35 protein-coding genes and 1 pseudogene are annotated in these 43,027 nt (G+C 60.0%); 18 read left to right on the top strand and 18 right to left on the bottom strand.

Annotated elements, in window-relative coordinates:
- Positions 1 to 347: 347 nt before the first annotated feature.
- Both H097_RS11285 and argC read right to left on the bottom strand, forming a co-directional pair.
- Positions 348 to 1,388: a DMT family transporter gene (locus tag H097_RS11285; protein ID WP_032859902.1), complete on the bottom strand. Its 1,041-nt coding sequence runs from the start codon at positions 1,386 to 1,388 to the stop codon at positions 348 to 350.
- A 177-nt stretch (positions 1,389 to 1,565) separates the two neighbouring features.
- On the bottom strand, positions 1,566 to 2,495 hold the full coding sequence (gene argC, locus H097_RS11280; RefSeq protein ID WP_032859901.1) for an N-acetyl-gamma-glutamyl-phosphate reductase: 930 nt from the start codon (positions 2,493 to 2,495) through the stop codon (positions 1,566 to 1,568).
- A gap of 113 nt (positions 2,496 to 2,608) precedes the next feature.
- On the opposite strand from argC, the gene H097_RS11275 reads away from it, so the two are divergent.
- Together H097_RS11275 and H097_RS27680 are read left to right on the top strand one after the other, a co-directional pair.
- The gene (locus tag H097_RS11275) at positions 2,609 to 3,493 is read left to right on the top strand and encodes a LysR family transcriptional regulator (RefSeq protein ID WP_032859900.1); all 885 of its coding nucleotides are present in this window, start codon (positions 2,609 to 2,611) and stop codon (positions 3,491 to 3,493) included.
- A gap of 120 nt (positions 3,494 to 3,613) precedes the next feature.
- On the top strand, positions 3,614 to 4,015 hold the full coding sequence (locus H097_RS27680) for a GFA family protein (RefSeq protein ID WP_082445565.1): 402 nt from the start codon (positions 3,614 to 3,616) through the stop codon (positions 4,013 to 4,015).
- Between the two features lie 13 nt (positions 4,016 to 4,028).
- On the opposite strand, the gene H097_RS11270 is transcribed toward H097_RS27680, so the two are convergent.
- Positions 4,029 to 4,637, bottom strand: a complete 609-nt coding sequence (locus H097_RS11270) for an amino acid transporter (protein WP_032859899.1) — start codon at positions 4,635 to 4,637, stop codon at positions 4,029 to 4,031.
- Positions 4,638 to 4,816: 179 nt separating this feature from the next.
- Here H097_RS11270 and H097_RS11265 point away from each other — a divergent pair, with 179 nt between their 5' ends.
- Positions 4,817 to 5,593: an APH(3') family aminoglycoside O-phosphotransferase gene (locus H097_RS11265; RefSeq protein WP_032859898.1), complete on the top strand. Its 777-nt coding sequence runs from the start codon at positions 4,817 to 4,819 to the stop codon at positions 5,591 to 5,593.
- 42 nt (positions 5,594 to 5,635) lie between these two features.
- Here the strand turns inward: H097_RS11265 and H097_RS11260 are convergent, their stop codons facing one another.
- Complete coding sequence (locus H097_RS11260; RefSeq protein ID WP_032859897.1) at positions 5,636 to 7,690, bottom strand: TonB-dependent receptor; 2,055 nt, start codon at positions 7,688 to 7,690, stop codon at positions 5,636 to 5,638.
- A gap of 407 nt (positions 7,691 to 8,097) precedes the next feature.
- On the opposite strand from H097_RS11260, the gene ggt reads away from it, so the two are divergent.
- Positions 8,098 to 9,942: a gamma-glutamyltransferase gene (gene ggt / locus H097_RS11255; RefSeq protein WP_032859896.1), complete on the top strand. Its 1,845-nt coding sequence runs from the start codon at positions 8,098 to 8,100 to the stop codon at positions 9,940 to 9,942.
- Between the two features lie 47 nt (positions 9,943 to 9,989).
- Here ggt and ddlA read toward each other — a convergent pair whose 3' ends face one another.
- Positions 9,990 to 11,084 carry a D-alanine--D-alanine ligase gene (gene ddlA, locus H097_RS11250; protein WP_032859895.1) on the bottom strand — a complete coding sequence of 365 codons (1,095 nt, stop codon included), beginning with the start codon at positions 11,082 to 11,084 and terminating at the stop codon, positions 9,990 to 9,992.
- A 153-nt stretch (positions 11,085 to 11,237) separates the two neighbouring features.
- On the opposite strand from ddlA, the gene H097_RS11245 reads away from it, so the two are divergent.
- The 3 genes and pseudogenes from H097_RS11245 to H097_RS11240 all read left to right on the top strand — a co-directional run bounded on the left by H097_RS11245 (position 11,238) and on the right by H097_RS11240 (position 13,027).
- The gene (locus H097_RS11245) at positions 11,238 to 12,047 is read left to right on the top strand and encodes an AraC family transcriptional regulator (protein ID WP_032859894.1); all 810 of its coding nucleotides are present in this window, start codon (positions 11,238 to 11,240) and stop codon (positions 12,045 to 12,047) included.
- Positions 12,048 to 12,173: 126 nt separating this feature from the next.
- Positions 12,174 to 12,290, top strand: a pseudogene (locus H097_RS28175) (AraC family transcriptional regulator); the annotation flags it as partial.
- A 221-nt stretch (positions 12,291 to 12,511) separates the two neighbouring features.
- A complete protein-coding gene (locus H097_RS11240) occupies positions 12,512 to 13,027 on the top strand; it encodes a GNAT family N-acetyltransferase (RefSeq protein WP_032859893.1) in 516 nt (171 codons plus the stop codon).
- A 39-nt stretch (positions 13,028 to 13,066) separates the two neighbouring features.
- On the opposite strand, the gene H097_RS11235 is transcribed toward H097_RS11240, so the two are convergent.
- Both H097_RS11235 and H097_RS11230 read right to left on the bottom strand, forming a co-directional pair.
- Positions 13,067 to 14,383, bottom strand: coding sequence for a PAS domain-containing methyl-accepting chemotaxis protein (locus H097_RS11235; protein WP_032859892.1), 1,317 nt, complete (start codon positions 14,381 to 14,383; stop codon positions 13,067 to 13,069).
- Between the two features lie 105 nt (positions 14,384 to 14,488).
- Positions 14,489 to 14,821, bottom strand: a complete 333-nt coding sequence (locus H097_RS11230) for a DUF2790 domain-containing protein (protein ID WP_032859890.1) — start codon at positions 14,819 to 14,821, stop codon at positions 14,489 to 14,491.
- A gap of 257 nt (positions 14,822 to 15,078) precedes the next feature.
- Here H097_RS11230 and H097_RS11225 point away from each other — a divergent pair, with 257 nt between their 5' ends.
- From H097_RS11225 to H097_RS11210, 4 genes are all read left to right on the top strand, one after another.
- Positions 15,079 to 16,407: an OprD family porin gene (locus H097_RS11225; RefSeq protein WP_032859888.1), complete on the top strand. Its 1,329-nt coding sequence runs from the start codon at positions 15,079 to 15,081 to the stop codon at positions 16,405 to 16,407.
- Positions 16,408 to 16,593: 186 nt separating this feature from the next.
- A complete protein-coding gene (locus H097_RS11220) occupies positions 16,594 to 16,788 on the top strand; it encodes a hypothetical protein (RefSeq protein WP_032859886.1) in 195 nt (64 codons plus the stop codon).
- Between the two features lie 290 nt (positions 16,789 to 17,078).
- Entirely contained in the window at positions 17,079 to 17,753 is a 675-nt protein-coding gene (locus H097_RS11215) for a heavy metal response regulator transcription factor (RefSeq protein ID WP_032859884.1), read from the top strand.
- On the top strand, positions 17,750 to 19,147 hold the full coding sequence (locus H097_RS11210; protein WP_032859882.1) for a heavy metal sensor histidine kinase: 1,398 nt from the start codon (positions 17,750 to 17,752) through the stop codon (positions 19,145 to 19,147). Before H097_RS11215 ends, H097_RS11210 begins: the two co-directional genes overlap by 4 nt.
- Positions 19,148 to 19,180: 33 nt before the next feature.
- Here H097_RS11210 and H097_RS11205 read toward each other — a convergent pair whose 3' ends face one another.
- From H097_RS11205 to H097_RS11195, 3 genes are read right to left on the bottom strand one after another with little or no spacing between them, the layout of a single operon-like run.
- The gene (locus H097_RS11205) at positions 19,181 to 22,324 is read right to left on the bottom strand and encodes a CusA/CzcA family heavy metal efflux RND transporter (protein ID WP_032859880.1); all 3,144 of its coding nucleotides are present in this window, start codon (positions 22,322 to 22,324) and stop codon (positions 19,181 to 19,183) included.
- Positions 22,325 to 22,342: 18 nt separating this feature from the next.
- Positions 22,343 to 23,518: an efflux RND transporter periplasmic adaptor subunit gene (locus H097_RS11200; RefSeq protein ID WP_032859879.1), complete on the bottom strand. Its 1,176-nt coding sequence runs from the start codon at positions 23,516 to 23,518 to the stop codon at positions 22,343 to 22,345.
- A 17-nt stretch (positions 23,519 to 23,535) separates the two neighbouring features.
- The gene (locus tag H097_RS11195; protein ID WP_032859877.1) at positions 23,536 to 24,759 is read right to left on the bottom strand and encodes a TolC family protein; all 1,224 of its coding nucleotides are present in this window, start codon (positions 24,757 to 24,759) and stop codon (positions 23,536 to 23,538) included.
- Positions 24,760 to 24,941: 182 nt separating this feature from the next.
- Between H097_RS11195 and H097_RS11190 the strand changes: the two genes are divergently transcribed.
- On the top strand, positions 24,942 to 25,616 hold the full coding sequence (locus H097_RS11190) for a heavy metal response regulator transcription factor (protein WP_032859875.1): 675 nt from the start codon (positions 24,942 to 24,944) through the stop codon (positions 25,614 to 25,616).
- Positions 25,617 to 25,619: 3 nt separating this feature from the next.
- Here H097_RS11190 and H097_RS11185 read toward each other — a convergent pair whose 3' ends face one another.
- Both H097_RS11185 and H097_RS11180 read right to left on the bottom strand, forming a co-directional pair.
- Positions 25,620 to 26,516 (bottom strand): cation diffusion facilitator family transporter, encoded by an 897-nt coding sequence (locus tag H097_RS11185; protein WP_032859874.1) that lies wholly within the window; start codon positions 26,514 to 26,516, stop codon positions 25,620 to 25,622.
- A 180-nt stretch (positions 26,517 to 26,696) separates the two neighbouring features.
- A complete protein-coding gene (locus H097_RS11180) occupies positions 26,697 to 27,983 on the bottom strand; it encodes an MFS transporter (protein WP_032859873.1) in 1,287 nt (428 codons plus the stop codon).
- 181 nt (positions 27,984 to 28,164) lie between these two features.
- On the opposite strand from H097_RS11180, the gene H097_RS11175 reads away from it, so the two are divergent.
- From H097_RS11175 to H097_RS11165, 3 genes are all read left to right on the top strand, one after another.
- Positions 28,165 to 29,583, top strand: coding sequence for a TIGR00366 family protein (locus H097_RS11175; protein ID WP_032859871.1), 1,419 nt, complete (start codon positions 28,165 to 28,167; stop codon positions 29,581 to 29,583).
- A 735-nt stretch (positions 29,584 to 30,318) separates the two neighbouring features.
- The gene (locus tag H097_RS11170) at positions 30,319 to 31,488 is read left to right on the top strand and encodes a hypothetical protein (RefSeq protein WP_032859870.1); all 1,170 of its coding nucleotides are present in this window, start codon (positions 30,319 to 30,321) and stop codon (positions 31,486 to 31,488) included.
- 159 nt (positions 31,489 to 31,647) lie between these two features.
- Positions 31,648 to 32,172, top strand: coding sequence for an SET domain containing protein (locus H097_RS11165; protein WP_032859868.1), 525 nt, complete (start codon positions 31,648 to 31,650; stop codon positions 32,170 to 32,172).
- Here the strand turns inward: H097_RS11165 and can are convergent.
- The 3 genes from can to H097_RS11150 all read right to left on the bottom strand — a co-directional run bounded on the left by can (position 32,169) and on the right by H097_RS11150 (position 34,191).
- The gene (gene can / locus H097_RS11160) at positions 32,169 to 32,813 is read right to left on the bottom strand and encodes a carbonate dehydratase (protein WP_029295821.1); all 645 of its coding nucleotides are present in this window, start codon (positions 32,811 to 32,813) and stop codon (positions 32,169 to 32,171) included. The two genes, H097_RS11165 and can, sit on opposite strands and share 4 nt — an antisense overlap.
- A 180-nt stretch (positions 32,814 to 32,993) precedes the next feature.
- On the bottom strand, positions 32,994 to 33,446 hold the full coding sequence (gene rimI, locus H097_RS11155; RefSeq protein WP_032859866.1) for a ribosomal protein S18-alanine N-acetyltransferase: 453 nt from the start codon (positions 33,444 to 33,446) through the stop codon (positions 32,994 to 32,996).
- Positions 33,439 to 34,191, bottom strand: a complete 753-nt coding sequence (locus H097_RS11150; protein WP_050593339.1) for a hypothetical protein — start codon at positions 34,189 to 34,191, stop codon at positions 33,439 to 33,441. Before H097_RS11150 ends, rimI begins: the two co-directional genes overlap by 8 nt.
- A gap of 228 nt (positions 34,192 to 34,419) precedes the next feature.
- Between H097_RS11150 and mksB the strand changes: the two genes are divergently transcribed.
- Genes mksB through mksF form a run of 3 tightly spaced genes read left to right on the top strand, consistent with a single transcriptional unit; the run spans position 34,420 to position 39,228 of the window.
- Entirely contained in the window at positions 34,420 to 35,694 is a 1,275-nt protein-coding gene (gene mksB / locus H097_RS11145) for an Mks condensin complex protein MksB (RefSeq protein WP_032859862.1), read from the top strand.
- Positions 35,684 to 36,391, top strand: coding sequence for an Mks condensin complex protein MksE (gene mksE, locus H097_RS11140; RefSeq protein ID WP_032859860.1), 708 nt, complete (start codon positions 35,684 to 35,686; stop codon positions 36,389 to 36,391). The genes mksB and mksE overlap by 11 nt, the downstream gene beginning before the upstream one ends.
- Positions 36,388 to 39,228 carry an Mks condensin complex protein MksF gene (gene mksF, locus H097_RS11135; protein ID WP_032859858.1) on the top strand — a complete coding sequence of 947 codons (2,841 nt, stop codon included), beginning with the start codon at positions 36,388 to 36,390 and terminating at the stop codon, positions 39,226 to 39,228. The genes mksE and mksF overlap by 4 nt, the downstream gene beginning before the upstream one ends.
- A gap of 67 nt (positions 39,229 to 39,295) precedes the next feature.
- Here mksF and H097_RS11130 read toward each other — a convergent pair whose 3' ends face one another.
- Genes H097_RS11130 through H097_RS11120 form a run of 3 tightly spaced genes read right to left on the bottom strand, consistent with a single transcriptional unit; the run spans position 39,296 to position 42,861 of the window.
- Positions 39,296 to 41,599 carry an MlaD family protein gene (locus H097_RS11130; protein ID WP_032859857.1) on the bottom strand — a complete coding sequence of 768 codons (2,304 nt, stop codon included), beginning with the start codon at positions 41,597 to 41,599 and terminating at the stop codon, positions 39,296 to 39,298.
- On the bottom strand, positions 41,592 to 42,215 hold the full coding sequence (locus H097_RS11125) for a paraquat-inducible protein A (protein WP_032859855.1): 624 nt from the start codon (positions 42,213 to 42,215) through the stop codon (positions 41,592 to 41,594). The genes H097_RS11130 and H097_RS11125 overlap by 8 nt, the downstream gene beginning before the upstream one ends.
- A complete protein-coding gene (locus H097_RS11120; protein WP_032859853.1) occupies positions 42,202 to 42,861 on the bottom strand; it encodes a paraquat-inducible protein A in 660 nt (219 codons plus the stop codon). The genes H097_RS11125 and H097_RS11120 overlap by 14 nt, the downstream gene beginning before the upstream one ends.
- Positions 42,862 to 43,027 lie beyond the last annotated feature (166 nt).

Raw genomic sequence — 43,027 nt, 5'->3', positions numbered from 1 at the left:
AATTTAACGGGGAGTTGGTGTCCGGTCTGGTAGGGGCAAGTCCAGGGCATGTATGCCCACATGTATGCCTAACTCACAGCACACCAACAAAACCTATATATAACAGCACCATACAGCCCCAGTTCAAATGACTGTGTACCACCAAGTACCGATCCATAGATGTCTACAGCAGTCTATGAATCACCTCAAGAAGCCCGCCTCGTGCGGGCTTTCTTGTTTCTGGCTATCTCTCCTTGCATCCCCCCTAAGCCCAAATGAAGCGATCCGAGATAAAACGCCCCCCCCTTTCCGATACTGAACTGACCGTCGCCTGCAGTCTGCGGGATCAGTGATCCACTAAAGCCAGATCAGTGTTTGTGCCGGTGATGTATATCGGGGAAATGAGCATGGCTATGCTGGATCGGTGCGTGCTCATGCGGATGACTATGCGGTTCAGTACCGTCCCACTCAAAGCTGTGCTCATGTTGGTGGTGCTCGTCGTGTGTATGGCGATGGCCGTGTTTGAGGGGATCATGCTGATGCTCGTGAGCATGATTTTCCATCAAGTGAATCCAGACACCGATGGCCATCAATGCAGCAGCAAGCAAGAACATCAGCGATACCGACTCGCCCAAGATTAGGATCGAGATGACCGCGCCGAGGAAGGGAGCAGTGGAAAAATATGCGCCGGTGCGCGCGCTTCCAAGCCCCCGGAGGGCAAGAACGAACAACACCAAACTCACGCCATACCCAAGAAACCCAAGCATCATGATTGGCCCTAACGTCGCCAAGGCTGGCAGTTGTGACCCAATGGCAAACGCCAAACAGCAATTGGCCACGCCCGCGACCAAGCCTTTGCTCCCCGCTATAAAAAGCGCATCGGAGGCAGAGACCTTGCGGGTCAGGTTATTGTCGATGGCCCAACAGAGGCAGGCGAAAGCCACGGCCAGCGGCCCAGTCCAATCGTGAGTCGTCGCCTGCCCTTGCGGCCACGACAGAACAATCCCACCCAAAACAATAGCGATCATGCCGATAACGATACGGCGATCTGCGTTCTCTTTGAACACGACCCACGCCAGCACTGCTGTGAGGACCGACTCAAGATTGAGCATCAGCGACGCCGTGGCTCCCGCCGTCCGAGTGAGACCGTACATGAGAGCCACGGGAGCAAGTACACCCCCAAAGACAATGGCGCCAATCAACCAGGGCCACTCTCCAGCAGGAAGCCCGGGCCGTTGCCAGCGTTGATCGCGAGCAAAACGAACAATGGCCAGGCCGAGCCCGCTACCCAGGTAGAGCAGTCCTGCCAACAGAATGGGCGGAGTATCCACACCCAATAGCTTGGCGAGCGGAGTACTGGCGCCAAACAACGCCGCAGCAGCTAATGCATAGAGGACACTCAAATTCATAATCGGTCGTCCTATCAGGCTCACTGCATACGGGAGAGCATCATAGCGTTGCTCTAGTAAGAAATATGTGAACGCCAGTCCCTTAACTGTCTGGGTTCTGGACAGGCTCTGTAGCTAGCGGGCGAGAAATATTCAGCAACGGATCATCCCGCACCTGAGAGCCAATGTTAGTCGACGTCATACTCCTGCAATCATCAAGTCCAGGTTCTGCACCGCCGCTCCAGCTGCGCCCTTCCCAAGATTGTCAAACACGGCAGCCAACAGAACCTGCCCCGCCTCATCATTTTCACACACCACCAAACGCAAACTGTCCGTCCCGTTAAGCGCCTGGGGATCAAGGTAGGTCAACGCTCTGGCCTCCTGCATCGACATCACCTGCACATGCTCGGTATCACGGTAGTGCTGCATAAGGCATGCATGCAACTGCACCGCGTTCACGCCCGGCGTCAACAACCGAAGTTGCAACGGTATGGTGAGTACGATCCCCTGCCGAAAAGCCCCATAGGCCGGCACAAACATCGGCCGCTGCGTCAAACCGCTTTGCTGCTGAATCTCAGGAACATGTTTGTGCGCCAGCCCCAGACCATAAACCTGATATGCGAGCGCTTGTGATGCGTACTCGCCCTCATGCTCTTGCACTCCGACGCGCCCTTTTCCGGAATATCCCGATACCGCATGAATGTTTACGGGGTAATCCCTGGGCAGCAACCCGGCCTCTAGCAATGGCCGCAGCAGCCCTATCGCTCCCGTGGGATAGCAACCTGGATTACTGACCCGCCGCGCCGTGGCGATTTGTTTGGCCTGCTGCGGACTCATCTGCGCAAAACCATAAGTCCAGTCTGGATCAGTGCGGTGTGCCGAACTCGCATCGATCACCCGAACGGCGGGGTTTTCGATGCTCATTACAGCGTCGCGCGCGGCTTGATCAGGCAAACAAAGAATCGCGATATCGCAGGCGTTGATCATTTCGGCGCGATGTTGCGGATCCTTGCGGTGTTCGGGGCTGAGTGTCATCAGGCGCAGATCACTGCGGTTGGATAGGCGTTGCTGAATTTGCAAACCGGTGGTGCCTTGGTCGCCATCAATAAATATAAGAGGACTTGCCATGGAATGCGCTCGGTATAGGAAATCAGGAGCTCCAATCTTCAGTGACGAGCTAAGATAGGAAAAGTTGAATTTCCAAACGATGAAGTTAAGTTTTTCTGAACAAGGAATGACGTATGCGCGAAATCAGCCTGGACCGACTGCGCACGTTGGTTGCCATTGCCGATCTGGGCTCGTTTGCCGAGGCGGCTCGGGCACTGCACCTCGCGCCACCTACGGTCAGTTTGCATATTGCCGACTTGGAGTCGCGGGTTGGCGGCAAGCTGTTATCGCGCACGCGTGGGCGTGTACAGCCCTCGGCGATTGGAGAAACATTGGTGGCCCGTGCGCGGCGCCTGTTGGCGGATGCGGAGCAGGCCCTTGAGGACGTGGAGCGTCAGGTACTAGGCTTGGCCGGGCGTGTGCGGCTGGGCGCCTCCACAGGGGCTATCGCACAGTTACTGCCACAAGCCCTAGAAACATTAGGCCAAAGACACCCCGCCATCGATGTGCAAGTTGCGGTGCTCACGTCGCAGGAAACACTGGGGAGACTTGTCGATGGCTCATTGGATATCGGTCTGGTCGCACTACCACAGACACCAGTGAAGCAATTGCGGATCGAGCCATGGCGGCGGGACCCGGTCATGGCTTTCCTGCCGGCTCGCTGGGAGTGCCCGGATATTGTGACCCCTGGCTGGCTGGCCGCTCAGCGATTAATTCTGAATGACAACACTACTCGACTCTCGCGCCTGACCTCAGACTGGTTCGCCAGCGAAGGACTGCTGCCCGTGCCACGCATTCAACTGAACTACAACGACGCGATCAAAAGCCTAGTGGCGGCCGGTTATGGTGCTACGTTGTTGCCGCATGAAGCCTCCACGCCATTGCCTGATACCCGGATCGTCATGCGACCATTACAGCCCTTACTATGGCGCCAACTGGGCATTGCTCACCGTGGCGGGGACGTCGAACGGCCTACACAACATGTGCTGGATGTGTTGTGGGGGTTGAGCGTGGACTAGGGGGATGTCGAAGTTCGACGCCTAGCCCCACCTGTATGGCTGAAAACTCTCGTATCTGTGACTGGGATTAGACCGGCCCTGACGGTTAAGCTGATATTTTTCGCATGCACGGAAGAGCGTATGGCTGCGATGTACCAAGGAAGCTGCTTATGCGCAGCCGTCAGTTACGAGCTATCTGCCACACCAAAAGCAGTGAGTCATTGTCATTGCAGCCAGTGTCGTAAAGCTCACGGGGCAGCATTCGCTTCGTACGGCAGCGTTCCCCGCAACGCGCTACGAATACTTGGCGGCGCCACTAGCATCAAAACCTATGCATCCTCAGAGACGGTGTTACGCGAATTCTGCGCGCACTGTGGTTCGACGTTGTTCTGGTCACGGTCTCAAGGCGAATTTGCCGACTGGGTTTCGATAGCACTGGGCACGCTTGACACGCCCTTCATGCCTGAAAAGCAAAAACACGTTCACATCGACTCTACAGCCCACTGGTACACGCCAGCCAAATTATGCCCCCAGGTCGGCTGAATACTTGTAGCGGTCATGAAGGGGTTATCCAGTGATGCCCCGGATGAAGCTTCAGCAAATGCTGCCTCAGCCACGCCACCTCCTCATCGGGCAGCGTAGGCAAGGTCTTGTGAAAATCCTCTTCATCCTTGGGCCGCACATGCTGGGCTTTGAACAAGAGGATCGCTGCGGGCCTTAAATATGGGATGCCTTCACGACTCAAATACAACATTTCTGCACGGGGAAACCGGATAGCCCCATCACGCTTGTAAACCCATACTTCAGGGCTTCCTGATTCAATCATCATGTCCACCCGCCAGGCTTGAGCAACGGGGTCGAAACACCACACCTGATGAATGTCTAGTCCCGGGATATGGCCCAAGGGGAGAAAAGTGAGCACTCCGCTCTTCGCGGTATACATATCAAGATCGCCAAGCGCGTGCCGGAATGCCGGGAAATCGTCTCGCAACATGGTGAACTCTATATCGTCATGCTCCCGCGTCTTTTCGCCGCGCCATAGATCAAGCGCCCACCCACCGACAACGCACCATGGAAGCGAGACAGCCTTCAGGCGAACAGCCAACTCGGCAGGCGTCCATGCACTCCATAGCTCTTGATCCGGCACCAAAGCCCTGTTCGCCATAATCTGATCTCCGATCGTTCTGAGTATTAGGCGACCCAATACAACGCATACTCGCCCTTTAGCAAACTGGGTGAGAAGTGGCAAAAGGGTGTCTACGACACCCGAGTCGATTCATACTCGTCACTCCACCCCCTCAGAAAAGGTGATGCGTGCCCTCCCAGTCTTCCAGGCCAAGGCCTGTGCCTTTCGAACTCCCCAGGACCATCACGCGATTTATCGGTGATGCCCTGTTGATTGCCGATGACGTCGGCGAGTCGCCCTGCGATGTCTTCAGTTTTACCCGGGGCAATGATCGTTTCTTTCTTAAAACCTGCGCAGCCATCTACGCGCCCACGACCTACAGCGTCTTGCGCGAAGCCCGTGTACTGCAATGGGTAGATGGACATCTGAGTGTGCCCGAGGTGGCGGTCATCGCGCAAAGCGCCGACGGCGAATTCATGATCACCCGTTGTGTACCGGGGGCACCGATCCAGGTGCGTATCGACGAGCCAGGCACCCTGTCGGCGCTGTTTCACGAGGCGCTGCGCCAGCTACAGAGTGTCCCCATCGCCGGCTGCCCCTTCGACTCAAGCGTGTCACAGCGCCTGAACGAGTTGGAATACCTGCTTGCGCATGACCTGTGCGCGCAAGAGCCCGAGCCGCACCCGTGGCCAGACCTGAACAGCCCCGAACAACTGCTGGCCCATCTGCACGCCGCGCGGCCGAAGGAAGACCCCGTGTTCAGCCATGGCGACCTGTGTGACACCAATGTGTTCGTCGACACTCAAGACCGCCTGCACTTCATCGACCTGGGCCGCGGAGGGATCGCCGATCGTTGGCTGGACATCGCGTTTGCACAACGCAACCTCCACGAAGATATTTCGGAGCAGTCGGCACAGGATTTTCTCGACCGACTGGGCGAACCTGATAAGCCGGCAAAGCGAGAGTTTTTCGAACAACTGGACGAGTTGTTCTAGCAACGCCCGCGAACCCTGAGGCTCGCGTGGCATGGCGACACCTCAAAAGTAAGTGGTAGCCCCGGCAAAAAACGCACGGCCCGGCACATAGAACGTCGTCGAACCATCACGTGCATCTTCATCCAGCAAGTTCTGCACACCGCCATTCAAGGTCAACCACTTGGTCACGGCCAGGTTCGCCGTCAGGTCGTAGGTGGTGTACGACTTGACGAAGTCATTACCTGCCCCACGCTGTTTGCCGACATGCTGCGCCGACAGTTCGGTGTTGAGTGAGTCGGTGACTTGCCAGTTGAGCGCACTGAAGGCTGACAGCTTGGGCGCGCTGATCAGGTCTTCGCCGGTGGACAGGTTTTTGCTCTCCAGCATGTAGGTGGCGTTGGTGCGCCAGTCCAGGGAGTCGCTCAGCGGGACGCGAACCGAACCTTCCCAGCCACGGGTCCGCGCTTCTTCGACGTTTTCCAGCATGGTCCACCAGCGGCCCTGGAACTGGCCCAGTGGCGCGTATTCGATCTTGTCTTCGAAGTCGGTGTGGAAGTAGGTCAGACTGGCCTCCCAGCCGTCACGGTCAAAGGACACGCCAATTTCCTTGTTGACGCTGGTTTCTGGCGACAAGTTCGGGTTACCGGCCATCCAGCAACTGCCGCTCACATAACCCAAAGGTTTCAACGAGCCACAACCGCGACCGCCGGATTCGGTGGCGGCACCGGCGCTGCCCTCTTTCAGGCTGGGCGCACGAAAGCCCTTGGACACACCGCCGCGTACGGTCCAGTCCGGATGCGGATGGTAGACCAGGTACGCCCGCGGGCTGTTGTGGTTGCCGTAGTCTTCACTGTGGTCAAAACGGTTGCCCAGGGTCAGGGCCAGGTTATCGAGCAAGTACAACTCATCTTCGATAAACGCCGCCGAGTAGTCACCCTTGAGTGACGAACCGGAGACCGCAACACCTTGATAGTCCACCGGCACCGTGCCCAGGGTGTCGCTGTTGGTCAGTTCTTCACGCTTCCACTGCCCGCCCACGGTCAGGCGCTGGTCAAGCAGGAGTTTGAACGGAATGTTCAGGCTGCCCTCGGCGATTTTCTCTTCGGCGCTGGATTTGCCCCAGTCGATGTCGTTCTTGAACTTGTTCAGGTACAGGTCCACTTTCGAGGTACCGAAACTCCAGTCCCCAGTGTGGGACACGGAATAGCTGTCGCGAATCAAACGGCCGGGGCCGAAGCCGGCACCCATGGTTTCGCCCCAGTCACCAAAGGTCTTTTTGCTCGACCAGGACCGTTCGACACCATGCACAGCCTCGAACGACAGGCTTTGCTCGTCATTGATTTTCCAGTCGAGCAAGGCGTTGACGCTGTGGTCCTTGGCGCCGCCAGCGCCGTCGCCGTACATGAACTCGCCATCCTTATCCAGGCGCGCCGTGACTTCATCGGCGGCGCGGCGGGTCAGGTTGGCGCCCAGGCGCAGGCCGACGGACTCGGTCAATGGCCCGGACAGGTTGAGGCTGGTCTGGGTGGTCTGGCCACGGTCGGAGTCTTCGGGAATCGTGGTGTTGACGTTGGCAGAACCGCTCCAGGTCCGCGAGACCTTGCGCGTGATGATGTTGATCACACCGCCCATGGCATCCGAGCCGTACAGCGAAGACATGGGGCCGCGCACGATCTCGATGCGCTCAATCATGTTCGGGGTGATCCAGTTCAGGTCCTGGCGTGCCAGGTCACGGCGATAGCTCAAGTCCCCCGAACCGCCCAGACGCTTGCCGTCCACCAGGACCAAGGTGTACTTGTCGTCCAGGCCACGCAGTTTGATTTTCGACTGTTCCCCCACCGGACCGAAGCCCCCCGTGACACCCGGCACACGCCGCAGCAGGGTATTGAGGTCGTACACCGGTTGGCGCTCGATTTCTTCACGGGTGATGACACTGACGCTGGCCGGCGCATCCCGCAGGTCCGTGGCCCCGCCGGTGGCGGTGACAAACGAGGTATCGAGTTCGGTGACGGCCTGTTTATCGACCTCGCCAATCTCTTGCGCTTGCAACGCCGGGGCGGCGTTCAGCACACCGAAGGCCATGAAAAGAGAACTGAACAGGTAGGGGGGATTCTTCATTGCAAACAGTCCTTGTTAAGCCAATATGCACCAAGACGGAGCACTAAAGGCTGCGGAGTGTAATGCAAATCCTTATCATTTAGAAAAGCATTTGTTACAATTCAGAAACAAATCCATACATTTAAAGCAGAATTATTTTCTTCTATTTGCCTTGAAATACTTAGAAAATCTCCAATTTAACGCTATTTGTCGACATCTAAATATTCACAAAAAAGCCAATCATTCACTTGATAATGAATCGCGTGACCCTCCCCGCACGGGATTTGTGCAAAATTGATTCTGTTAGCCATCAACTTTTGACGCTCCTGTCTCCCCGCTGTTAGTGTCCGCCCTCCTTCCCCGCAGATATCTGCCAGGTGCGATTTACCCGCAAAACCTCACCCCAGGGACAACAGATCATTCTCAAAATGAACGGAGTTCAGCGCGTGCTTTTCACCCTACGCTTGCAGCGTCTTACCAGCCTCTCGGTGATCGTCGCCGCCCTCAGCCTCAGTGCCTGCCACAGCGCCAGCACCCCAGGCTTGCCTCCTGCGCCGGAGCTGGGGTCGGGTTATCGCACCGACATGACCGTACGCCATGCCGAGCGCCATATGGCCGCTGCGGCCAACCCGCTGGCGGCCGAGGCCGGGCGGACCATCCTGCGCCAGGGTGGCTCGGCGATTGATGCGGCCATCGCCATGCAAGCGGTGCTGACGCTGGTGGAGCCGCAGTCTTCGGGGATCGGCGGTGGCGCCTTTATCATGCTGTGGGATGGCAAGCAGGTACGGGCCTATGACGGCCGTGAAACCGCACCGGCCGGTGCGACGGCCGACCTGCTGCTCAATGCCGACGGCACGCCGATGGCGTTTGCCCAGGCGCAGATTGGTGGTCGCTCGGTCGCCACGCCCGGTGTATTGCGCGCACTGAAAATGGCCCACGAACAGAGCGGTCGCCTGCCCTGGGCCCAGTTGTTCGAGCCGGCGATCCAGTTGTCCGAGCAAGGCTTTGCGATTTCCCCGCGCCTGCACAGCCTGCTCGCCGCCGACCGCTATATCAGCCAGTCGCCGGACATGGCGGCGTACTTTCTCAACGCCGACGGCAGCCCGAAAGCCACCGGCACCGTGCTGAAAAATCCGGCGCTGGCCAATGTACTCAAGCGTATTGCCAAAGAGGGCCCCGACGCGCTTTACCAAGGCCCGATCGCCGAGGAAATTGCACGCAAAGTCCAGGGCCACCGTAACGCTGGCAGCCTTGCACTGAGCGACCTCAAAGGCTACCGCGCCAAGGAGCGCGCACCGCTGTGTACCGACTACAAGCGTTGGCAGGTATGCGGCATGCCGCCGCCGTCGTCGGGCGGGGTTGCCATTGCGCAGATCCTCGGCACCTTGCAGGCCCTGGAAGCCCGTGACCCGCGCTGGGCCCTGGCACCGCTCAAACCCGTGAAGACCGCGACAGCTGCCGGCCTGGAACCTGCGCCCGAAGCGGTGCATCTGATTGCCGAGGCCGATCGCCTGGCCTACGCCGACCGTGCGCAATATGTCGCTGATGCAGACTTTGTCCCGGTACCGCTCGCGGGCCTCGTCGCCCCCGGTTACCTGGCCAGCCGCGCGGCATTGATCGGTGAGCGCAGCATGGGCGTGGCCAAGCCTGGCCAGCCGACCGGGGTTGAGGTGGCCTACGCACCGGATCGCTCGCCGCTGCGCATCTCTACCTCGCAAGTGGTGGCCGTGGATGACCAGGGCGGCGCGGTATCAATGACCACCACCATCGAGGCGGCATTCGGTTCCCATGTCATGGTCCAGGGTTTCCTGCTGAATAATCAGATGACGGACTTTTCCTTTATCCCCGAGGAAAACGGCCAGCCAGTGGCCAACCGTATCGAGCCGGGCAAACGCCCACGCTCATCCATGGCGCCGACCCTGGTCTTCGACCGCCAAAGTGGCGAACTGCTGGCCACAGTCGGCTCACCCGGTGGCTCGCAGATCATCGAGTACGTGAGCAAGTCCCTGGTGGGCATGCTGGACTGGAACCTCGACCCGCAAGCCGCCATCAGCCTGCCCAACTTCGGCAGCCGCAACGGCGCGACCGAATTGGAGCGAGGGCTGTTCAGCGCACAGTTGAAAGCGGCACTCAAGGATCGGGGGCACGCCTTGAGCGAGATCGACATGACCAGCGGCACCCAGGCCATCGTGCGGGTGCGGGATGCCCAGGGCAAGGCAACGTGGAGTGGTGGCGCGGATCCACGGCGTGAGGGTGAGGCGCTGGGGGACTGACTCAGGATTACCACCATCGCCGGCAAGCCGGCGATGGTGATTGAGGCTTAGCGGCTGATCTTCAAGCCCTTGCGCAACCCATGCCGCTCCAGCGCCAGTTCGATCAGGCGGCTGACCAGTTCGCTGTAGCTCATCCCCGCCGCCTGCCACAACTTGGGGTACATGCTGATGCGGGTAAAACCGGGCAATGAGTTGACCTCATTGATCAAGACTTCACCGTCCTCGCAAAGAAACACATCGACCCGTGCCAGGCCCGCGCAGCCCAGCACTTCAAAGGCCTCAACGGCCAGGGCGCGAATGCGCTCGCTGTCTTCGACACGGATATCGGCAGGCACCAGCACTTGCGCAGCCTGGTCGTCGATGTATTTGCTGTCGTAGGAATAGAAGCCGTCACGCACCACGATCTCGCCACAGCCGCTGGCGATGGGACGCTCGTTGCCCAGCACTGCGCATTCGATTTCCCGGCCTTTGACGGCAGACTCCACCAACACTTTTTCATCGAAGCCCAGGGCCAGTTCAATGGCGGCCAGATACTCGGTTTCGTCAGCCACCTTGCTCACGCCCACTGAGGAGCCTTGGTTGGCCGGTTTGACAAACAGTGGCAAACCCAGCTTTTGCCGCGCCTGGTCGAAGGTGGTGCGTGCCGCATTGCCACGGTTGAGGGTGATAAAGGGCGCCACGGCAATACCGGCGTCGCGCAGCAGGCGTTTGCTGATGTCCTTGTCCATGCACACCGCCGAACCCAGCACGTCGGAACCCACGAACGGCAAGTCCGCCATGCGCAGCAAACCTTGCAGGCAACCGTCTTCGCCGAGGGTGCCGTGGACGATGGGGAAGATCACATCGACGTGCTCCAGCAGACTCTGGCCCGAGGTTTCCACCAGTTGCTGGCTGGCCTTGCCCGGCACCACCGCCAATTCGCGGTTGGACTGGTTGAGAGCGATCAGCGCCGGGTTTTCCTGGTTGAGCAGGAAGTTAGAGGTGTCGTTCAGGTGCCAATGGCCGGCCTTGTCGATACCGATCAACACCGGCTCAAAACGCGTGCGGTCAAGGGCGTCGACGATGTTGCGTGCCGACTGCAACGACACCTCATGCTCGGCCGAACGCCCACCAAAAATAATACCTACCCGCAACTGACTCATGACCCGGCCTCACTGTAAAAGTAAGGTTTATTACCATGAGCCGTCAGCCATTAGCCACCTTTGCAACCACGCACAATCGTACAAGACCCCGGCAGACAGCCGCCCCAGACTCAGTTAACGTAACTCCATCCGACATCTTTCGAAAAACATCCCATGGGCAAACTCACCGCGAACATCGACTGGCTGCACCGGGCGCCCCATGCCAGCGGCCTGGAGCGGATCGAGGCGTATTTTTCCGGGTTTGGCTTCGACCCTCATCGCCACGATACCTACGCCATTGGCCACACCCTGTTCGGCGTGCAGAGCTTTCATTATCGCGGCAGCCAGACCCACAGCCTGCCGGGCACGACCATGGTGATCCATCCGGACGAAGTCCACGACGGCTGGGCCGGCAGTGAGGAAGGCTTCAAGTACCGGATGATTTATGTGGAGCCGGCGCTGATCCAGCAGATTCTCGGCGGCAAGCCGTTGCCGTTTATCCACAATGGGCTGTCCAACGACCCATGGCTGCACCGGGCCTGTCAGGCCTTTGTGCAGCAACTCGACTGCCCGCTGGACCCGATGCAGGAGCAGGACGCGCTGTTCGACCTGGCCCATGCGCTGAACAATGCCTCGGGCATCAGCGTCTGTCGCAAGACCTTTGATTACCAGGCCGCCGAACGCGCCCGTGAGTTTATCCACAGCGCCTTGGGGCGCAGCATCACCCTGGATGAAATGGCCGCGCACTGCGGGCGGGATCGCTGGGCCCTGTCGCGGGATTTCCGCCTGCTGTTCGGCACCAGTCCCTATCGCTACCTGACCATGCGCCGCCTGGATCTTGTGCGCAATTTACTGGGTCAGGGCCAGTCATTGGTGGATGCCGCGCTGATCGCCGGCTTCACCGACCAGAGTCACATGACCCGGCAGTTTCGCAGCACCTTCGGCATCCCGCCGTCGCGCTGGGTGAAGATGCTCGGCCGCTAAACGGTAGGAGCGAGCTTGCTCGCGAAGAACCTGAGAACGCTGTGTTTATCCAGGATAAACGCGGTGCATTTGAGTTTTTCGCGAGCAAGCTCGCTCCTACAGAAATGCTGAGCCGCCTCCAGAGCCTCATTGGTGGATGCCGCGCTGATCGCCGGCTTCACCGACCAGAGCCACATGACCCGGCAGTTTCGCAGCACCTTCGGCATCCCGCCGTCGCGCTGGGTGAAGATGCTCGGCCGCTAAACGGTAGGAGCGAGCTTGCTCGCGAAGAACCTGAGAACACCGTGTTTATCCAGGATAAACGCAGTGCATTTGAGTTCTTCGCGAGCAAGCTCGCTCCTACAGAAATGCTGAGCCTCGCCCCTGGCATTGGCGCAAGCGCAATGGTAGGCGGCGCTTGAATCCTGCCGCCCGAATGTGAGAAGAAGAACCCCTGCGCTACTGCCATCGCGAGGTTTCCAGGGATGAACCTGACATTGACGCCCCCACAGTGGGATGACGTGAACGAGCTGCTGGCGTTCGAGCTGGCCAATCGGACGTTTTTCGAAAGTTGGATCAATGCCCGGCCCGAGGCGTACTACAGCGTCGAAGGGGTACAACGTGCCATCGAGAGCGCACTGCTGGAGGCCAGCGAAGACCGCGCCTACCAGTACCTGATCCGAGAAAACGGCGTGCTGGTCGGGCGGATCAACTTTACCCAGGTGCGGCGCCGCTACTATCACTCGGCCTCCCTGGGTTATCGCATGGGCGCCGAGTTCACCGGGCGCGGCCTGGCCCGGCAAGCCGTGGCGCTGGGCCTGGAGAAAGCCTTTGGCGAGCACGCCCTCAAGCGCATCGAGGCCACCGTGCGCCCAGAGAACCCCGGCTCGCTGCGGGTGTTGCAGCGCAGCGGCTTTACCCAGTATGGCCATTCACGCAAGGCGTTCCTGCTCGACGGGCAGTGGTTCGATCTGTTGCTCTTTGAGATCCACGCCCCCTGACGCTCTTACCTTTGACCTTGCCGGCCTTGAGTCAGGTGTCTAGGTGGACAACTGATTGGCAAACTGACCAACCGCACTCACCACTTTCTGCGCGCCGTCCTGAATCTCGACAATCACCGTGCCCGCTTCTGCCGCCAGGGACAGGCCCTGCTCGGCCTGCAGCCGGCCATCGGTCATCAGCGCCACGGCATCGCGGGCCATGTCCTGGTTCTGGCGCACGACGCCAACGATTTCCTCAGTGGCTTTGCTGGTCCGCGACGCCAACTGGCGTACTTCATCGGCCACCACGGCAAACCCCCGCCCCTGTTCGCCGGCACGGGCCGCTTCAATGGCGGCGTTCAGCGCCAGCAGGTTGGTCTGCTCGGCAATCCCGCTGATGGTCTTGACGATACTGCCAATCACCTGGGACTGCGCATTGAGTGCCTCGATGCCCTCGCCGGCCTGCTCCATGTGCTTGGCCAGGTCGCGCATCACTTCCACCGCCTGGGTGACCACAGCGGTACCGCGCTGGGCGCTGCTGTCGGTGTGCAATGAGGTGCTGTAGGCAATGTTGGCGGCCTCGGCCACCGCACGTTCCTGATTGACCTGATCGGTGATCACCGTGGCGAACTTGACCACTTTGTACAGCCGCTCGTTGGCATCCAACACCGGGTTATAAGACGCCTCCAGCCAGACCTCGCGGCCATGGGCGTCGATGCGCTTGAAGCGCCCGGCGACAAATTCCCCACTGTTCAAACGCTTCCAGAACGCCTGGTACTCAGCACTGTTGTAATCCTGCGGCTCACAGAACATGCGGTGATGTTTACCCTGGATCTGCGCCAGGTTGTAACCCATGCCTTGCAGGAAACGGTCGTTGGCGGCAAGCACATTGCCATTGAGGTCGAACTCGATCACGGCGGTGGAACGCACCAATGCGGCGATCAGGTTTTCGTGCTCGCGGGAGGCTTCGATGGTGCGGGTCAAGTCGCTGGAGTACACCGAGAAACGCTTGATGCGTCCATCCGCGCCACGCACCGGCTGCACGATGGAACGCAACCACGCCTCCTTGCCGTTGCCACGCAGCAAGCGCACGGTGCCGGCAAAGTGCTCGCCACGACTCAGGGCGTTGTTGAAACGTTGCTGGAACTCATCGCGCCTCACATGCTCCGGTACAAACTGATGAATAGCGTGCCCCAGCAAGTCGCCGGACCGGTAGACCATTTCGTCGAGGAAGTTCTGGTTGACCGCCTCGATACGGCCCTCGGGGTCTAGGCTCAAAGCCAGCATCTCGCTCTCCAGGCTTTCCTTGACCTGCTGCAGGCTGGACAGTTCTTCGCGAAGAGCCGACAGCTCCTGCTTCAAGCGGGTATTGAACATGGGCGGCACCGGAGAGCTGATAGTTAGTGGATTGTCTAACCATCGGCGCTGCTGGCGTTTTCTGAAGAGTACTTGAGCCCCAGGCTCAACTATTTTTTCAGCCCCTCAACTGCCGTTGTTACGGCACAAGCCCATGACCTGATACTCAAGGGTCTTGATAGTGCCGCTGGAGTCTTCATAGGTCATGCGCGAAGGCACGACCTTACAGGCACGAATCGGCGGCGTGACGCTGACCACCTTGGCGATATCCAGCTTCATGCCATATTCGTAAGCCAGCACCTGGGGCGCCGGCTTGCCCTGCGCGGTTGCGTACCGGCTCATGGCTTGCTGGTTCTGCTGCATCAATTGAGCAATCTCGCGATCGCCGCCGACTTCAGCCATTGCCCCCATGGAAAGCGAAAAAACCATCACGCCCAAAGCCAAGGTTAAACGTTTCATAAGAGTGCCTCTCGTCTGATTTCATCGTTGAAAGTTCAGAGCCGAGAGTAACTAACGCACCCTGTCAGAAGGGTCACGAGCAGATTACGTATCCGTCAGGTTCTATATAACTGGCAAAATTGTAATGTGTGTGACACCTCTGCGTTATCTCGCGTTTGCAACTATAAGCCGGGCCTCCTGGGTTTCGGGCGCCCATCCAATAAGAACGCCCCAGGCGACTAAAAAAGCTAATAGCTGCCAACACCGAGGAGCGATACATGCGCACTAAGCACACACTTTCTCTTTCCATCATCGCCGCACTGGCTGGCGCTACGCCGCTGGCGAGCATGGCGGTGGAAGACAAGCCCGAAGGGTTTATCGAGGGCAGTACGTTGAACGTGCTGGCCCGCAATTTTTACTTCAACCGTGATGACCGCAAGGGCCAGTCCAGCCCGACCGGCAACGGCTACTCGGAAGCCTGGGCCCAGGGCCTGATCGGCAAATTCGAGTCCGGCTTCACCCAGGGCACCGTGGGGTTTGGCCTGGATGCCTTTGCCATGTACGGCCTCAAGCTCGATTCCGGCACGGGGCGCAGCGGCGGCAAGGGCTCCTTCGGCATGTTGCCGGTAGACAGCGACAACCGCCCCGAAGACGACTACAGCAAACTCGGCGGCGCGGTGAAAATGCGCCTGTTCGATACCGTGGTCAGGGTCGGTGATGTGTTCCCGAAAACCCCGGTGGTGCACTACGGTGACTCACGCCTGCTACCGGAAAGCTTTCGCGGTGTCACCGTGGAAAATACCAGCCTAGAGGGCTTGAGCCTGCAAGGCGGACGCTTGCATGCCATGAGCCAGCCCACCAACAGCAGCATGCGTGACGGCTTCGCGACGTTTTATGCCGGCAATGTGAATTCGCCGTGGGTCGGTTACTTCGGGGGCGACTATCAACTGAACCCAAACGTGAGCCTCAGCCTTTACAGCAGCCGCTTGAAGGACGCCTGGGATCAGTACTATTTCGGTACGGCGGCCACTTATCCACTGACAGAAGAGGTGTCGGTGTTTGGCGGCTTCAATTACTACAACGCCCAGGATGAAGGCAAAAAACTGCTGGGCGAACTCAACAACAATATCTGGAGTGCCAAGCTTGGGGTGAAGGTCGGCGCGCACCAACTGGCCCTGTCGCACCAGCGCAACAACGGCAACAATGACTTCGATTACCTGCGTCAGTCGGACTCGATTTTCCTCGACAACTCGATCCAGTACAGCGACTTCAACTCGCCCAAGGAGCGCTCCTGGGCCCTGCGTTATGACCTGGACATGCAGACCCTGGGCATCCCGGGCCTGTCGTTCATGACCCGTTATGGCAAGGGCACGGGCGCCGACTACAGCAACGCCAACTCGGTGTATATGCGCCGCGACGCCTTGGGTGACCCGCTCACCGACCAACGCCGCTGGGAGCGCGATATCGAGGCCAAGTACGTGTTCCAGGGCGGTACGTTGAAAGATCTGTCCGTACGCATTCGCCAGGCGACGGTGCGCTCAAGTGCCTTTGAGTCGGACCTGGAAGAATTCCGGCTGATCATGGAATATCCGCTGGCCATCCTCTGATCACACTCAACGGCAAGTGCTTACATTCACTTGCCGTTGACTAGCACTTCTTCACAATTTGCAGCCTGTCAGAACTGTAATATGCGCCTCACGTTCTCGTTAAGTTGAACTTTATATACTGCCTGCATCGACCGGCCGAGGCGATTTCCTGCAACTAACGGCAAAGGTCCTTTGCGGAGAAAGTTTATGAAGCCACTGCATATTTTATTCACCGTTTTACTCAGCACAGCCTCCACCGCGGCACTGGCCGACGACGGCAGTGATCGTTCACGCCAGTTCCTGGCCGAGTTTCGCCAGCAACAGCAACAGATCCATGGCAGCGAAGCCGTGGCCGAGCAAACGCCAGCGCCCTCGGATACACCGGCCCCAGAGGCCATCTGAGCGGCGCACACCGAGCACATTCATCTCTTGAAGCTTTTTTTGTGGAGCTCCTTTGGAAGGAGATGAATTTTTAGCGCCCTTACGGGCGCTTTTTTTTGCCCGCTCGATGCAATCACCTCCCGCCCCTGGCGACTAATTGTCGCACTGGCGCCCAAACAGCGCGATTGCTCGGGATGCGCCTTGACCCTGAAGTAGCTTCAAGGCTCAGAATTTTCCTACATTCAGGACTACAGCCCTTCTCCCGCGTAGCTCCATTCTCCTATTCGCTTATCAGTAAGAGGTCAATCTGCATGCGTATCCTTGTGGTTGAGGACGAGCCAAAAACTGCCGACTACTTGCATCAAGGCTTGAGTGAAAGCGGCTATGTCGTCGATCGTGCCGCCAGCGGCGTCGACGGTCTGCACCTGGCCGGGCAGCACCATTACGAATTGGTGATCCTTGATGTCAACCTGCCTGGCAAGGACGGCTGGCAAGTGCTGGAGCAACTGCGCCGCGACACCACCTTGCGCGTCATGATGCTCACCGCCCGCGGCCGCCTGGCCGACAAGATCAAGGGCCTGGACATGGGCGCCGATGATTACCTGGTCAAACCCTTCGAGTTTCCCGAGTTGCTGGCCCGGGTGCGCACGTTGCTGCGGCGCAGTGAACCCATCGCGTTACCGGAAGTTTTCCGCGTCTCGGACCTGGAGCTGGACCCGCGTCGCCACCGTGCGTACCGGGGCACGCGACGCATTGACCTGACCACCAAGGAGTTCGCGCTGTTGCAGGTTTTGATGCGCCAGAGCGGTGAAGTGCTGACCCGCACGCAGATTATCTCGCTGGTCTGGGACATGAACTTCGACTGCGACACCAATGTGGTGGAGGTGTCGATCAGCCGGCTGCGGGCCAAGGTCGATGACCAGAGCGAGGTCAAATTGATCCACACCATTCGTGGCGTGGGTTACGTACTGGAAGAACGCCCATGAGAACCGGCAGCTTATCCATGCGCCTGGGGCTCACCGTCAGCCTGATGGGCGCAGGCCTGGTGGTGCTGCTGGCGACCCTGGCGTACCTGGCCCTCACCCATGAGCTGGAAAACCTCGCGCGCAAGGGCCTGGAAAGCAAGATGGAACAGATCCAACACAGCCTGCTCCAGGACCTCAACCCCCGAGACATCAGTGCTCGCCCCCATTCTTTGCTGGACCTGGTGATGGGCCACGACAATTTCTACCTGAGTATTATCGGCCCCGCGCCCGCCGACACCGTGCTGCTGAGTGTTGGTGCAAAGCCTCAGGAACCGTTGTTGCTCAACTTTGCAGCGCGCGAACAGTTGAGTTTTCTCAATTGGATCGATGGGCACGGCAATCAGATCCTCAGCGCGTCGAGCCGGATGCGCTTGAGCAGCGGGGATAATGTGCGGGTGCTGCTGTCCCTGAACCGCTCCGACGATCAAGCGTTACTCAGTGCCTACCTACGCTCCACGGTGATCGCACTGCCGCTGCTGTTGATTCTGATCGGCATGGGCGCCTGGTGGCTGGTGCAGCGCGGGCTGGCACCGTTGCAGCAATTCAGCCGCGTCGCCGGCAAAGTCACGACCCAGGACCTGACCCATCGCCTGACCGTCGAGAACCTGCCCAGGGAGCTCAGTGAACTGGCCCAGGGCATCAACTTCATGCTCGATCGCCTGGATGCCGGTGTGCAGCAGTTGTCGCAATTCTCCGACGACCTGGCCCATGAACTGCGTGCGCCCCTGACCAACCTGATGGGCAAGGCCCAGGTCACACTGTCCCGTGCCCGGGCGCCTGAGGACTACAAGTCGGCGCTGGAATCGAGCACCGAAGAGCTGGACCGCCTGGCGCGGATCGTCGCCGACATGCTGTTTCTCGCCCAGGTCAGCCATCCGGCGGCGCGGGCTTCGTTTGAAGCCGTGAGCCTGGCCGATGAAGCCCACCGCGTCATGGAACTGTTTGCCCTGAGTGCCGAAGACAAACAGTTGACCTTGAGCCTGTCCGGCGATGCCTGTGTCCAGGGTGACCGGCTGATGATCCAACGGGCCATTTCCAACCTGCTGTCCAACGCCATTCGCCACAGCCCGGACGGTTCGTGCATTTCGCTGCTGATCGAACCTCACGCCAAGGGGGCCTCGCTGTCGGTGAGCAACCCTGGCGTGGGGATTGAGGCGCAACACCTGCCCCACCTGTTCGAACGTTTCTACCGTGCCGACAACAGCCGCGCCCGCACCGAAGGTGGCACCGGGTTGGGACTGGCAATCGTGCGTTCGATCATGACCTTGCACCAGGGGCAGGCTGATGTCAGTAGCGTGCCGGACGGCATTACCTTGTTCAGGTTGATATTTCCCCACGGGCTTGCCCGCGAATAACGTTGCAGTGTTCTCCCGGCCACCATCCCCAGCCTACACGGGCTCCTCGTCGCGGCGATGAGCCCACTGATACAACGCTGGCAGCACCAGCAACGTCAGCAGCGTCGAAGAAATAATCCCGCCAATCACCACCGTCGCCAGCGGCCGTTGCACTTCGGCGCCGGTGCCGGTGGCAAGGGCCATGGGGATAAAGCCCAGGGAGGCGACCAACGCCGTCATCAACACCGGACGCAAGCGCGTCAGCGCCCCTTCGTTGATCGCCACCGACAACGAGCGCCCTTCCTCACGCAGGTTGCGGATGAAGGCAATCATCACCAGGCCGTTCAGTACCGCCACCCCCGACAGTGCAATGAACCCCACCCCAGCGGATATCGACAACGGTATATCGCGCAACCACAACGCCATGATCCCACCGGTCAACGCGAAGGGGATCCCGGTGAATACCAGCAGCCCGTCCTTGAGGTTGTTGAACATCATGAACAGCAACCCGAACACCAGCAGCAATGCCACCGGCACCACCACCCGCAGGCGTTCGGACGCCTCCTTGAGTTGCTCGAACTGGCCACCCCAGGTGGTCCAGTAGCCGGCGGGGATCTTCACCTGCTGCGCCAGCGCACTTTCCGCTTCTGCGACAAACGAGCCGATATCCCGCCCGCGCACGTTGGCGCTGACGATCACCAGGCGCTTACCGTTTTCGCGGCTGATCTGGTTCGGGCCCAGGACCAGGTCCAGGCTGGCGACTTGCGACAAGGCAATAAAACCCAGTTGGCCCGAGGTGTTGCCGGCCAGCGCCGGGATCGGGATCAATAGCCGCGACAAGCCTTCGATATCGGTACGCAGGGTTTCCGATAAACGCACCACCATGTCGAAACGCCGATCACCTTCGTACAGCATGCCGGCCTTGCGCCCGCCCACGGCGACGGCGATGGTGTCTTGCACATCGCCCACATTCAGGCCAAACCGCGCCGCCTTGTCACGGTCGATATTGATGGTCAGCACTGGCAGGCCAGAAGTCTGTTCCACCTTCACTTCCGAAGCGCCATTGAGCTTCTGCAAGGTCTCGGCAATCTCCCCGGCGGTCTTGTTCAGAACGTCCCGATCATCGCCAAACACCTTCACCGCCACATCACTGCGCACCCCGGAAATAAGCTCGTTGAAGCGCAGCTGGATCGGTTGCGACAGCTCGTACTGACTGCCCGGCACAATCGCACTGGCCCGCTGGATCTCGGCGATCAGGGTTTCACGGGACTTCTTCGGATCGGGCCATTGATCCTTGGGCTTGAGCATCAGGTAGCTGTCGGAAATATTCGGTGGCATCGGGTCGGAGGCGATTTCCGCGGTGCCGGTCCGGGCAAATACCCGCTGGATCTCCGGCACCTGGGCCATCAAGGTTTTTTCCAGTTGCTGTTGCATCTGTACCGACTGCGTCAGGCTGGTGCCCGGCACACGCATGGCTTGCTGGGCAAAGTCACCTTCGCTGAGGCTGGGGATAAACTCGCTGCCCATGCGGCTGGCCACGGCGCCAGACACCACAATGGTCAACAGCGCCAGGCCGAACGCCCAGCTACGGTGAGCCATCACCCAATCCAGCACCGGCGCATAGCCCCGGCGTGCAGTGCGCATTACCCAGTTCTCTTCCTCCTTGACCTTGCCGGTGACGAACAGCGCAATGGCCGCCGGGACGAAGGTCACCGACAGAATCATCGCGCCGAGCAATGCCACCACCACGGTGAAGGCCATCGGGTGGAACATCTTCCCGGCCACCCCGGTCAGGGCAAAGATCGGCAGGTACACCACCATGATGATCAACTGCCCGAAGATCAGCGCACGACGCGCTTCCTTGGCGGCGGCGAATACTTCGTGCAGGCGCTCACTGCGCGTCAGCAGGCGGCCATGGCGTTGCTGCGCATGGGCCAGGCGACGGATGGCGTTCTCCACGATCACCACCGCGCCATCGACGATAATCCCGAAATCCAGCGCGCCAAGGCTCATCAGGTTGGCGCTGACTTTGTTGGTGAACATCCCGGTAAAGGTGAACAGCATCGCCAGCGGGATCACCATCGCGGTGATCAGCGCCGCGCGGATATTGCCCAGGAACAGGAACAGAATCACGATCACCAGCAGCGCACCTTCGAAGAGGTTTTTCTTCACGGTGGCGATGGCTTTTTCTACCAGGTTGGTGCGGTCGTAAACCGTGACCGCCACCACGCCTTCAGGCAGGGAGCGGTTGATCTCTTCGAGCTTTTTCGCCACGGCCTGGGACACGGTGCGGCTGTTTTCGCCGATCAACATGAACACTGTGCCGAGCACCACTTCGCGGCCATTTTCGGTGGCCGCGCCGGTGCGCAACTCACGGCCGATATCGACCTGAGCCACATTGCGCACGCGGATCGGCGTACCGTCGACAGTGTTGATGACGATATTGGCAATGTCGTCGATGGACGCCACTTGCCCCGGCGCACGGATCAGCAACTGTTCGCCACTGCGCTCGATATAACCGGCACCGACGTTGGCGTTGTTACGCTCAAGCGCCGTCACCAGGTCGTTCAAGGTCAGGTTGTAGGCCGCCAGGCGCTTGGGGTCCGGGGCGACCTGATATTCCTTGGCGAAACCACCAATGGTATTGATCTCGGCCACGCCGGGCACGTTGCGCAACTGCGGCTTGATGATCCAGTCCTGGATCACCCGCAGGTCCGTTGGCGTATAGGCCGAGCCATCTTCCTTGCGTGCGCCGTCTTCAGCTTCCACGGTCCACAGGAAAATTTCCCCAAGGCCCGTGGAAATCGGCCCCATCGCCGTTTCAATACCGTCCGGCAACTGCTCGCGGGCCACCTGCAAGCGTTCGTTGACCAGTTGCCGGGCGAAGAACAGGTCGGTGCCGTCCTTGAAGATCACCGTGACCTGGGACAGCCCCGAACGCGACAGCGAACGGGTCTGCTGCAAGCCTGGCAAGCCGGCCATCGCGGTTTCAATGGGAAAGGTGATGCGCTGTTCGGTTTCCAGCGGTGAAAAACCGGCCGCCGCCGAGTTGATCTGCACCTGGACGTTAGTGATATCCGGCACTGCGTCGATGGGCAGTTTCTGGTAGCTGGCGATGCCGACACCGGCCATCAACAACACCGCCAGCAGCACGATGATGCGCTGCTCGATGGCAAATTGAATCAGACGTTCAAACATGGGGAATCACTCGCAGGATCAATGGGCGTGCTCGGCCGAAGCCTTGCCCAGCTCGGACTTGAGGACGAAGCTGCCAACGGTCGCCACCTGTGCACCGGCCTCCAGGCCCTGGCGCACTTCGACAAAGCCGTTTTCACTGACACCCAGCTCAACGTGGCGGGTGATGAAGCCTTCGGCGGTGCGCACAAACAGCGACGGTTTGTCTTCTACGGTCTGGATCGCCTCCACCGGCACGGTGACTGCCGCCGAGTAAGTATCCGTGGCCACTTGCACCGCCACGAACAACCCGGGGCGCCAGGAGTCGTCGGGGTTGGCCACGCTGACCCGCACCGTTGCGGTACGCGTCTGCTCACCCAGCAAGTTGCCGACATAGGCCACGGTGCCCATCACGTCGGTGCCCATTTCCGTGGAGCTGACCTTCACCGGTTTGCCGACCTGGACCTTGTTCAGATCCTTGGGGAACACACCAAACGTGACCCACACCTGGGACAGGTCCGACAAGGTAAAGGCGGCGCTGGTCTCACTCACCACCTCGCCGACGCCCAGGTGTTTTTCCACGACCACGCCCGCAAACGGCGCACGCAATTCATAGCGATTGCCGCCGGCCAGGACCGCGCTGCCACTCAGGGCGTTCATCTTTTGCCGCGCGTTGTTCAGGGCGATCTCGGCTTCTTGCAGGGTCTGGCGCGCCAGCAGGTAATCCTGCTCGGCAGAGATCTTGTCCTGCCATAACTGGCGCTCGCGCTGGAAGGTGGTTCGGGCCAGTTCGACCCGGCGCTCGCTGGCCGCCAACTCACTGCGCTGATCAGAAATCTGCTGGCTGGCGATCACCGCCAACAGCTCACCCTGCTTCACCTTCTGCCCGAGGTTGACCTTGACCGATTCCACCACGCCCGCCGCACGCGGCACGATGTGGGAGGTGCGGTCCTCATCGAATCGCACCTCGCCCGGCAACGACAGCAACGTGCTGATTTGCCGGGGCTGAGCCTTGGCCAGTTGAATACCGGCGGCCTGGATCTGCTGCTCATTGAGCACCAGCGCGCCCTCTTCCTCTTCCTCCGCCGGCGCTTCGACGCTCGCTGCCGGTGCCGGTGCCGGTGCCGAAGGTGCAACGCTGGTAGCCGGCCAAAACACCATCGCCCCAAGGGCAATGGCCACTGCGACGGCCAGAGCCAGGCCTTGTTGTTTGTTCATGGGGAACTCCTGAAAGATCAAATGCGGGCGAGGTCGCCGTAAATCCGTTCGATGCGCACCCAGGCGTCAGTGGCCTGGGCGAGTGCGGCGAGGTATTGGGTGCGGGCTGCGATCAAGGTGCGCTGGGCGTCGAGCACATCGAGGAAGTTGAACTTGCCCATCTCAAAGCCACGGGTGGCGCTGTCCACCGCACTTTGGGCGGCGGGCAGGATCACTTGGTTGAAGGCCCGCACTTCACTGTTGGCGGTCGACCACAGGTCCAGGGCCTGGCGGGTTTCGGTGCGCAGGCGCAGTTCGGTGGCGTTGCGCAGGTCGCGCGCCTGGTCGGCACGGCGGCTGGCGGCCAGTACATTGCCCTGGTTGCGGTTGAACAGCGGGATCGGCATCGACACACCTACCAGGTTGACGCGCTCGCGGACGCTGGCGTCGTACTGGCTGCCGATGGACACGTCGAGGTCGGGAATCCGCTGGGCCTTTTCCAGGCCCAGGCCGGCTTCACGCTGCTGGATTTGCAGTTCAGCCAGACGCAGTTCGGCGGTGTTTTCCAGGCGCGCCAGCAGCTGTGTGCTGGACGGCAATGCCGGAATGGCTGAAGCGCCAGCCTCGACGCGCTGGAAATCGGTATTGGCGTTGCCGGTGATCGCCGCCAGTCGGCGATAGGCATCGGTCACGCCGATCTCGGCACGGCTGCGTTCCAGGCGGATTTCCGAGAGCTGTACCTGCGCGCGGGTGGCTTCGACCGGCGACGACTTGCCCGCCGTGACTCGGCCATTGGCAACCACCAGCCCGCGCTCGGCCAGCGCGACTGAACGCTGGGCCAGCTCCAGGCGTTCCTGGGCCCGCAGGGCGCCATAAAAGCCATCGATGACCTCGGCCCGCAACAGGTTGCGGCGCTGCTCCAGCTCCTGGGCGGCCGCATCTTGTGCCCGCGAAGCCACATCAATCCGCGCCCCACGCTTGCCACCCAGCTCCAGGGTCTGGGTCAGCTTGAGGGTGGTGGTGCGGGTGCTGCGGCGGGTATCTTCGGCGTCCCAGGAGGCCACCGGGTTGGGGATCAGCCCGGCCTGCTGCCGACCGCCCTGGGCGATGTCGATTTCCCATTGCGCGGCGGCCAGGTCCGGGTTGTCGGCAAAGGCACTTTGCAGGGCCGATTCGAGGGTCAGGGTATTGGCGCTGGCCACTTGGACCATCGCCAATACCCCCATGAAGGAGCACACAATTGTTCTTAAAAACGTTGGCATAGCAAGCGTTCCACACCCATGAGTTGGCGGATAAATCCAAGCACGGGCAATGTAACTTTCGCCACTTATCAGAGGGGTGGCCAGAACATTACAAATCCGTTAGAAAAGGCTCTGGCACGGGCTTTTGCTTTAACCTTCGCGGCAACACGCTGATACTTTCCCTGCCCCGAGGCACGCTCGACATGCGAATCCTGGTTATCGAAGATGAACTGAAAACTGCCGATTACTTGCATCAGGGACTGAGCGAAAGTGGCTATGTGGTGGACTGCGCGGCCAGCGGTGCCGACGGCTTGCACCTGTCCAGGCAACACACCTATGAACTGGTGATTCTGGATGTGAACCTGCCACTGATGGACGGTTGGGATGTGCTGCAGCGGATCCGCCAGACCAGCAACACCCGCATCATGATGTTGACTGCCCAAGGGCGCCTGGCCGACAAGATCAAGGGCCTGGAACTGGGCGCCGATGACTACCTGGTCAAGCCTTTCGAGTTTCCCGAACTGCTGGCCAGGGTCCGCACCCTGATGCGCCGCAGTGTCGAGGCCGCCGTGCCGGACGTACTGCGGGTGGGCGACCTGGAACTGGACCAGGGCCGCCACCGGGCCTTTCGCGGCAACCAGCGCATTGACCTGACTACCAAGGAGTTTGCGTTGCTGCACTTGCTGATGCGCCAGAGCGGCGTGGTGCTGTCGCGCACGCAAATCATCTCGTTTGTGTGGGACATGAACTTCGATTGCGACACCAACGTGGTCGAGGTCTCGATCCGCCGCCTGCGCGCGAAGATCGATGACCCGTTCGAGCGCAAGTTGATCCACACCTTGCGCGGGGTTGGTTATGTGTTGGAAGACCGCGAATAGCGGTCAGTGCGCGATCGGTTCCTGATGAAAACCCTCGCCTTCGATCTGGAGGGTGACGTGGGAAATATCGAATTGTTCATGCAGCAACTCTGTCACCTGGGCCAGGATCTGTTGTTCGCTGCCCAGTGCCGGGTCCGCTACCAGATGGGTGCTCAGCACGTTTTTACCGCTGGTCAGGGCCCAGACATGCAGGTCGTGCACCTCCTTGACCCCAGGCACAGCGCAGATGGCCTGCTCCACTGCGTCGATATCAATACCGTCCGGCACACCTTGCAGCAGCACGTTCATGCTTTCCTTGAGCAGCGTCCAGGTTCTTGGCAGGACCCAGAAACCAATCGCTGCGGCTACCACCGAGTCGACCCAGGCCCAGCCGGTGAACATGATCACCACCGCCGCCAGGATCACCCCGATGGAACCGAGCATATCGCTCCAGACTTCCAGGTAGGCACCCTTGACGTTCAGGCTTTCATCGCTGGCGGCGCTGAGCAGGCGCATGGAAATCAGGTTGACGATCAGCCCCAGCACGGCAATCACCAGCATGCCGGTGGACTGGATTTCGGCCGGTGCCTGCAAGCGCTGGTAAGCCTCATAGAGGATGTAGAACGCCACCACGAACAACAACAGCGCATTGAACGCCGCCGCCAGGATCTCGAAACGGGCATAACCAAAAGTGCGTTTGCGGTCAGCGGCGCGCTTGGCGACCTGGATCGCCACCAGGGAGATGGCCAGGGCCAGGGTGTCGGTCATCATGTGCGCGGCGTCGGACAACAGCGCCAGGCTGCCGGTGACAAAGGCGCCGATCACTTCGGCAATCATGAAGCTGCCGGTCAGCCCCAGGGCCAGCCATAACTTGCGTTCGTGGCCTGCGCGTACGGTGCCGTGGTTATGTCCTGCGCTCATGGAATGTCCTCAAGGGGGGGATGTGCGCTGATCATAGAGCGATAAATGGAAACCTTCGGTATGGATTTCATTATTGTCATGCTGCGGCCATCAGGGTGTTAGCCAAGCAAGACATAGGGGGGCTGTCAAACACCTTGCCCAGTACAACAAGGATCAAAGGTGGGAGCTGCGTGTATCCAATCACGCCAGCGCGCCACGCCGGCCAAACCGCAACGCGCTGGCCACGCCGACCGCGCCCATCACCACGCAATACCCGACGCAAATCCACGGGCTGGTGGGCATTAATGCAATCAGCATCAGCGGTGTCGTGCTCGCCCACAGCGCGTAGGCAATGTTGTAGGTAAAGGAAATCCCCGACACACGGATCTGCGCCGGAAACAGGCTGACCATCACCGATGGCACTGCGCCCACCACCCCGCAACTCAACCCGGCAACGGCATATGCCGCACCCAGCCACACGCCGCCGGCGATCAGGCTGGCGTAGAGCACGGCGATACCGACCGGCAACAGCAGGCTGTAGACCAGCACCGCGCGCCAGGCGCCAATGCGATCCACCAACAGGCCGGCGAGAACGCAACCGATATTCAGGAAGACGATGCCCAATGCGCTCAGGGCGAAGGTGTGGCTGGGGCTCATGCCGAAGGTTTTCTGCATCATGGTCGGGGTGATCACGACCAGCACCACCACCGCCGAGGTCAGCACGCAGGTCAGGAGCATGGCCGGCAACAGCGCTTGCCGGTGGTCGCGCAATACCGTGCGCAGCGGCAGTTCGGCGTCGGCCTGGCGGCGCGCCTGCATGGCCAGGAATACTGGGGTTTCGCTGAGCCAACGGCGCAGCCAGACACCAATCACGCCAAACACACCGCCCAACAGAAACGGAAAGCGCCAGGCGTAGTCGAGGATTTGTTCAGCGGTGAAGATCTGCGCCAGCAAGGTCGCCGTCAATGCCCCCAGCAGGTAACCGAAGGTCAGCCCGGCTTGCAGGAACCCCAAGGCATAACCGCGATGGTTGGCAGGGGCGTGCTCGGCGACGAAGACCCAGGCGCTGGGCACTTCACCGCCCACCGCCGCGCCCTGCAACACCCGCAGCGCCAGTAGGATCAGTGGCGCGAAATAGCCGATTTGCGCGTAGGTCGGCATGATCCCAATCAGCAGGCACGGCAACGCCATCATCAGGATGCTCAGGCTGAACACCCGCTTGCGCCCCAAGTGATCGGCAAAGTGCGCCATCAGGATGCCGCCCAGTGGTCGCGCCAGGTAGCCGGTGACGAAAATCCCGAAACTCTGCAGCAGGCGCAGCCATTCGGGCATTTGCGGGGGGAAGAACAACTGGCTCAGGGTCAGGGCAAAAAAGACGAAGATGATGAAGTCGTAGATTTCCAGGGCACCGCCCAAGGCGGCCAGGCCCAGGGTTTTGTAGTCGGAGCGGGAAAAACGCTGCGCCTGTGGATAAGTGCTGGCAGTCATGGAGAAGCTCGGCAGACAAACGAAAAGGCGTGCAGGTTATGAGCTGGGCCGGATCCTGGCAATCGCCGCGGATATATTCGTTTTACTCATTGATCCATGAAAATAACAACATTCCCAAATAAATGGCCTTGGGCCAAGATGCCTGCAATCCGCCCCATAATAAATACAAGAGGTAAATAACGTGGCCGATCCTATCGAAGAAAGCCGCTATGCCCGCTTTGCCCTGCGTTGCTCGAACTTTGCCGAACGCTGGTTTCCTGACTCCTGGGTGTTTGCCGCCCTCGCCGTGATCATTGTCGCCGTGGCGGCATTGGGCATGGGCGCGGCACCGACCGACGCCGCCAAGGCCTTTGGCGATGGTTTCTGGAGCCTGATCCCATTCACCATGCAAATGGCCTTTGTGGTAATTGGTGGCTATGTGGTCGCCAGCTCGCCGCCGGCCGTGAAGTTGATCGACCGCCTGGCGCGCATCCCGAAAAACGGCCGCTCGGCCGTGGCGTGGGTGGCACTGATCTCGATGGTTGCCTCGCTGCTCAACTGGGGCCTGTCCCTGGTGTTCGGCGGGTTGCTGGTGCGGGCCCTGGCCCGGCGCACGGATTTGCGCATGGACTATCGCGCCGCTGGCGCGGCGGCCTACCTGGGCCTGGGTGCCGTCTGGGCGCTGGGGCTGTCGTCATCGGCTGCGCAATTGCAGGCCAACCCGGCCAGCTTGCCGCCGTCGATCCTGGCAATCACCGGGACCATCCCCTTCACTGACACCATCTTTCTGTGGCAATCGGGCGTGCTGCTGCTGGCGCTGATCGTGGTCTCGCTGATCATTGCCTACGTCACCGCACCGGGCCCCAATTCGGCGCGTGACGCCAAGGCTTGCGGCGTGGACCCGGCATTCAACCTGCCCAAGCCACAACCGCCAAGCCGCCCGGGGGAATGGCTGGAACACAGCCCATTGCTGACCATCCTGCTGGCGCTGCTGGCCGCCGGCTGGCTGTTCCACGAGTTCTCGACCAAACCTGCGATCAGCGCGATTTCGGGGCTCAACACCTATAACTTCCTGTTCATCATGGTCGGCGCCTTGCTGCACTGGCGCCCGCGCAGCTTCCTCGACGCGGTCACCCGCGCGGTGCCGACCACCACCGGGGTATTGATCCAGTTCCCGCTGTACGGCTCCATCGCGGCGCTGATGACCGTGGTCAAGGGCGGTGACGGCCAGACCCTGGCCCACCATATCTCGACCTTTTTCACCTCCATCGCCTCCCACGACACCTATGCGCTACTGATGGGCGTGTACTCGGCGGTACTGGGGTTCTTCATCCCGTCGGGCGGTGGCAAGTGGATCATCGAAGCACCGTATGTGATGCAAGTGGCCAATGACCTGCAATATCACCTGGGCTGGGCCGTGCAGATCTACAACGCCGCCGAGGCCCTGCCGAACCTGATCAACCCGTTCTATATGCTGCCGTTGCTGGGGGTACTGGGCTTGAAGGCGCGGGACTTGATCGGGTTTTCGTTTGTGCAGTTACTGGTGCATACGCCGCTGGTGCTGTTTTTGCTGTGGGCGCTGGGGACGACGTTGAAGTACATGCCGCCGGTGATGCCTTAACCCTTGAGAGGCGCCCCCGTCATTGCGACGGGGGCACTAACTGCCTCTACTTAAGTTTACCGATAAACCCGCTAGATATTTCAAACAGGGAACCAAAAACTTCTGAAAACCACCTAACAGTGTCTTTTAGAATTCTCAAAAACACAAAATCAAACTAAGAGACGACCATATAAGCTTTAGAACTACAACTAGAGGTATTCATATGAAGATCACACCTTCAACTAATACACTAACACCTCAAAGCATGACAGAGGCCAGCAACACTCAAGATACTCACAAACAGAAACAACCGAAATTGAGAAAATTCATACAATTCATACCAGCTTTCGGCAAACCGAAAGGACGCGTAATATATTCAGAGTCCAATCCCAACCCGAGCATTTTCAAACCGGTTGTAAAGTTTACAAAATCCCCAACCTAGCTCATTGCTGAAAAAACTAAAGCCATAAATTTTTGACTCGACGATTATATAGGCTGCGAGAACTTCAACAATCTTCAAAGTCGTCAAAGTGTTTGGCTTCGCAGCCTGTATTGAACACGTCTATTCATAAAGCACCAACATCCCATTACCCGGGTGCTCTCATTGCAAGCTCATGGCAACCTGAGCAATACGCAGCATTTCACCGCTCCCTGCAAAAAACCGCATTTCCCGACGCATTTTCCCGGTCAGCCGCTACTGTGTGAGGGTAGGCATTCATCCCGCGCAGACGGGCTTTAGCTGACAAGGAAACACACATGTTTAAATCGACCAGGCTGTCCTTCACCTTTGTCGCACTTACTGTGAGCACGGTCTTACAAGCCGATGTCGAACTCGATCTGGGCACCGCGCAACGAGTCACGCAATTGTTCGCCTACCCCAACAATTGCAGTGTGATCTGCTTTCGCCCATGGACCCTGGAACAGACGGTTGAGCATTACCTCAACCAGAGTTTGCAGCGCGACGGCTACAGCCGGGCCCGCGTCAGTGTGAAGGCCAACGAGGATAAGGTGCTGGCCCACTTTACCGGCGTACCCGATGGCTATGGCCAGTCCTTGACCTCGCTGTTGAACACCGCTGACCTGGCCTACCAGGGCGCCAGCCGGCTGAACCGTGATGGCAAATGGCAATTTAGCTGGTACCTGTTCCTGCCACTGGGCATGGCCCTGGAAAACCGCAAGAGCATCGAGTTGATGCATTTCCCGCCGGATTATTCCCTGACCCATTACCAGGACTACCTGGAATCAGCCACCACCGACCGTTGGGCGACGTTACTGACCGCCAACGGTATACCCGCGACCCAGACCCCGGAATACCAGACCATCATCGATATTGCGCCGATTGCCGCGCCCTCATCGGCCGGCAAGGACCTGGAAGGTGTCTATGGCTATTTCACCGAGTACCAGACACGTATCGTCAGGGAACTGAGCCTGCACCCCAGCGGTTCACTGCCGATGCTGGCCTTTGGCGCGCCGGTGCGCAGTTGGGTCAAGCAACAATACGGGACAACTGTCGGGGTCCTGGGCCTGGCGCAGATCAACCCGGTGCCAGACAGCAAAGTCGCGGTACTGGGGGCCAATCACCCCAGTTACATCTGGTACGCCGCCAACCCGGACAGCTACGACGGTGACGAACAGAAAGCCGACGAGGCCGGCTTGAAAGTCATGGCCCAGGACTTGAGCGCAGCCTGCTGGCAGGCCGGGATGGGCCAGAAACCCGCCAGCGACCCCAATGTGTTGCTCAAGGGCTGCATGAAGACCTGGCAGGTCACGCGCAACGAGCAGACCTGCGAACTGTTCTACACCTCGGTTCGCGAGTTATCCCCTGATCAGGCCAAGGAAAAATGCACGACTCCGTCGGTCAGGACTCAGCTCAAGCGCCTGAAAAGCCCCATGCCAGAAGCCTCTGTCGCAGCGCCCGCCCTTTAACCGCGCCATTGGCTCTACACAAAAAACGCCGATATTCACTGTCAGATTTGACAGTAGATATCGGCGTCCACTTGCGTAAACCTTGGGTCGTGCCCATTTGCTGTACGACTGGCAGTCATATCACCACCAGGAGGTCGATGCAGCCCGACAAGGAGTCCTATGAAAACCCAGGCCATGGACGAGGTGCCAGTTGCTGCGAGTGACTGTCTTTATCCGTTCGCAACCCTGCTGGCCAAAAACGGCTACCCCTCGCCCCGACACTTCGAGGTGGTACGCACCAGGAACGGTCGCGCAACCGGGATCAAGGCCAAGGTCGCCTTCGACAGCCGCGTGCGCATCGCCAGGATTTCCGGGCACGCCCTAGGTGAACGGCGCTTGCATACGCTGCAAGTGTCTTCGCGCATCCACTTGTACGACCCGTGGTTCAGCGGCCTGCTCCTGCATTCGTGCGACCCGAATGTGTTTCTCGACATCAGCGAGCTGGAGCTATGGTCGATCCAGGCCATCCGCCCCGGCACCCTGCTGACGATGGATTACGCCACCACCGAAGACGTGCTGCACCAGCAGTTCCCATGCCGCTGCGGCGCCGGGAACTGCCGGGGCTGGATCACCGGCATGAAAGAGCCCTTGAACGCCGAGGGCCAGTTGTTCATGGAACAGTGGCGCCAGCGCAAGCGCTATTAAATGGCCTCTATCGGGCGCAGGCGGTATTGCGGCGGCAGTTGCTCAAACCCGGTGATGGTGGCGTTGAGGCTTTTCCAGCGACCGTCCTTGATCCCGTAGATGCAACCGTGGATCGACAGGCTCTGCCCACGGTGCCAGGCGTTCTGCACAATGCTGGTGTGACCGACATTGGCCACTTGCTGGATGACATTGAGTTCACACAGGCGATCGACGCGTTCCTCTTCGGTGGGCAACTGGGCCAGCACTTCGCGGTTCTCGTAGTACAGGTCGCGGATCGAACGCAGCCAACCGTCGATCAGGCCGAACTGGCGGTCCTGCATCGAGGCACGCACGCCGCCGCAGCCGTAGTGGCCGGTGACCAGGATATGTTTGACCTTGAGCACATCCACGGCGTACTGGATCACCGACAGGCAGTTGAGGTCGGTGTGCAGCACCACATTGGCCACGTTGCGGTGTACAAACAGGTCGCCTGGCAACATGCCGACGATCTCGTTGGCCGGCACCCGTGCGTCCGAACAGCCGATCCACAGGTATTCCGGGGTCTGCTGGCGGGCGAGCTTGGCGAAGAATTCGGGATCTTCCTGTTTGATCGCATCCGCCCAGCGTTCGTTGTTATCAAGCAGGTCTTGTAGTTCGTTCATCAGGTCAGCCTCAGGAATCATGCGCAGGTATGACAGACGACCACCCGTCGAGGTCACGCTCGGGGGTAGATAGGCACACTATAACCCCGACAGCATGAGCAATTACGACGCCAAAAAGGCTGAAGGTGATGATAAAAACAGCCCGCTCCCACACAAGCCCTGTCTACAGGGGATGCTGTTTCAGTCGACCAGGGTACAGGCCATGACCACTGCGTCTTCGCGCCCACCCGCAACCGGGTAGTAATCGCGACGGCGGCCGATTTCGTTGAAGCCGTAGCGTTCATACAGGCGGAATGCGCCGGTATTGCTGTCGCGCACTTCCAGGAAGCATTCCCGCGCGCTGGCGGCATACGCCCTGGACATCAGGTGCTCCAGCAATGCCAGGCCCAGGCCACGGCCCTGGTTTTCCGGTTTGACGGTGATGTTCAGCAAATGCGCTTCATCGAGGATAATCTGCACTACGCCGTGGCCTACCTGCTGCTCGCCTTCGAACATCAGCCAGATCTGGTACTTGCCCAGCCCGTCGAGAAAGATGCCACGGGTCCAGGGGTGGCTGAACGCCGCGTATTCGATTTTCAGCACGGCATCGAGGTCAGCCTCGATCATCGGGCGGAAGGATAAAGCCTCACTCATCGGTTGTTTTCCAGCGCGCCATCAGCCGGCGCATGGCTTGCCAGACATCAGCCTTACGCTGTGGCTCTTCCATTAATAATTCCAGGCCCGGCAAGGCCCAGACCGAGCCCAGGCCGTCGATCTGCAGCTCGCGGTACCAGGCCTCGGCATTCGCCTCACCGGCAAACCGCACGGCGGGCAGGCCGATCAGCCACAGGCAGACACAAGGTTCATCTTCTAGGCGCGCCGAGACAAAACCTTGCACGAAGTCACGCGCGGCGTCCGGGCCCTGGTCCATATTGCCGCGCACCAGCAACGGCCAGCGCACCGGCTCGCCGACGATCTGCGGGCTGTCGGGCAGGCCGGCGGCGCGCAGCATGTCCTTGAGCAGCAGATAGGCAGGGTCGCGGGCCTGGAAACGTTCGCCGGTCGGCAACTCCACCAACAACAAACAGCGCCCGGCCCGCAACAGTTGCAGGGCAAAGCGTGGCGGCGGTACGACCGCAGCCTTGGCGACCGGCGCCGGGGCATCGTCGGCCACTGCCGCGACCTTGGGCGCCGCTGACGGGCGCGGCACTTCGATCTTGACCCGCTCCGATGGGCGCACGGGCGCTTCAGTCGTGGGCTTGACGACCGCAACCGGCGCCGCCGCTTCCTCGCCCGAAGCGTCGAACGGCTCGAACGGTTCCAGCGCTTGCAGCAGTTCGGGCCGCGACGGTGCGGCAAAGGGCAATTCGGTGCGCGGCAGCCAGTTGACCACCTGCATGGCGGTCAAGTAAGCGCGACGTCGGGACTCGATAAGCAAGGCTCGGCCACTTGTGGATAACTAAAGAGCGCAGATTCTACCGCCCTTCGGCAACGATCGCCCACCGTTGATGCTTTTCTCTGCATTCCTGAGTGTCCATCGCGAACGCGCCCTGACCGGCTGTGGATAAATCCCGCGCCTGATGCAGTACAATCGCTGCTTTTAATCGCCAACCAGCCGGCCATTCCGATGATCGAACCCAAGCGCGTCTTGCGCGCCCTCGCCGAACACTGGGCCCTGCTTGAGCCACTGTGCGAACACTTTGACCAAGGCACCCTGAGCCTTGGCGAGTTGCGCGCGCAACTGGCGGCCCAACAACTGGACAGCACGCCACAGGACATCACCAGCCTGCTGGACGTGTGGATTCGCCTGGATATCCTGGTACCTGTCGCCAAGAGCCCGAACCGTTTCGAGCTCAATGCGCAGATCCATGACTTCCTGGCCTATCTTCGCAAGGAGCACCGGCTAGGCCTGTGCCTGGAAATCGAAGCCTACCTGCGCCATCTTGAGCGCTTGGCCGGCTATATCCAGGACGCCTTCGACATCCGCGACGGCCATGACCTGGCCCGTCAACTGCGGCTGTTGGACATGCGCGTGCGTGACGTGCTGAAAAAACTCGCCAACGACGAACAGGCCCTCGCGGCCGTAGCCGACCGCGCCAAGACCAGCGACCGGCAGATCCCGTTGCGCCAGCGCTATGCCGAGGTCCTGGCGACCTGGGACGAGTACGTCGAGCCGATGATTCAACTGGTGAACGCCGACGGCGCCTTCGAGCAAGGCGTGCGCAAGGTGGAAAACGTGCTGCTGCGCATGCTCACCGAGCAGCAGCGCCTGGGCCACCTGGTGGATGACGACATGTTGCTGCGCACCCACGCGCGCATCCTCGAAATGCAGACCAGCGCCCAGTTGACCTTGCGTCATGCCCGGGAACTGCTGCTGCCGCTGCGTGAAGAAGCACGCCGGCACAACGCCGTGACCCGTGGCGCCGCCTTGGCCCTGTCGGCGATCCGGCGCAAGGGCCTGGACGCCGTGCCGCAAGCGGCGATGCCGATGTTTACCCGGCCGCAAAGTACCTTCCTGGGCAGTGCCAGCCAGGTGGAGGCTTATGTGTATGCCCTGGCAAACTTCGAACCAAAACCTGCGCGTTTCCCCAAGGCCCACAAATCCCACAAGGGCGAAGCCCAGCGTGCGCCGCGTACGGTCAAGGAGATGCTGGAGCGTTGCGAAGACGCCCTGCCGATGCCGGACCTGATGACCTGGCTGCTGGAGCAGGAACCGGACGGTGCCACCGACGAGTTGCTGTACTGGTTCTCGCGCCTGTCGCGGGAGAAGCGTTTCAAGCGCGAGCGCCTGGAACGCCAGGATTACCATACTCACGAGCACCAGGTCAGCCTGCGCTCATTCGCCCTGCTCCCGGCCACTGACGCGGCCGAGCACTCTGCGAGCACCCCTCATGCATCTTGATCTATCCGAACTGTCCCAACTGGCGCCGATCTTTCGCGAGTTGTTCAAGGGTTACCACGTCAGCCGCCGCGACCCGGAGCTGTACGCACAACTGTCGAACTTCCAGGACCAGTACCGCACGCTGTTCAAGGCCCTGGGCTTTGAGCTGGTGTGCGATACCCGTGGTTTCTACTACTTCGTGCCGGACACCGCCGTCGCTGCCGCGCAGGTCAACAAGACCGCACAGCGCCTGGCACTGTTCACCTTCATCATCGTCGAACACCTGGCCGACCAGGGCCGCGACCCGATTGCCGTGCTGGATGGTGGCAGCCTGGGCCGCGATGAGTTGCCCTCCTTGCTGGAGAAATACCGCGACCTGTTTATCCAGGCCGAAGTGCAGACCCAGGAAGAGTTGGAAGAAAAAATCATGCGCCGCATGACCCAGCTCGGCTTTGCCAGTGAAGATAACGGCGTCTACCGCTTCCTGCCGCCGATGCACCGTTTCCTCGACGTGTGCCTGTCGGTCCAGGCCGACCGCGACCTGGCGGCCAGCGTGCACAGCGTGCTGCCGTTGCCGGCGCCGGTGATCATCGACGAAGACAGCGATGAAAAACTGCTGCAGACCGATGACCCGCTGGACCTCAGTGACTTTGCCGATGACAGCGAAGAAGACGCCCTGGCCCGCGCCATTGCCGAAGAACAGGAGACCGATGCATGAGCAAGGAACGCTACGGCATTCGCCGCTTCGCCTTATTGAACACCGCCGGCTACAGCCTGGGCCTGTTCCCGCTGGAAGAGCCGTTGTCGGTGTATGGCGCGAACAACCTCGGTAAATCGGCATCGATCAACGCCTTGCAGTTCCCGATCCTGGCGCGCATGTCGGACATGAGCTTCGGCAAGTACACCCTGGAACAGTCGCGACGCTTCTACTTTGCCACCGACACCAGCTATATCCTCGTCGAAGTATCCCTGCCCCATGGCCCCCATGTAATCGGTGTGGTCGGTCGCGGCCCGGGCGGTGGTTTCGGTCACCAGTTCTTTGCCTACGCCGGCAAACTGGATCTGGCCCACTATCAGAAGAACGATACCTGCCTGCGCCAGAAAGAACTGTTCACCAACCTTGAGCGCGAAGGCCTGAAAGCCTATGAACTCAAGCCCGATGAACTGCGCCGCTTGCTGGTCGGCGGGCATACCTCGATCCCGCTGGACCTGACCCTGATTCCGCTGCGCTCCACCAGCGAGCAGAGCCTGAAGACCTTCCGCGCGCTGTTTATCAACCTGCTGCACATGCGCGAAATCACTGCGGCCAAGCTCAAGCAACTGTTCCTTGATGCGTTCGAGCACAGCCTGCGCTCGGGCAGTGTGGATTACATCGCCGCGTGCGAAGAAGCCTTCCGCGATGTGCGGCGCATGGAGCAGGACTACAACTCCCTGGTCGCTGCGGGCCCTCTGGTGGAAGCGCTTTCCAACGGGGTGAAGCAGCGCGAAGTCCTGCGCGGCAAACTGCACCGTTTGTCGCCATTGCTCGATTCGCTGCTGGGCACCTGGTCGGACTACGCCAGTGCACGCAAGGAAGAGCTGACGATCCAGGCTGAACATTACCGCAACGAGCAGGATGCACTGCAGAACGATCAGCGCGGTGGCACCCAGGAACTGATGCGCCTGGAGCGGGAAATCAGCGGTATTCAACGCTGGCTGGGCGAGCTGTCGGTGCTCAAGCATCGCTTTGCGCTGGTCGATGACGTCAAGGTCCTGGAGCAGCAACTGCTGGCGGCCAAGGATGCGCACGACGAACTGGCCGGCGCCCTGGCGCAGTCGCGACAGTTCAGCGCCGAAGATCTGGATGAGCGCCTGCGCGACCTGGAAAAACGCCTGAAGTCGGTCAAGCAGCAACTCGATCACGCCGACAACAACAGCTACGCCAAACTTCGGGAAGAATTCTCACAGCAGGACGTCGAGCGTCTGATGCGCCTGTTCAACAGTTCGCTGTTCAGCCTGCCACTGGGCGAACATGGCATCACCCTGGATGAAGACGGCCAGTGGGTCAAATCCCTGGAACTGATCCTTGATGGCTTCACCGGCGAGCGCTTTGAAGTGCCGGGGCTGTCCATCGACATCTCGCACATCGAGCCACCGGCATTGCAGGCCCTGGCCGATCGTGCGGCATTGCGCGACCAGAAAGAGCGCCTGGAAAAAGAACTCAAGCAACTCAAGACCCAGCAAGCCGTGGCCTCTGACCGGGCGGCGAGCAAGACTCAGACTGAAGCGCTGTACCAGCAGGTACTGGATGCGCAGAAAGCCCTGGAAGACTTCCGCCGCAGCCAGACCCTGAGCGCCGAGGAAGGCGAGAAGCTGGAAAACCTGGCGCAGATGGAAGCTGCGCAGGACGAGTTGAAACGCTCCAGCGATGCCTTTACCGAGCGTGTCCAGCAACTGTCGGCCAAGCTGCAACTGGTCGGCCGGCAGATCGGCGACATGGAAGCCAAGCAACGCACTTTGGATGACGCGCTGCGCCGTCGCCAGTTGCTGCCGGCCGACTTGCCGTTCGGCACGCCGTTCATGGATCCGGTCGACGATTCCATGGATAACCTGCTGCCGCTGCTCAACGATTATCAGGACAGCTGGCAAGGCTTGCTGCGCGCTGACGGGCAGATTGAGGCGCTGTACGCTCAGGTGCGCCTCAAGGGCGTGGCCAAGTTCGACAGCGAAGACGATATGGAGCGTCGCCTGCACCTGTTGATCAACGCCTACGCGCACCGTACCGATGAGGCCCTGACCCTGGGCAAGGCGCGCCGTGCGGCAGTGACGGATATCGCGCGGACGTTGCGCAACATTCGCAGTGACTACGACAGCCTTGAGCACCAGTTGGCACTGTTCAACCGCGAGATCAACAAACGCCAGGTGTCCAACCTGCAGAGTTTCCGTATCGTACTGGCGCCGAACAAGGAAGCGCTCAAGCATATCGACCAGATCATCCACAGTGCCGGTCAGTATGAGGAAGGCGAGACTCTGTCGGTGTTCGACCTCAGCCAAAGCGCCGAGCAGGACAACAAGAACGAAGAGGCCAAGGAGTACCTGGCGCGCCTGGTGGCTGCCAACCATAACCAGTTGGGGCTCAAGGATCTGTTCGAACTGGCGTTCGAGATTACCAAGGTCAATGGCCAGCCGGTGATTCATACCGATATCGACGGTGCTGCATCCAACGGCACCACCATGACCATCAAGGCGCTGACCAACATGTACTTGTTGCTGCACTTGATGGACCGCGACCAGGCCGGTCGTGTGCGCCTGCCGTACTACCTCGATGAGGCGGCGGATATCGACGAAAAGAACCAGGCAGCCTTGCTGGAAACCAGCCTGCAACTGGGCTTCGTGCCGATCCTGGCCAGTGTGAAGCCACAGGTTTCCGCCCAGGTGGCGATCGACCTGGAAGGCGGCAGCGGACCGAACGGGATCTACATTGATGAGGCGGACTGGAAGTACATCCGTCGCCATGATGTGGTGAAGGCGACGGTGAATGTGCAGGCGGCTGAGCCGGAGTTGGATGAGGTCTGATCGGCTGTACTGAAATGCAAAAAGGCCGCGATCTTTTGGATCGCGGCCTTTTTTGTGGCGCCTGGATTTATTTACCCAGGGGAATCTTCGGCGCCCAGATCAACCACTCGTCTTCGAACTTGTCGAACAGCGGGAACGTCTGCTCAGGTAGCGCCGGGTTGCCCATGCGCTCGCCGTCCGGAGTAGCAAAGGCGATTCCGCCCTGAATCAGGGTTTCCAAAGACTCGGTGCGCACCGTCGCGCCTTTGAACAGGCCGAAGTCCAGACCGAAGCCACTGCTGTTCCAGAAACGGCTGCCACCGCGAACCAGCGGTGCGTACTTGGGCTCGATCAGCACATGGATCAGCACGCGATCAGCGGTCTTGCCCAACTCGTAACCCGTGACCTTGCCCACGGTGACTTCACGGTAGGTGACTGGCACGCCGACTTTCAACGAACCACGACGGGCGGCGCTGAGTACCAGGCTCAAGCCGGCTTCCTGCACGTTGGTTTCTGGTGGTTGGGCCAGGGCCACGAAGTTCTTTTGCGGACCGGTGCTTTTCACCGCGGGCAGAACCTCGATGTACTGGCCAGTGACCAGGGTTTCCAGGTTGGCGGTTTTCATCAGCCCCAACTCGGGCTTGACCACCCAGAACTGGCTGCCGGCACGGGCGATCCGCTCAGGGACCTCAGTGATACGTGCGCTGAGCATCACCGACTGCATGTCGGCGCTCAGGTCGACGCTTTCAATCTTGCCTACGTCCAGGCCTTTGAAACGAATCGGCGTATCGATGCGCAGGCCGTCGGCGCGGTCCACCTTGATGGTGATCAGGGTGCCACGTTGGCTGGAGGCTTCGTGATCGGCAAACAAGCGGAAACGCGGAATGCGATTTCTCAGCGGCACATTCGGCTCTGGGGTTTCAAAGGCGATACCACCGGCCATCAGGCTTTGCAGAGACTCGCTTTTGACCTGGATGCCACCGGTGATGCCGCCGGTCAGGGTCACGCCACTGGCGTTCCAGAATCGTGTGGAGCCATTGACCAGGCCTTCGTATTCCTTCTCGATATGTACGCCGATCACCAGTTGCTTGCGCTTGCGCGAGAACTGATAGCTCTGTACCGAACCAACCTTGACCTGCTTGTAGAGGATCGGGCTGCCGACCTCCAGGGAGCCGAGGCTCTCGGTGAGCAGGACCAGGTGCAAGCCTGGGGAGCGCAGGTCCAGCGGTGGCGCCTTGGGCCGGGCGACAAACTCGCGTTGCGGGCTGGCGCCTTTGTCGCCGGGGCGGATGGCAATGTAGTTACCCTTTACCAACGCTTCCAGGCCAGTGATGCCCGCCAGGGAAATGGACGGCTTGACCACCCAGAACTGGGTGCCTTCTACCAGGTAATCCTCGGCCAATGGGTCGAGGGTCAGGTCGGCGCTGGCGCTGGACAGGTCCGAGTCGACCTTGAGGGCCTTGAGACTGCCGACCTGGATACCTTTGTACATCACGGGTGTGCGGCCGGCCTGCAAGCCCTCGAAGTCACTGAGCTTGACCTTGACGCGGATGCCCGCTGCGGCGGCATCGAAGTCTTCGTATAGGCGGAACGGCAGGCTCGGGTCGGTGGGCGGGCTGTCCTTGCGATTCTCCGGCGTGGCGAAGGCAATACCACCGGCGACAATGCTCGCCAGGGACTCGCTGCGCACTTTGACCCCGGACAGGTTGGCGTCGATGCTGATGCCGCTGGCATTCCAGAAGCGCGTATGTTTGCGCACCAGGTTGGCGTAGGTCGGCTCGATATAGATCTTTACCTCGACGGTGTTCTGATCAGCGGACAGCAGGTAGCTTTTGACCTGGCCGACCTGGATCTGTTTGTAGAACACCGGGCTGCCACGGTCGAGCGAGCCGAGCCGCTCGGCCTTGACGGTCAGGTGCAGGCCGGGCTTGGCGTCGGATAAAGGTGGCTCTTCGGAGAGCGCCTTGAACTTGCGCGTGGGCTCGCCGTCGCCGGGGCTGGCAGCAATGTAATTGCCCGAGACCAGGGTTTCCAGGCCCGTGATCCCGGCCAGGCTGACGCTTGGCTTGACCAGCCAGAAGCGCGTATTGGCCTTGAGGTACTGCTCGACATCCTTGTTCATCTCGATGGTGGCGATCACCCCGCGATTGCTGCCCTCGTCATCCAGGGCCAGGGTCGTGACCTTGCCCACGGGCATGCCTTTGTAGACCACTTCGGTCTTGTTGACCTGGATGCCTTCACCGCTTTCAAAGCGAACCTGGATCTCGATGCCCGTCTGGGTGTAGGCACGCCATCCGAGCCAGCCGCCGATCACCAGGGCGATCAACGGCAGTACCCAAATGGCCGACCAGTTCGAAGCGGGGCGGGTTTTAGCCTTTGGCAAATCAGTCATGGTCGTCGTCCGACTCCGTGTTATCCCAAATCAGTCGGGGATCGAAAGTTACTGCGGCAAGCATCGTCAAAATCACCACACTGGCGAACGCCACGGCACCGAGATTGGCCTCGATACTGGCAAGTCGCCCAAAATTTACGACCGCTACCAGAATGGCGATCACGAAGATATCCAGCATGGACCAGCGACCGATAAATTCGATAAAGCGGTACATGATAATGCGTTGTCGGGCAGAAAGCGGCTGGTGACGTTGTACCGAGAGCAGTAACAACGCGAGGCCCACCAGCTTGAAGGTTGGCACAAGAATACTGGCGACAAACACGACAGTGGCAATTGGGAACATACCGTAATGCACCAGATCGATCACGCCGGCCATGATGGTGCTCGGGGCACCCTGCCCCATAGAGTTGATCGTCATGATAGGCAACAGGTTGGCCGGAATGTACAGAATCGCAGCGGTAATCAGTAAAGCCCAGGTGCGAGTCAAACTGTTCGGACGACGAGCGTGGACCAATGCGCCGCAACGGGTACAGGTTTGCTCGCCGGTATCCGGGTCCTGCCTGTTGAGTTCGTGACATTCGCCACATATCAGAATGCCTGCATCAATCGCCCGCATGTTCGTCCTCCCCTGACAACGCTTGCCAGATCTGATGAGGTGACATGACAACCTCCAACAGAACCTGAACCATTAACAGACTGACAAAGCAGGCCAATCCCAGGCCTATGCTCAGGGATGCCATGCCGGCCAGTTTCACGATCGCGACCAGCACACCCATCAGGTAGACCTCAAGCATCCCCCAATCGCGCATATGGTGATAAATGCGATATAGCAATAGGCCATAGCTGCGACCTACGTTCCAGCGAATACTGAGCAACACCGCCAGTTGGCACAGCAGCTTGAGCAACGGAATGCCCATGCTGCACAGGAACACCACCACGGCGACGCCTTGCATGCCTGTATTGAACAGGGCGACTACGCCACTCCAGACCGTGTCTTCAGCAGTCTGCCCGAGTAGATTGAGCTGCATGATGGGTAGAAAGTTCGCCGGGATGTACAGCAATAACGCCGCGATCACCAAGGCCAGGCTGCGCTCGACGACATTGTAGCGGTGGGCGTACATCTCATAACCACAGCGTGGGCACAGGGCCTTTTCACCGTGCGCAAGCTCTGGCTTACGCATCAGCAAGTCGCACTCATGACAGGCAACCAGGTCCTCCAGCGGTAGGTCGGACACCTGGGGGGTATCAACCGGGTCGGACATATAGGGCTCTAAGTCTAAAATGATCAGGTGCCTATTCTAGTGTTCTGGCTCAGAAATAACTGTGCAAATTTGTCGGGATGAGCCGACTGCAAGCGCAAGGGAGAGTATGGGTTGGGCTTGGAATCTTGCAGCTGGAAACTTGAAGCTTGCAGCTGCCCCCTTTCCG

It is taken from the genome of Pseudomonas sp. FH4 (genome assembly GCF_000510915.2).
GTDB lineage: Bacteria > Pseudomonadota > Gammaproteobacteria > Pseudomonadales > Pseudomonadaceae > Aquipseudomonas > Aquipseudomonas brenneri.
The sequence above is the reverse complement of the archived record's forward strand: the minus strand, read 5'-3'. Positions and strand labels throughout refer to the sequence as shown.

Bases quoted from the DNA above. Each gene is read 5' to 3' on its own strand.
- H097_RS11285 (WP_032859902.1), bottom strand. From the start codon at position 1,388: ATGAATTTGAGTGTCCTCTATGCATTAGCTGCTGCGGCGTTGTTTGGC.
- argC (WP_032859901.1), bottom strand. From the start codon at position 2,495: ATGGCAAGTCCTCTTATATTTATTGATGGCGACCAAGGCACCACCGGT.
- H097_RS11275 (WP_032859900.1), top strand. From the start codon at position 2,609: ATGCGCGAAATCAGCCTGGACCGACTGCGCACGTTGGTTGCCATTGCC.
- H097_RS27680 (WP_082445565.1), top strand. From the start codon at position 3,614: ATGGCTGCGATGTACCAAGGAAGCTGCTTATGCGCAGCCGTCAGTTAC.
- H097_RS11270 (WP_032859899.1), bottom strand. From the start codon at position 4,637: ATGGCGAACAGGGCTTTGGTGCCGGATCAAGAGCTATGGAGTGCATGG.
- H097_RS11260 (WP_032859897.1), bottom strand. From the start codon at position 7,690: ATGAAGAATCCCCCCTACCTGTTCAGTTCTCTTTTCATGGCCTTCGGT.
- ggt (WP_032859896.1), top strand. From the start codon at position 8,098: ATGAACGGAGTTCAGCGCGTGCTTTTCACCCTACGCTTGCAGCGTCTT.
- ddlA (WP_032859895.1), bottom strand. From the start codon at position 11,084: ATGAGTCAGTTGCGGGTAGGTATTATTTTTGGTGGGCGTTCGGCCGAG.
- H097_RS11245 (WP_032859894.1), top strand. From the start codon at position 11,238: ATGGGCAAACTCACCGCGAACATCGACTGGCTGCACCGGGCGCCCCAT.
- H097_RS11240 (WP_032859893.1), top strand. From the start codon at position 12,512: ATGAACCTGACATTGACGCCCCCACAGTGGGATGACGTGAACGAGCTG.
- H097_RS11235 (WP_032859892.1), bottom strand. From the start codon at position 14,383: ATGTTCAATACCCGCTTGAAGCAGGAGCTGTCGGCTCTTCGCGAAGAA.
- H097_RS11230 (WP_032859890.1), bottom strand. From the start codon at position 14,821: ATGAAACGTTTAACCTTGGCTTTGGGCGTGATGGTTTTTTCGCTTTCC.
- H097_RS11225 (WP_032859888.1), top strand. From the start codon at position 15,079: ATGCGCACTAAGCACACACTTTCTCTTTCCATCATCGCCGCACTGGCT.
- H097_RS11220 (WP_032859886.1), top strand. From the start codon at position 16,594: ATGAAGCCACTGCATATTTTATTCACCGTTTTACTCAGCACAGCCTCC.
- H097_RS11215 (WP_032859884.1), top strand. From the start codon at position 17,079: ATGCGTATCCTTGTGGTTGAGGACGAGCCAAAAACTGCCGACTACTTG.
- H097_RS11210 (WP_032859882.1), top strand. From the start codon at position 17,750: ATGAGAACCGGCAGCTTATCCATGCGCCTGGGGCTCACCGTCAGCCTG.
- H097_RS11205 (WP_032859880.1), bottom strand. From the start codon at position 22,324: ATGTTTGAACGTCTGATTCAATTTGCCATCGAGCAGCGCATCATCGTG.
- H097_RS11200 (WP_032859879.1), bottom strand. From the start codon at position 23,518: ATGAACAAACAACAAGGCCTGGCTCTGGCCGTCGCAGTGGCCATTGCC.
- H097_RS11195 (WP_032859877.1), bottom strand. From the start codon at position 24,759: ATGCCAACGTTTTTAAGAACAATTGTGTGCTCCTTCATGGGGGTATTG.
- H097_RS11190 (WP_032859875.1), top strand. From the start codon at position 24,942: ATGCGAATCCTGGTTATCGAAGATGAACTGAAAACTGCCGATTACTTG.
- H097_RS11185 (WP_032859874.1), bottom strand. From the start codon at position 26,516: ATGAGCGCAGGACATAACCACGGCACCGTACGCGCAGGCCACGAACGC.
- H097_RS11180 (WP_032859873.1), bottom strand. From the start codon at position 27,983: ATGACTGCCAGCACTTATCCACAGGCGCAGCGTTTTTCCCGCTCCGAC.
- H097_RS11170 (WP_032859870.1), top strand. From the start codon at position 30,319: ATGTTTAAATCGACCAGGCTGTCCTTCACCTTTGTCGCACTTACTGTG.
- H097_RS11165 (WP_032859868.1), top strand. From the start codon at position 31,648: ATGAAAACCCAGGCCATGGACGAGGTGCCAGTTGCTGCGAGTGACTGT.
- can (WP_029295821.1), bottom strand. From the start codon at position 32,813: ATGAACGAACTACAAGACCTGCTTGATAACAACGAACGCTGGGCGGAT.
- rimI (WP_032859866.1), bottom strand. From the start codon at position 33,446: ATGAGTGAGGCTTTATCCTTCCGCCCGATGATCGAGGCTGACCTCGAT.
- H097_RS11150 (WP_050593339.1), bottom strand. From the start codon at position 34,191: ATGCAGGTGGTCAACTGGCTGCCGCGCACCGAATTGCCCTTTGCCGCA.
- mksB (WP_032859862.1), top strand. From the start codon at position 34,420: ATGATCGAACCCAAGCGCGTCTTGCGCGCCCTCGCCGAACACTGGGCC.
- mksE (WP_032859860.1), top strand. From the start codon at position 35,684: ATGCATCTTGATCTATCCGAACTGTCCCAACTGGCGCCGATCTTTCGC.
- mksF (WP_032859858.1), top strand. From the start codon at position 36,388: ATGAGCAAGGAACGCTACGGCATTCGCCGCTTCGCCTTATTGAACACC.
- H097_RS11130 (WP_032859857.1), bottom strand. From the start codon at position 41,599: ATGACTGATTTGCCAAAGGCTAAAACCCGCCCCGCTTCGAACTGGTCG.
- H097_RS11125 (WP_032859855.1), bottom strand. From the start codon at position 42,215: ATGCGGGCGATTGATGCAGGCATTCTGATATGTGGCGAATGTCACGAA.
- H097_RS11120 (WP_032859853.1), bottom strand. From the start codon at position 42,861: ATGTCCGACCCGGTTGATACCCCCCAGGTGTCCGACCTACCGCTGGAG.